General features: G+C 61.5%; 40 protein-coding genes and 1 pseudogene (2 of these 41 only partly in view). 21 read left to right on the top strand and 20 right to left on the bottom strand.

Annotated features, from left to right (window positions below):
• The 5 genes from IPM54_35970 to IPM54_35950 all read right to left on the bottom strand — a co-directional run.
• A protein-coding gene (locus IPM54_35970) for a hypothetical protein (protein ID MBK9265166.1) crosses the window boundary here: on the bottom strand, window positions 1-2418 show its 5' portion. 633 nt of this gene lie to the left of the window's left edge; only the first 2418 of its 3051 coding nucleotides appear in the window; the start codon lies at window positions 2416-2418; the stop codon falls past the left edge of the window.
• Window positions 2419-2484: 66 nt separating this feature from the next.
• Window positions 2485-4077, bottom strand: a complete 1593-nt coding sequence (locus IPM54_35965) for a hypothetical protein (protein ID MBK9265165.1) — start codon at window positions 4075-4077, stop codon at window positions 2485-2487.
• Between the two features lie 112 nt (window positions 4078-4189).
• A complete protein-coding gene (locus tag IPM54_35960; protein ID MBK9265164.1) occupies window positions 4190-6442 on the bottom strand; it encodes a cation-translocating P-type ATPase in 2253 nt (750 codons plus the stop codon).
• A 231-nt stretch (window positions 6443-6673) separates the two neighbouring features.
• The gene (locus tag IPM54_35955) at window positions 6674-7315 is read right to left on the bottom strand and encodes a hypothetical protein (GenBank protein ID MBK9265163.1); all 642 of its coding nucleotides are present in this window, start codon (window positions 7313-7315) and stop codon (window positions 6674-6676) included.
• A 186-nt stretch (window positions 7316-7501) separates the two neighbouring features.
• Window positions 7502-8554, bottom strand: coding sequence for a hypothetical protein (locus IPM54_35950; protein MBK9265162.1), 1053 nt, complete (start codon window positions 8552-8554; stop codon window positions 7502-7504).
• A 383-nt stretch (window positions 8555-8937) separates the two neighbouring features.
• Between IPM54_35950 and grxD the strand changes: the two genes are divergently transcribed.
• The gene (gene grxD, locus IPM54_35945) at window positions 8938-9246 is read left to right on the top strand and encodes a Grx4 family monothiol glutaredoxin (protein MBK9265161.1); all 309 of its coding nucleotides are present in this window, start codon (window positions 8938-8940) and stop codon (window positions 9244-9246) included.
• Window positions 9247-9254: 8 nt separating this feature from the next.
• Here grxD and IPM54_35940 read toward each other — a convergent pair whose 3' ends face one another.
• The 3 genes and pseudogenes from IPM54_35940 to IPM54_35930 form a co-directional block, all read right to left on the bottom strand.
• Window positions 9255-9977: a uracil-DNA glycosylase gene (locus IPM54_35940; protein ID MBK9265160.1), complete on the bottom strand. Its 723-nt coding sequence runs from the start codon at window positions 9975-9977 to the stop codon at window positions 9255-9257.
• A gap of 65 nt (window positions 9978-10042) precedes the next feature.
• Window positions 10043-11170: pseudogene (locus IPM54_35935) on the bottom strand (hypothetical protein).
• A gap of 34 nt (window positions 11171-11204) precedes the next feature.
• The gene (locus tag IPM54_35930; protein ID MBK9265159.1) at window positions 11205-14834 is read right to left on the bottom strand and encodes a S8 family serine peptidase; all 3630 of its coding nucleotides are present in this window, start codon (window positions 14832-14834) and stop codon (window positions 11205-11207) included.
• A gap of 128 nt (window positions 14835-14962) precedes the next feature.
• Here IPM54_35930 and IPM54_35925 point away from each other — a divergent pair, with 128 nt between their 5' ends.
• Window positions 14963-16339, top strand: a complete 1377-nt coding sequence (locus IPM54_35925; GenBank protein ID MBK9265158.1) for an L-seryl-tRNA(Sec) selenium transferase — start codon at window positions 14963-14965, stop codon at window positions 16337-16339.
• Window positions 16340-16342: 3 nt separating this feature from the next.
• On the opposite strand, the gene IPM54_35920 is transcribed toward IPM54_35925, so the two are convergent.
• Window positions 16343-18382 (bottom strand): TonB-dependent receptor, encoded by a 2040-nt coding sequence (locus IPM54_35920; GenBank protein ID MBK9265157.1) that lies wholly within the window; start codon window positions 18380-18382, stop codon window positions 16343-16345.
• Between IPM54_35920 and IPM54_35915 the strand changes: the two genes are divergently transcribed.
• The gene (locus IPM54_35915) at window positions 18357-18785 is read left to right on the top strand and encodes a hypothetical protein (GenBank protein MBK9265156.1); all 429 of its coding nucleotides are present in this window, start codon (window positions 18357-18359) and stop codon (window positions 18783-18785) included. The genes IPM54_35920 and IPM54_35915 overlap by 26 nt on opposite strands.
• Before the next feature lie 381 nt (window positions 18786-19166).
• On the opposite strand, the gene IPM54_35910 is transcribed toward IPM54_35915, so the two are convergent.
• Both IPM54_35910 and IPM54_35905 read right to left on the bottom strand, forming a co-directional pair.
• Window positions 19167-20804, bottom strand: a complete 1638-nt coding sequence (locus tag IPM54_35910; protein MBK9265155.1) for a serine/threonine protein kinase — start codon at window positions 20802-20804, stop codon at window positions 19167-19169.
• 340 nt (window positions 20805-21144) lie between these two features.
• The gene (locus tag IPM54_35905) at window positions 21145-22296 is read right to left on the bottom strand and encodes a hypothetical protein (GenBank protein ID MBK9265154.1); all 1152 of its coding nucleotides are present in this window, start codon (window positions 22294-22296) and stop codon (window positions 21145-21147) included.
• Window positions 22297-22677: 381 nt separating this feature from the next.
• Here IPM54_35905 and IPM54_35900 point away from each other — a divergent pair, with 381 nt between their 5' ends.
• The 12 genes from IPM54_35900 (at window position 22678) to IPM54_35845 (ending at window position 38243) form a co-directional block, all read left to right on the top strand.
• Entirely contained in the window at window positions 22678-24366 is a 1689-nt protein-coding gene (locus tag IPM54_35900; GenBank protein MBK9265153.1) for a protein kinase, read from the top strand.
• Between the two features lie 18 nt (window positions 24367-24384).
• Window positions 24385-25032, top strand: a complete 648-nt coding sequence (locus tag IPM54_35895; protein MBK9265152.1) for a hypothetical protein — start codon at window positions 24385-24387, stop codon at window positions 25030-25032.
• Window positions 25033-25124: 92 nt separating this feature from the next.
• Window positions 25125-26780 (top strand): hypothetical protein, encoded by a 1656-nt coding sequence (locus IPM54_35890; GenBank protein ID MBK9265151.1) that lies wholly within the window; start codon window positions 25125-25127, stop codon window positions 26778-26780.
• Window positions 26781-26808: 28 nt separating this feature from the next.
• The gene (locus IPM54_35885; GenBank protein MBK9265150.1) at window positions 26809-28017 is read left to right on the top strand and encodes a D-3-phosphoglycerate dehydrogenase; all 1209 of its coding nucleotides are present in this window, start codon (window positions 26809-26811) and stop codon (window positions 28015-28017) included.
• A gap of 248 nt (window positions 28018-28265) precedes the next feature.
• Window positions 28266-28865, top strand: a complete 600-nt coding sequence (locus tag IPM54_35880; GenBank protein ID MBK9265149.1) for a ribosome maturation factor RimP — start codon at window positions 28266-28268, stop codon at window positions 28863-28865.
• Between the two features lie 25 nt (window positions 28866-28890).
• The gene (gene nusA / locus IPM54_35875; protein ID MBK9265148.1) at window positions 28891-30543 is read left to right on the top strand and encodes a transcription termination/antitermination protein NusA; all 1653 of its coding nucleotides are present in this window, start codon (window positions 28891-28893) and stop codon (window positions 30541-30543) included.
• 91 nt (window positions 30544-30634) lie between these two features.
• On the top strand, window positions 30635-31495 hold the full coding sequence (locus tag IPM54_35870; GenBank protein ID MBK9265147.1) for a DUF448 domain-containing protein: 861 nt from the start codon (window positions 30635-30637) through the stop codon (window positions 31493-31495).
• A complete protein-coding gene (infB, locus tag IPM54_35865; GenBank protein MBK9265146.1) occupies window positions 31492-34866 on the top strand; it encodes a translation initiation factor IF-2 in 3375 nt (1124 codons plus the stop codon). The genes IPM54_35870 and infB overlap by 4 nt, the downstream gene beginning before the upstream one ends.
• A gap of 87 nt (window positions 34867-34953) precedes the next feature.
• Window positions 34954-35331 (top strand): DUF503 domain-containing protein, encoded by a 378-nt coding sequence (locus tag IPM54_35860; protein MBK9265145.1) that lies wholly within the window; start codon window positions 34954-34956, stop codon window positions 35329-35331.
• Window positions 35328-35705, top strand: a complete 378-nt coding sequence (rbfA, locus tag IPM54_35855; protein ID MBK9265144.1) for a 30S ribosome-binding factor RbfA — start codon at window positions 35328-35330, stop codon at window positions 35703-35705. Before IPM54_35860 ends, rbfA begins: the two co-directional genes overlap by 4 nt.
• 56 nt (window positions 35706-35761) lie before the next feature.
• Entirely contained in the window at window positions 35762-37261 is a 1500-nt protein-coding gene (locus tag IPM54_35850; GenBank protein MBK9265143.1) for a serine/threonine protein kinase, read from the top strand.
• Window position 37262: 1 nt separating this feature from the next.
• Window positions 37263-38243: a hypothetical protein gene (locus IPM54_35845; GenBank protein ID MBK9265142.1), complete on the top strand. Its 981-nt coding sequence runs from the start codon at window positions 37263-37265 to the stop codon at window positions 38241-38243.
• 14 nt (window positions 38244-38257) lie between these two features.
• Here the strand turns inward: IPM54_35845 and IPM54_35840 are convergent, their stop codons facing one another.
• Window positions 38258-40486: a protein kinase gene (locus IPM54_35840; protein MBK9265141.1), complete on the bottom strand. Its 2229-nt coding sequence runs from the start codon at window positions 40484-40486 to the stop codon at window positions 38258-38260.
• A gap of 179 nt (window positions 40487-40665) precedes the next feature.
• Between IPM54_35840 and IPM54_35835 the strand changes: the two genes are divergently transcribed.
• Together IPM54_35835 and IPM54_35830 are read left to right on the top strand one after the other, a co-directional pair.
• Complete coding sequence (locus tag IPM54_35835; protein ID MBK9265140.1) at window positions 40666-42030, top strand: TRAP transporter small permease subunit; 1365 nt, start codon at window positions 40666-40668, stop codon at window positions 42028-42030.
• Window positions 42027-43706, top strand: coding sequence for a TRAP transporter large permease (locus IPM54_35830; protein ID MBK9265139.1), 1680 nt, complete (start codon window positions 42027-42029; stop codon window positions 43704-43706). Before IPM54_35835 ends, IPM54_35830 begins: the two co-directional genes overlap by 4 nt.
• 184 nt (window positions 43707-43890) lie before the next feature.
• Here IPM54_35830 and IPM54_35825 read toward each other — a convergent pair whose 3' ends face one another.
• The 5 genes from IPM54_35825 to IPM54_35805 all read right to left on the bottom strand — a co-directional run bounded on the left by IPM54_35825 (window position 43891) and on the right by IPM54_35805 (window position 50146).
• A complete protein-coding gene (locus tag IPM54_35825; GenBank protein MBK9265138.1) occupies window positions 43891-44820 on the bottom strand; it encodes a hypothetical protein in 930 nt (309 codons plus the stop codon).
• A 49-nt stretch (window positions 44821-44869) separates the two neighbouring features.
• Window positions 44870-46939, bottom strand: coding sequence for a bifunctional aldolase/short-chain dehydrogenase (locus IPM54_35820; protein ID MBK9265137.1), 2070 nt, complete (start codon window positions 46937-46939; stop codon window positions 44870-44872).
• 84 nt (window positions 46940-47023) lie between these two features.
• Window positions 47024-47575 carry a hypothetical protein gene (locus IPM54_35815; GenBank protein ID MBK9265136.1) on the bottom strand — a complete coding sequence of 184 codons (552 nt, stop codon included), beginning with the start codon at window positions 47573-47575 and terminating at the stop codon, window positions 47024-47026.
• A 210-nt stretch (window positions 47576-47785) separates the two neighbouring features.
• Window positions 47786-48772, bottom strand: coding sequence for a hypothetical protein (locus IPM54_35810; protein MBK9265135.1), 987 nt, complete (start codon window positions 48770-48772; stop codon window positions 47786-47788).
• Window positions 48773-48790: 18 nt separating this feature from the next.
• Window positions 48791-50146, bottom strand: a complete 1356-nt coding sequence (locus IPM54_35805) for a metallophosphoesterase family protein (protein ID MBK9265134.1) — start codon at window positions 50144-50146, stop codon at window positions 48791-48793.
• Window positions 50147-50326: 180 nt separating this feature from the next.
• On the opposite strand from IPM54_35805, the gene IPM54_35800 reads away from it, so the two are divergent.
• The gene (locus IPM54_35800) at window positions 50327-51898 is read left to right on the top strand and encodes an MFS transporter (protein MBK9265133.1); all 1572 of its coding nucleotides are present in this window, start codon (window positions 50327-50329) and stop codon (window positions 51896-51898) included.
• On the opposite strand, the gene IPM54_35795 is transcribed toward IPM54_35800, so the two are convergent.
• Window positions 51895-52617, bottom strand: coding sequence for a hypothetical protein (locus tag IPM54_35795; GenBank protein MBK9265132.1), 723 nt, complete (start codon window positions 52615-52617; stop codon window positions 51895-51897). The genes IPM54_35800 and IPM54_35795 overlap by 4 nt on opposite strands.
• Window positions 52614-53597 (bottom strand): serine/threonine protein kinase, encoded by a 984-nt coding sequence (locus tag IPM54_35790; GenBank protein MBK9265131.1) that lies wholly within the window; start codon window positions 53595-53597, stop codon window positions 52614-52616. The genes IPM54_35795 and IPM54_35790 overlap by 4 nt, the downstream gene beginning before the upstream one ends.
• Window positions 53598-53703: 106 nt before the next feature.
• Here IPM54_35790 and IPM54_35785 point away from each other — a divergent pair, with 106 nt between their 5' ends.
• Complete coding sequence (locus tag IPM54_35785; protein MBK9265130.1) at window positions 53704-54456, top strand: chlorite dismutase family protein; 753 nt, start codon at window positions 53704-53706, stop codon at window positions 54454-54456.
• Window positions 54457-54463: 7 nt separating this feature from the next.
• Here IPM54_35785 and IPM54_35780 read toward each other — a convergent pair whose 3' ends face one another.
• Complete coding sequence (locus IPM54_35780; protein MBK9265129.1) at window positions 54464-56287, bottom strand: serine/threonine protein kinase; 1824 nt, start codon at window positions 56285-56287, stop codon at window positions 54464-54466.
• 190 nt (window positions 56288-56477) lie between these two features.
• On the opposite strand from IPM54_35780, the gene IPM54_35775 reads away from it, so the two are divergent.
• Together IPM54_35775 and IPM54_35770 are read left to right on the top strand one after the other, a co-directional pair.
• Entirely contained in the window at window positions 56478-57446 is a 969-nt protein-coding gene (locus IPM54_35775; protein ID MBK9265128.1) for a hypothetical protein, read from the top strand.
• A gap of 101 nt (window positions 57447-57547) precedes the next feature.
• Window positions 57548-57671, top strand: partial view of a PAS domain S-box protein gene (locus IPM54_35770; protein ID MBK9265127.1) — the 5' portion only. It continues 671 nt past the right edge of the window; the window shows 124 of its 795 coding nt (coding positions 1-124); its start codon is at window positions 57548-57550; its stop codon lies beyond the right edge, outside the window.

The following is a 57671-nucleotide window of genomic DNA, read 5'->3' as shown; positions in this document are numbered from 1 at the left end:
TCCCGGCATTTCGTCGAAGGGCACGATGGCAGGATTGAATCCGGAAAAGTTCGTCGGATCGAGCCCCGGTTGCTGATTGAAGTCGGAGAAGTAGGTGACGTGTCGCTTGCGTCCGACGAAAGCACCGGCGAGGTGTTGCGCATCGACGACGAAATTGAACAAGTCGCGCGTGCCGCCATCGGTGAATACATCGATTCGTCGCAAGGCGGCATCGTCCAATTCGCCGCCGGGTACGTCCTTGGCCATGCGCGCCGCAATCGAATGCGCGTCGCGATCCCAAAAACGCTGAAGCCCTCGGGCAACCGTGAATTTGCCGTCCCCCTCGCCAACGTCGTATCCATCCCCCGGCTTTTCCCACCCGCCAGGAGGTTGTTGCTTCGTTCCTGCGACGCCGTCGAGACCCACGTCCTGAAATGGCTCACCCTGCTCGTATCGATAATTGCCTTCGGTGCCCGTGGGATTGAATTGCGGATCGTAATCGTCACCAGCAGGGTCTTCGTTCACGCCCGGCGCATATCCAGGTTCATTGACACTCGCAACGCCGTCCGTTCCCACGTCCGACCAAGGTTCGCGGCCTGCACGAATGATGGGCTCCATTTCGTCGCGCACACCGTTGCCATTGTAATCGACGGCAAGAGCCAATTCCATCGGAAAATTATTTCCTTGCGGCGTCCACGTGTTTGCCCACGGCGAATGGGATTCGAGCTGCGGCGAACCGTCACAGAACGTAATCACCGGGAACGTGCCGTCGGGGTTGAATTCGTCGTCGAAGTAATTGTCGAGTGTCAGCGTGTTGGCGCAGCGCTCGATGGGACAATTGTTATCGAGCTCCTGTTGCTTTTGTTTGTCAGGACCATCGAGCGGATCCACCCAAATGCGGCATTCGTCCGTCGGACGCCCGCCCGTGACGCTCGGATCGTCAGGACGAACGCCAGCGGGGAGATTTTCGGCGCCCGGCGTGAGGTTTTCTCCGTTTGGATTGCCAAACATGATGGCGAAATCGCGGAAGATCTGAATGTACGCTTTGCGATTGAACGATCCACCGCTGCCTTTGTTGGGGTATTCGTACCACCAATGATTGAACGCCGAATTGTGCTCGTACGGATCCTTGGGTTGCGGAATCCAAGCGCATTTCCCTGGCGCACCAGGCAAAACCCCCACGCACGTCTCGTCGAATGCGCATTCCGATCCGGTCATGCACGGCGTCGCGGTTTGCTGAATTTGGTCGATCGTCGTGCCTTTGGGAATGGCCCGAAAGCCGCCCATGATGTTCGATTCGATGTGCTGGAGCATCCACGTCAGATCGACCGGACCTCCCATGGGCGCAAGCGCGTCGAATAAGTGATGATATCGCATGCCGAACGCTGCCGTTCCGCCACCACCCATCGAAACGCCCAAAATGCCTCGATGGCTCAAACGGCGAGGATAAGATTTGGTGCCCGCATCCTTGGGAACGACCGCCTGGTAGGTCCCGAGGCGCGGAGCTTTGAATGACAAGGCCCAATGGCCATCGATTTTTTCAATACGCATATCCGCGACGGGGACGATTCGTGGCGTCACGAATGCAGGGCCCGAATAAGCGACCGACAAATGCCGAAGTCGTGCCGCGTCCGGCATACGCGCTGGATTGATGGGAATCGTGAGCGGCACGTCACGCTGGAATTTCTTGTTTGTCGGACCAAACGTAATGGCTGGACCGAGCGGCAAATAATCGGTTGGCGGCGTCATGTCGCCGCACTTGATGTCCGCATCGAAGGAAGCAACGCTCCACAAATAACTCCCGCTATTCGGCTTGCTCGCACCCTCGGGTAGCGAAATGCTCGCTCCCACGAGCCCATCCGCGCCCGCAAGTGTCTTGCCTCCGCCAAAGTCGTTCATCGCCGCGGTACCGGAACAAGCAATGTCGGCCTGTGCGGGATCCACATCGAGTACGTCGACGTTCACCGTGACCGTGACGTTCGTTCCGTCACCGCGAGGCACGGCTGCTTCGATGGTTGCCGAACCTGCCGTCTTGCCCGCGACGACTTCCACCGTCGCCGCAGCATCGTAGAGGTTGAATGCATCAGTCGTTGGAGCTGCAACGATCGCTTCGTTCGAGCTCGTGAACGTGATCGGCGTCCTGGTGCAAACGTCTGGATCGAGAACGAAACGCACCTTGCGACTCGCGCAGATTTCGGCGGTGTCGGTGCACCTTGCGAGGAACATTTGCGGCGTGTCGACGCGCAGTTTGACGACGTCAGGTGAAGGCGCGAAGCACACGTCACCAGGCAAGAGCTGCGGACCGATCGTGCCCGTCGTCGACGACGATGACGTGTCCGTGGTGCAGCTTGGAGCAATCGCCGCAAGCGTGATGCCAAGGAGCGGAAAGAACGCAAAACGGGCAGATCGAAGCCTAAGGCGTGAAGCTCTTGTCGTCATGGACCGCGAGGATATCGCACGACGCTCGTGCTCGGCGTGAGCGGATCGGCTGGTGCTCGAACGTTTTTACGGCACGGGTGGGACTTCAGGGAGCTTGGCGCTGATCTCGGCCTTGCTGATCTTCGCCACGAGGTTTCCGTCGGAGATGCTGCCGAGCCATGAACCTTGGAAAGCAACAGGAACAGCGGTGTCGTCGACCGACGCGGTGACGGCTGCGGCGATGTTGATGTGGCCGATGTTTCCGGAGAGCGCCGACGCATCGATCGCGTTTTCCCAAAGGCTGACGAGAGCTTCGTGACAGAGCCCAGCCAGGCAAGCACCGTCGCACGTGTCGAAGCCGCCAAGGGTTTGTCCGAGAACATCACATGCTGCGAGCGACGAGAGCATGTCTGCCATCGTCGTGCCTTCGGGAGCATCTTGCAGTGCGCCGCGCGCGATGACTCCGCCAAAGTAACGCGACGGGAGCCAATACAAACTTCCGCCGAGGTGAAGCACGTCGCCCACATCGACGGTGAGTTTGGCGAGGTGCGTGCCGGGCATGCCTGCGTCTTGTGCTGCGACCGAACCAAAACGCAAAGGAGACAACGTTGCCGCGCCGGGAACATTGGGCAGCGCCGTCAATGTTGCGACGATCTCGGACGGCTCGTTCACCACGCCAAGCAAGAACCACGCTTCGAGCGCGCTCTTCAACGAGGCCGGCTGAAGCGAGAGGTGGTCCGAGGCGAGCGTATCCCATGCGCCAAGCGTCCGTGCGTCGTCGAATGCAGCGGCCATCGGTTCGGGCACGCGCGAAGCCATCGCATCGAGCAGCGCCGTCGCCGGAGTTCCCTCTTTGGGAACGAGATTGTCGAGGACCAATGTCGACGTGGCTTTCAACAGGGATGTGTACGCCGTCGGATCGGGCTTCAGAACGAGCGTCACTTCGAGGTTTGTCCCGCGGAGGTCGATGGGTTTGTCGATGACGTTCACCTTGACGGTCGTCATTTCTCCCGCGACGAGACCGCTGGCATCCGAACAGCCCCAAGCAAACTCACCAGCACGCACGGTGACCGCGAGGCTCGGACCAACGGGTGCGTCTTGTACGACGAGGGGCTCGCCAACGAGCGCGTGACCGGGAAGTGCGCCGGCAACTTCGGCAGGTAGCAGCGGTGCAACGTCCGCACACGTGGCGCGAGCGACGATGCTCGCAGTCCAATCGGTGATCGGACGGTTGCCTTTGTAGATGGGAATGATCTCGACGGGGGCAAACCCATCGCCGCTGGTCGACACGTTGATTTCAGCCGCGGGGCCGCCCATGATCCATGTGCGCACGCGGAACGTGGTGGCTTTGTTCGGCGCGCGAAGCAGGACGCTGGCGCGCCCTTCGTCGTTTGTCTCGACCGTTGCGCGGTCGAGCCTCGCATCGAGCGAACCGCCGAGCAGCACGAAGTTCACTTCGTGGGAGCCCGGGGGATCCACGACGACATGCAGTGCGCGTTCTTCGCGAAGGCCCAACGCGAGCAGCTCGGGCATTTGATCGAACGCGATGGACACTTCCGGCGTCGATGGAGGCGGCGGCGTCCAACGCACGGGCTCTTCGCTGCTCTCGGAGCTGCATCCCAACATGGGGCAGACTCCCATCACGAGCAGACAAGAACAAACCAAAGAAGCAAAGCGCATCGCTGCGAGCTTAACGCTGATTTCGGGTCGCGGCGAGTCATTGCGCGCGTTTTGGGGTTCGTCATCGCCGCCGTTCGTCGAGAACATGCCGTCGTCATGGCGACAAATCACTTCACTGCCGGCTCGAATTGGCGAATTCCTGCCTTTTGCCCGCGGAAGAATGACCGTGTGTGCTCGTCGGAAAGGGCGCGGGGGGGTGTCGTACGAGTTTGTCGTGTACGTACCACCGTCGGGGGTTCGTCATGAGCCGCGATGCCAGAAGGCAGATGAGCAAGAGCGCACCGAACGAAAGGGCAGCCGCTGCGATCGGCGAGACGAAACCCGTCGCGCAGAGCGGAACGATCACGGCGTTGTACGCCAGCGCGAACGTCAAAAGCAGGCGCGTGCGTGAACGCAGCGCACGCGCGAGATCGACGAGCCACACGAGCGAGTGCAAGCTCGGATCACGCAAAACGATGGGAGCCGCCACGCTGTCCGGCAGGGCGTTGGGCGCCACGGCGACAATGACATCGGCCGCAATGACTCGTGCAGTCTCGGGGCGACCATCACTCACGTGAAGAACACGTCCGCCCGCTTCTCGTAGGGCCCGCACCGCACGAGCCTTGTCCGCGACGCCCATGTTGCCCGCCGCGGGCACACCAAGGCGATGTCCGAGCGCGATGGTTGACGCCGCGCTGTCGCCGCTGAGGATGCGACAAGCGATACCACGATGCCACATGGCCCGAAGTGCTTGGAGTGCGTCGAGACGAACTGGGTCGGAAAGCTCGAAGATGCCCATGGTTTGTCCTTCGCGACGGAAGCACACGACGCTCGTGTCGGCTCGAATGTCGTGTGGCACGCTTTCGCCTGGTTCTGCGGCGGAAACTTCGACGAGCACGCCACGCACCATGCCGAAAACGCCGTTCGGGCGAACGACGGGCGGTTCGTCGAGCACCGCGGGCTCGACGCAGATGGCAGCGAGATGCCGCGCGATCGCCCGTCCCACGGGGTGCGTCGCCGCTGCTTCGAGCGCAGCCACGTCGGACAGCATCGATGGTTCAGCGGAACGTAACCAGGACAAACGGACGACGTACGGCGCGCCGGCCGTGAGCGTGCCCGTCTTGTCGAAATAGGCGAAGTCGACCCCGGCGAGCGTTTCCAAAGCAGCGGCATCCTTGATGACGACGCCTGCGCTGCGCGCTCGCATGACGGCGATGATGCGTGCGAGAGGAAGGCCAACGACGAACCCAGCCGACGATGCGCCTGCGAGTACCGCCACGCCTGCAAGGAGAACCCCAGGCTGAATCGGCCCTCGCAAAAGCAATGCGTGCACGATGCACGAAAAAAGCGCGAACCAGATTGCCGCAACGAAGAGCGCGAGCGCCGCGACGCTCTCGAATCGTCCCCCTTCGCCGCGCAACGCATCATGCTCGATCCGCGCCGCCGTGTTTTGAACGACCGCATCCACGGCCGCCGACGACTCCATGCCCCCCAAGTGCTCGATGCGACCCGTCACGGATGGTGACGCGAGCCGCTCGCCGCGCGCGAGCATCTGGCCCGAAGCGCGATCGACGATGGTCCCTCCGGGCACGGCAACGCGCGCGGGGACATCGAGGCGCATGTCGAGAGGCGCAACTTCTCCGGCAACGAGCCTGATGCGATCACCCGGTGCAAGCACCGCGCAGGGGACGACCACGTCACCTTCACGCGGCGTGACACGGCGAACGCGTGCGTATCGGCCGCGCACCGCGCGATCGATGTCGGCGAATGCGCGACGAGCGAATGCTTGGTGCACGTAATGACCGAGAAAGGCAAACCCGACGATGGCACCAGCGGTTTCGAGGGCGACCAGGATGGTGGCATCGGGCCTATCGCCGAAACGAGCGAGGAAATTCGGCGTCATCACAGTGGTTCCGTTGCCGAGCACGAACCCGGACAAACCCACCATGAGCGCGACGAGTGCTGCCCCGAGTGCGACGAGCTCGCTGCTGACGATTCCCTTGCGTGCAAACGCAGCGGCTCTAGTCATGAGCGGGGGCGCGGCGACCAAAATGAGCAAGAGCGCAAATACGAGCTCGATCCACACGAGCTTTGGTGCGACTCGAGCGGGCTTCCACAACGAAAGAGCAACGAGATTTCCTACCAGTGCGAGGACGACGCCGAGCCGCGGAGCATCGAACCACGCGCGCTCGGCAGGCGGCGCGCCCGATGCCGGCGAGAGCCAATAACCTCGCAGCGCCATGGCCAAGACAATCTCGCGCTCGTGCGTGACGCGCTCGTCGTAACGCACGCTTGCAGTTTCGCGCGACAAACGCACGGCTGCTGCGAGCACACCGGGCAACCCTCGCAGCGTTTCCACGGCGCGCCGAGCGCAGTGGCGACACACCAAACCTTCGATGCGAAACGTGCTATCGCGTCTCCAATCGAGCGCGGACGGGCCGTCGTTGCGTCCCTGGTGCGACGGGCCGGGGGTAGACGTGGTAAACCCGTGAAATTGCATTTTCCGCGCCCCACCCGGCTTGCCTACGGTGTTTGCGGAAAAACGCTTGCGAAGTTCGGGCCGAGCGGCGTGCGCACTTCGTGCACGCCTGGGGGAGGGGATCGAGCAGCGTGAAGACTACTTGATGTAGATCTGCGCCATGGCCAGGCCGGCGCCGCGCGTCGCCTTCATGATGATTTTGCCCGGGCCACCGACCGGGAGCGCGTTCTTGAAGCAACCGCTCGACTTGCCGCCCAACACGGCCGTGCCGCCCTGCGTATTGTCTTGGGCGAGAACTTGAGGCGGAAGCGGTGCCGGGTGGAAGACGAGCTGAACGTCGAGCTCCTGGACGCCCATGCTTGCGCCGACGACGGAGTAGCACTTGCCTGCCTGAATGGTGAATTGCTGCTCGAGCACTTGACCTTCTTGGAAATTGCCGGCGAACGGGGCGCCATCGGGCTGCATGCCTTGGACTTCGCCCGCTGCGAGCTGCGTGAGGAGAGGCTGGAGCGCGGCGGCTGCAGGGACGGCGATGGGCGTTGCGGGGCTGCCAGTTGCCGCTCCGGTCGTGCCGGGCATGCCCGGGTTTGTCGGGGCCGTCGTCGTGGCCGTCGTCGTGGGCTGCGTGTACCCGCCTGGCGGCGGCGCTGCCGTGTTGGCGGGGGGCGTGTACTGCCCGTACATGTTTTGGCTGGACGGGTCGTTCGGGTCCGGCGTGGATTCACCGCAGCCACAAACAAGGGCGAGCGTGGCTGCGGGGACGATGAGGAAGTGGCGCATTCTATGGGCTCCTTGCGAGATTCGAAGTCCGCGGCACAAGGCCGCACATCGTTCGAGCGCACGGCCGCGTGCGTGTCCGGCGCTCGCGCTGAAGACGTATGAGTTGACGATGTACTTACACCGAATTCGTGCTTGGGGGTGAAAGGAGTTCGTCGTTTGTTGAGCGCCGTCGCGCGTTACGTGGAATTATTTCGGGTTTTGGACGCAGCAGCCCGTGATGCAGGACCAGCCAATTTCACAGAGGTCCTGGCCGGGCAAACCGCAGGGCTGCACGCCCTCGGGGCATTGCGGAGGTGGCATGCCCGCGTCCGTCCCGCTATCAGGCGTGCCGCTGTCGGTTCCGCCATCGGGCGGCGGGGGCGGGAAACACTCGGGCGGCAGGTCACTCACGTCCTTGCCAATGCAAAGCTCGCACTTGCCGCACCCGTTGTAACACTCGTTTTTGACCGGCGTACACGGTGCGCACGCTTTGTCTTGATCGGCCGTGCCGAGCTTGTCGATGGTGCAGCTAAAGTTGCCGTTGCCGTCTTCGGTACCGAGCCAAACCGGCCCGTATTCCTTGCCGTCCTTGTAAAGGAGGCAGCAACCGAAACAGTCGCAACCGTTTGGCGTGAGGCTGGGACAGATCGATAGGCAAGTATCCGGTTGCTTGTTCAGCAGCTCGTCGCACGTCAGGTTTGTCCCCGGCGTCTTCGCATTCTCGTTGTATGCGCACTTGGAGCCAGCCCAGGGTTCCGGATAGTAGTTCGGAGGGACAGATAGCGGATCACATTGGTGATTCCAGTAGCAGCCGTCGTTGCCTGAGCCGGAGTTCGAATCCCAGTAACAATCGACCGTGCAATCAGGACCGTCGCCGCCGGGGATGCCGAGGTTCAAGCCGCTCTCGGTGTTGTCGCACGGGCCGAGGCAATCCGGATCCTGCCAATCCGTAAGACCGTCCATGTCATTGTCGATCGTGTCACCGCATTGGTACGTCTGGTTGACGCATGTGGACTGGACAAACCCTCCATCCATACCGCTCCACGCTCCAGCTCCATCGGTGCCCGCGTCGCCGGCCGCACCGCCTGCGCCGCCACTACCTCCGGCCCCGCCATCGCCACTGCTGCTTCCCGATTGCGTCGTGCCGCTGCTCGACGTGTCGCTCGTGTTGGCAGTATCGCTGCAACCCGCAGCAATCACCGCCGCGATCAGGGGACTTGCAAGGAGCAGGCACAAAGCACTTTTCGAGAACGACAGCATCAGAGGTCTCCTTGGAATCAGGTTGGCCACGCGCCAGCGACAAACCTGCAATAAGCTTCGAAGGGCGTGTCGAACAAATGTAATCGCACAATTCGAGCCATTGGTGGGCTTCATTCATGCCTTTTTCATGCGCCGATCATTCGTCGCTCACGATTTCTGTCCTGCACGACTGGTCAATCGATTGACCAGTCGCAGTGACCACGACGTACGACAAAGGCCGCAATTTCCATATGTGAATGCAATCGCACACCCAATAACGACTTCGCCCAAAGCTCAAAAAATGGTTTGGCACGAACGGTCACGGGTCAAGCGCACACGGCTCGACGATCCCTTCGTGCATCGTCGCGAAGTTACGCTACGTTAGGGACCGCCGAAGGTGCGACATGAGTGACGTCAATCGAAGAATCCAAGAAATCGTCGATCAAAACCGCGTAGTGCTCTTCATGAAGGGCACCAAAACGTTCCCCCAGTGCGGATTCTCCGACCGCGCCGTGAAAATTCTCCAAGCCGCCGGCGCCGACTTCAAGGACGTCAACGTCCTCAAAGACCCGGACATCCGCCAAGGAATCAAGGAATTCTCCAACTGGCCCACGATTCCGCAAGTCTACATCGACGGAAAATTCGTCGGCGGCAGCGACATTCTCGCGGAGATGCACCAGTCCGGCGAGCTCCAAAAAATGCTCACCAAGTGACGCTCGATTCAGCGACGCGCCTGCTCGAGTGCTCTCGTCAAGACCGCATCGAACATGGCCTCCGTCAGCCGACCCGTCTGCGTGTTCTGCTGACTGACGTGATAACTGCCAAATAGCCAAGCCTTTGCAGCAGTTCCGCGAGGATCCGGAATCTGCGCCGACCCTCCATGGGCAAACGGCGGAACCTTGGCGACCACAGCCGCACGATCCAGCGCTGCTTGCTTGGACAAACCGACGATCGCATCGTAGCCAATTTTTCCAAGAGCCAAGAAAACTCGCGCTCGTGCCAGCAGCCGAAGCTCGGCCAACAACCAGTGTCGACAAGCCTGGAGCTCGCTCGGCGTCGGCTTGTTGTCCGGCGGCGCGCAATGACAGGGAGCCGTAATGAAAACGCCGCGGAGCTCGAGTCCGTCGTCTCGCGCGACACTCGAAGCCTGCGACGCCACGCCCGCTCGGTGCAACGCGGCGTAAAGAAAGTCGCCCGAGCGATCTCCAGTGAACATGCGTCCCGTGCGATTGGCACCGTGAGCTCCCGGCGCAAGACCCACCAGGACGAGCGTCGCGTTTGGATCGCCAAACCCTGGGACAGGACGACCCCAGTAGACTTCGTCACGGTACGCGCGACGTTTCGTCGCCGCTACGCTTTCGCGCCACTCGACCAGACGCTCGCACCGTCGGCATTCGACGAGCTCGTCATGAAGAACCTGAAGCGATGGGCGCTCGACACTCATGCGCTAGTTTGCAACGACGAACTCACGGGTGCACGTTCCGACACGGGGACTTTCGTTTCCCGCAATTGCTCGCCGACCATCATGCCGGCGACGATGCGGTCCATGACGACATCGAAACGAACCCGCTGAAATCGAGCGCCGCTCGCAAGCCAGTCCGTGTGACCGCCAGGGCCTGGAAAGTGACCCACGATGTCGAGATGGTCGGCTTTGCCGACCCAGATGAGATCGCCCCAAATCTGTGAGCTCAACGGGACGACACCGTCGTTCGCGCACGGCTCGATCACCTCGCCCAGCATCGCTTTGAGTTTGGCCTGCGCAACTCCATCGGCAGGCGCACAGGGATAACGCTGATCGATGCGCGCCGTGAGGTTGTAAAGTGCCGTGAAGATGGCGGCGCTCATCGCGGCCCACGGCGAACGCAGCGCTGACAGCCAATCCTTCACGGCATTCTGCGGCGCGTACGTCGCGACCGATTGATAACGAACGCCAGGCCGATCCTCGACACCCGCTTGGAACATGTCCATCGCTTCGGGCATGAGCTGCACGATCGCGCCCTGATCCTCGCGCAAGAGATCCAACCACATGCGCAGCTCGCGGCTCGATGCCTCGTCGAGGACCTTCGCAACCGCATCGACCGATCGATTGATGAGGTCGAGCTCGAAGTTCCCGATCGACAAACGCCCAAACGCCGCAACGAGCGCAGACGTTGCAGCCAAGGGCGGTGCACCGAGCTTCAGGGCGGTGACGGTGAGCGCCGAAATCGCATAAAGCATGCGTTGTCCGCTGACGGTCGCGAAGAACGCGGCGAGCGGAGTGCCGTAATGCGGCGTGTTCATCGTCGTGACGGACGCAAGGCGCGGGAGCCACGATAGGTCGCTCGCGCTGACACCGGGAAGCCGTGCGGTTGGCGAAGCAACGAGACGTGCATCGAGCCCGCCTGTCGAATGACCAACGATGTGAATCGGCGATGCGTCGTTCCCGGCCGTCGTGGCAATCATCCGCGCGAGTTTCGCTGCACGCCGACAAACACTCGCGGTCGGATGCACGTCGCAAATGTGAACCGACACCGACCTGCCACGACTGCGAAAGCGCTCTTCCAGCGCCACGACGAGGTGCTCGAAGTACTCGAACGAAGCGAGGCGCGCGAAGCCAAACATGCCGGGCGAGAGGTAGATGTGCACTGATGACGCCATGTGCTTCGACTGTACATCGAGCTGGCTCAAATGCTCATCGCCGTGCACGACGTCGTACGAAGGCTACGCAAGCGCCCCCGAGCAGCAGCGCGAGCGGCGGGACAGGCTCGTCACTGCTTGCCGTGCGACAAGCACACCCACCCAAAGCTCGAAACGCAGGCGGAGGTGGAGGTTCCCGGCAAGCATCCTCCGACAGCGGAGCGGCGGCTTTGCGCAGGACGCCCTGCTCGAGCGGAGTTGCGAGGTTGCCCGTGTTGCGGTTGTCGTGATGGAAGCTTTCCCAAGCAATCACGCCGTCGGTGCGGCCGCGCGTGCGCCACACGTATAGGAAACCGCTGCGCGTACCGACGGCCAACTCCAACGAACCATCGTCGTCGAGGTCGCCAACGGCAGGCGTGCCGGCAATCCACTGCCCCGTGAACTTGGGAAAACCCGAAGGCTCGCGCCCGCAGCCATCGTATGCATGCAAAAGATATCCGCTGCTGCCGCCGATGATTTCAGGGTAGTCGTCGCCATCGAGGTCCGCGATGGCGTGATCTTGGAGAGAGCTCCAACCTTCGGACAAAAAGGGCGATCCTGGAAGCATGGCGCCGGTTGCGCCGCTCCATGCTGCAACCTGATGATCACCTCGATCGTCGGGTTCGTCGCCACGCAAGCGATCGACGAGCGACGCCGAACCACCGGCCGTGACGACGTCGTTCTCGCCATCTTGATCGATGTCGCCAACCGCAGGGCTCGAGAGCAGTCCAAGCATCGTGTTCGGCTGCGGTACGCGCGAAAACGGACCAAAGCGGTCGGCTGGATCGAAACCGCGAATCGTTTTGGCCCCATCCATCGGATCGGGATGTTCCGGAAGGGCAAACTCGGGAAGCGCTCCGAACGTGGCTTGTGGGCCAGGTTTGGAAGGTAAAACAAAAGGAATGCCGCCGTTGCCATGAGCAACCACCGCCGCTGCTGCCCCGAAACGGGCGATCACGGGCGAGCTCGTCAAGCCTTCGGCAAACAGCGGTGCGATGTTCGACGACGTCACCGTCACGGGCCAGCCTGCGAGCACGGGGCCGAATGGAGCGGTCATGCCCCGACCATCGATGACGTAGAGCGCCCCGAAGTGTCCCGCTTGCCCAACGCGCTCGCTCGAGCCGACGGCGATGTCGACGATTCCATCATCGTTCATGTCCGCCACGGCCGGTGTCGTCATGATGCGGCTGTGCACGGGCTTTTGTCCGGCGCCTGCGAAGTTCACGGCCACCGGAAAACCAGGCACGTCATTGCCTGCTTCGTCGAAGGCGTACACGTGCCCATCGAAAGCAGCTTGGACGATGTCGAGTTTGTCGTCGCCATCGAGATCGACGAGCACAGGGGACGCAAATGCGCCGCGAGCGATACGGTTTGTCTCGTCCATGCAAAGAGCCAGAGGTGGACCCATGGAAGGACTCTCGGGACACGATGGAACGCGCGGCAACGCCTTGGGAAAACCAGGCCGAGACGAACCGTCGCTCTGGATGACGTAGATTGTCCCGGCAAACGACGACGCAACGATCTCGACGGTGCCGTCACCATCGAGGTCCGCAATGGCGGGGGCGTTGATGAACCCTTCACGCGCGACGTCGACGCTCACCGCTCCCGATGTATATCCCGGCGCTGTCGTATAGCTCGGAATGCCGGGAGGGCTCGAGGAAGCGAGGCCATCGACGATGTTGGTTTGGAAAGGAAAACCAGGCAGAGGGGTAGGACCAACCTTCGTGAGCGCAAAGGCATGGACGAAGCCGCCACTCGTGAGCACGACGAGATCGCGCACGCCATCGCCGTCGATGTCCGCCATCTTGGGGCTCGATTCGATGCTGTCCCCAAGTGCGACCGGGAATCCTGGCGCAAGATCGGGATCGGTGTGCACGAAGTAGGTGCGACGCGTCTCGCTGGCGACGTCTCCGACCGTGCCTCCGTAATGCGCAGTGGCTCGCACGCGAACCGTGATGGCGTGATCACTCGGCGGATGCAGCGCTTCCGAGCTGCCCTCGATGAGCGCAGCTACATGGCGCACGTCGAGCAGCGCGAGCGGCGTCGCGTCACCGACTTTCGTCGTGGGGTCGATGTTGTCTTGTGCGGCGATGATGTGACCCTCGAAGTCTTTCTCGCTCGGCTCGACACCACTCGCCCATTCGACGACGTAGTCATAGGCGTTTGCCCGCGGCGCAGCGATCAACCCGTCGATCGCAATCGGGCTCCCCACCGCGTCCGCGTACAGCGCCTCGAACCAACGTGGCGACGTAATGTTCACTTCCGCAGGGATTTTCTTCGCGACGATGGCTTCGAGCACGCGGCTCGCGTTGATTCGTCCGTACCCAAAACGTTCATCGAACCCGTATTGCGAATACTGGTAGGGCGATCCTGCAACGCGCGATTCCGCCACGTCGACGTCGTCAGCCGTGTTCAAAAGCAGCGCTTGCATCTCGCCCGCCGTCAGACCCGGCGTGGGCCCGTGTTCGAGCGCCGTGGACGCCATGAGCCCAGCGATGCCCGCGACCGCTCCGGCGACGCCGCTCGTGCAGCTCGGGCTCGATGCCGACAAGAAACCCTGGCCGCCGTAGTGCGCGCACGCTCGCGCATCGAGGAAGCTCTGGGACGACGCGGCGTTTGTCCCATCGTAACCCAGAGCATGCACCACAAGCGTGTGGTTGCTCGTGGCAGGCATGTCGTTTTGGCGCGATCCAACGTGCGACGTGGCCGTGACGACGAGAACGTTTTTCGCATGGGCGTATGCGAGCGCCGCTTCCGCGAAGCGCGTCATGTTGGGCAATTGCAGGGCCGACTGAACGACCTTCGCGCCAGTGTCGGTCGCGTACGTGACGGCTTGCGCGAAGTCCTGCGCATCGGCGGATAGGCCATCGGCCACGCGCAAGGGTAAAACTCTGCAGCGCGGACAAACCCCAGCTCCCGCGATCCCGTTGTTCGTCGATGCGGCCGCTACGGCGGCATCGACCGTTCCATGCCCTGCGCGTGTGTCGTCGAAAGGATTGTTGTCATCCTTCGCGAAGTCCCAACCGGCAATGTCGTCGGCGTAGCCATTGCCGTCGTCATCGATGCCGTCGGAGAAGGCGAGCAGCAGATCGCCCGCATCGATCACGCCGTTGCCGTTGCGATCATCCGCAGGCACGCTCAGGGACTCGGCGTAGTCGGAGATGGTGAATGCGCCGTCGCCGTTGCAGTCGAATCCAGCGAATTCGCCCACACCGCCGCAAGCGGATTGATCCGCATGGAGCGGTTTGTGTGTGGAGAGCTCGCGGTGGTTGATGAAGATCTTGTCGAGGAGATCGGGTTTGTCCCACAAAACGCCGGTGTCGGTGACGGCGATGATGACGCGTGGATCGCCAATCGAGATGCGCCACGCAAGATCGATGCTCATTCCGGCAGCGATTTCGTCTTTGCGGCGAACGATGCCCGCGGCCGCATTCGGCAGAAATCCGTAGTGCGTCCACTGACCGTCGCTTTCCGCGGAAGCGCCGTAGTCCGGGTCGTTCGGCCAGTACTTCGGATCGGCGACATCCTTCGAGGTCGCTTCGGCTGGAGGCGGCCAGCTCGCTCGAGCTTCATGACCCGCGAGCGCGTTTGCCAGAACGACGACGGCAAAGAGGCTTCCGCGCGACCTTGTGCCGTACGTTCGCATCGTTTCCTCACGACTCTCTCCGGCCGATCTCGGCAACACACGAGCGTGCTCGGCAAAAATGAACGAGAAGAGCAGGCGGAGAGCAGTTAGAGATGTAGCAGCCAGCGAGCGAGGAGGAAACGGGAGGCATGGGGACCGATCATCGGAGAGGACTGCCACGCGTCGATCACGTTGTGGGGCATCCGTCCCTCGCCGACGCATGCAAGCAGCTCGGTCAACACGCCGTGACTCGTCTCGCAAGGGAAGCGATACAGACTGCACGACAATCCCTGCGTGAAGGCGCGCAGCCGCCATCCGTCGACGACGTCGCATCGGATGTCGCCACGCGCGCGATGCGCTTGCTGCGGTCGCGTGCTGAACGAGTGATCAATGCAACGGGCGTCGTGCTGCACACGAACCTCGGGCGAGCGCCTCTGGGTACACGTGCCGTCAATGCTCTGACGACATCCGCTGCTGGGTACACCTCGATCGAAATCGATCTCGAGACGGGCAAGCGTGGCCGGCGAGGTGCGTTCGCCGAAGATGCTTTGCGAGCATTGACGGGAGCCGAAGCGGCGCTCGTGGTGAACAACAACGCGGCCGCCGTGCTGCTGATGCTCGGAACGCTTGCCGCAGGTCGATCCGTGATCGTTTCGCGTGGCGAGCTCGTGGAAATTGGCGGCGGGTTTCGTGTGCCCGACGTGATGGCCCGCTCCGGCGCGCGCCTCGTGGAGGTTGGCACGACAAACAAGACGCGCATCTCGGACTACGCTCGAGCGCTCGACGAAGCGCCCGATGCCGTGGCGATTCTTCGCGTGCATCAAGGCAACTTCAGACAAGTTGGCTTCGTCGAACGACCCGATCACGAGGAGCTGGCGAAGTTCGCGAAAGACAAACGCGTCTTGCTGTTCGAAGACCTCGGAGGTGGTGCCCTCGTCGATCTCGAACCGCTCGGTTTGTCGCATGAACCTACGGTCAAAAGTTCGATTTCGAGGGGTTCGGACGTCGTTTGTTTCAGCACCGACAAGGTTCTCGGGGGGCCCCAAGGTGGCGCAATCGTCGGCAAGCGCGACCTCGTGGAGCGATGTCGTCGCGACCCGCTCGCTCGCGCACTTCGCCTCGGCCGCCTGCCGCTCGTCGCGCTCGAAGCAACGCTCGCTTGTTACCTCGAAGGTGACCTCGATGCGATTCCAGCGCTCGCGGCCCTTCGAGCACCAACGCACGCAATTCGTGAACGAGCCGAGCGCATCCGAGACGACTTGCAGCGCCGTGGCATCGCAGCATCCGTCGTCGAGCTGCACAGCGCGGTGGGAGGTGGTTCATGCGCGGAAGAACCGCTCGAATCGTGGGGACTCGTCTTGGATCATCCGCGCCCGGAACATCTCGCGCACTGCTTGCGGACAGGCGCGGTGCCAGTCCTGCCGCGCGTGCAAGAAGGTCGCCTCTTGTTCGACGTGCGCACGATTCTTCCGGGTGAAGACCAAGCGCTCGTCGTCGCGATCGACGATGCTTCGAAGCGTTCGTGACGCTCAGAGGGAATGGCTGAAGTAGCCCATGACTCGGCGGCCAACCTGGTTGCCGAAGGGATGCTGCTGCGCCGGTGCGTCTTCGAAAACTCCCGCGAGCGCATTGAAGACGACGAGCGACACTTCGCCCATCGTGCTCGCGATCGGGAAGCGATAGCCGACGCGGCCATTCAAGAGGAAGTAGGCAGGCAAATCGAACGGCAGAATCCTGACGCCCGAAAGCGTCGCGACCTGCTCGCCCCACTGCTGCGCCGATTGATAGTGGAAGCTGATTTCGCCATCGACGCGAGCCTTCGTGCGGAGCTGGATGCCAGCATTGATCTTGTGCCTGCTCGTGCGTTGATCACCAACCTCGGTACATCCGGCGGGCAATTCCTGGTTCGTGATGTTGAGTGCGTAGTTGGCGAAGATGTCGAGACCCTCGACGGGGTAGACACGAGTACCGACCTCGCCACCAACGACGTGCAGGATGTCGCATCTGTTCTGCCATCCGCCGAAAGCAACGGTGTAGCGGCCTGTTTCGGGATTGAGTCCACCAAGCCCTTCGGCACGGTTCGCGAGCGAAAGGGGACGTTCCCCTGCGAGACGAATGAGGTCGTCGATGCGGTTGTAGTACGCAGTTACTTCGAACTCGAAACGATCGCTCGACTGGTTCAGGTAGCTCGCCTCTGCCGTGATGATGCTCTCGGGTCGAACTTTGAACTCCGGATCTTCGCGACGCAGTGACGACGAAATGAGCTCGACACCCGGAACCTGAAGCTGGATGGGCAGATCGAGGTACGACTCGAGAAACGTCGTGTTACGGAACGCGGTCGAGCCGCTCAAGCGGATCGATTGCGTATCGGTTGGCTTGATGATGAGCGAGCCACGTGGTGAAGCGACGACGTCGTTCAGGTAGGGGACGTAGTCGGCGCGGCCCGAGAGCACGAGCTGCACGCGGCTGCCGAAGTGGATCGCGTCTTGAAGGAAGGCCGAGCCCCAGTTCTCGACGGGCGTGTTGCGCGACAGGTACGTCCAATCAATGACTTTCAGCCTGTATGCGGCGCCGGCGCGAATGCTGTGGTCGACGTTCTTGGGCCACGTGAAGTCCTTGTAGAACTGCACCTCGGCATCCACGCTGTTTTGGTTCGCGACGCTCGGGAAGAGCGTGTGGCCGTGGTAGTCGTGGTTGGCGCTGGTCGTGGCTGCGAAGCGTGCGTAGTAAACGCGGGCGCTGAAGTTTTCGCCGCGGAACATCGCCGTCACGTCGGATGTGTCGAACTTGGCGCGGTAGTCGTTGAACGGACCGATGCCGTAGACATCCAAGTCCGAGCGGGCAAACCCGCCGCCAATTTGAAATTCGCGGTTGCCCTTGAGACGCTGCGCCAAACGGATGTCGACGCGTAGGTTTTCTGCGCCGAGGTTCTGCGTCCTGTCGAATGTCGTGATGTCTACGCGGCCGTCACCCACTTCGCGCGTCCATCGCGGATGCCGCGTGTACCCAACGGATGCGCGATACCCGAAGTCGCCATCGCGTCCCGATGCCCACGCAGAGCCGTAGCCCGCGCCTTGGTCACCAACGCCGAGGCGAAAGCCCGTGCGGCCTTCACCAGGCGCAATCGTGATGATGTTGACGACCGCGGCGAACGCGTTGGCGCCGTAGAGCGCGGAGCCGGGACCTCGCACGACCTCGATGCGTTCGATCTGATCGACGTCGATGCTGAGCGTTTCCCAGAAGGTCGAACCGAGAATGTCGTTGTAGGCAGGACGCTGGCCGTTGATGAGGACCAGGAGCTTGTTCGATAGGCGGCTATTGAATCCGCGCATCGATACGTTCGTGTCACCACCCGTGATTTGCATGACGTCCATTCCAGGCACACGGCGCAGAAGCTCGGGGATGCGCGTGATACCGGACAAACGGATGTCTTGTCGCGTGATGATGGTGGTCGAATTGGGCGAATCGAGCGGGCTTTGCGCGCCGCGGGAAGCGGTGATGACGGTCTCGCGATAGACGTCCTCGTCGCGCGCTGCGCCGACGATGTTCGTGACGCTGTCCCCACCTATTTTGTCATCGCCTGGTTTTCCATCACCAGGTTTTCCGTCGCCAGGTTTCCCATCCGTGGGTTTGTCGTCGCCAGGTTTCCCGTCGCCCGGTTTCCCGTCGCCGGGCTTCCCGTCGCCGGGTTTCCCATCGCCCGGTTTTCCGTCGCCAGGTGTTCCATCGCCTGGCTTTCCATCGCCTGGTTTTCCATCACCAGGTTTTCCGTCGGCGGGTTTGTCGTCACCCGGTTTTCCGTCAGCGGGTTTGTCATCACCAGGTTTGCCCGTGCCGCCGGCTTTGGCTTGCTCGACACGCTTGAGCGCGAGTTTGTCTTCGAGCAGCTTGATGATGCGCGCGGCGCCGCCGCGATCGGCAGGGTCACCAGCGAGGTACTTCTTGTACTCCTCGATGGCTCTCTCGAGTTGACCGGCTTCGGCGTAGGCGCGCGCGATGTTGAATTGAACGTTTGGGTGCGGAAGGATCTCCTGGGCCAGCTCGAGCTCCTTGGCACCTTCGAGGAACTTGCCCTTGTTGAGCAGTTCCATGCCTGTCTTGAAGTGCCGCCTGGCTTCGGTACGTGCGTCGGCGAAGGCTGGCTGAGACGCGGTGAGTGTGACGCCGACGAGCGCAAGTGCCGTGAGTGAACGGGCAAGCGAGCGGCGTAGCGAGGTAAGCATGGAGGGCGCGTCGCGACGCGCGAGTGAATGCGACGACATGGCAATTTCCTCGGGCAAACCCCACTCTACACGAGCGTGTGTCGTGGCTGCTCGTCAATTGCGACGGGACGACGCGGATCGATGAGTGCGGCTACTTATAAGGATCGGGAGCCCACCCGGGCGTCGTCGTTTTCGCGGTGTTTGCAGGGGCGGTGCGGACCACGACGGCATCGAGGGTGACTTTGACCTTGTCGTCGACGGGCGAGACCTTGATGTCCTTCGACTTGTAGCCCTTCTTCGACACGGTGAGCTTGTGGATCTTGTCGGCGGCTGCTTCGGCGCCGTGGAACGGAACCTCGCACGGCGTGCTTTCGCAAAGATTTTGGCCGTCTTTCACGGAGACTGTCGCGCCTGCGGGATCCGTCTCGATGTGCACCACGCGATCCACGACTTTGGCGGGTGTGGTGGGCGCGGCGCTCTTGACGACCGGCGCGACGGATGGCGTGGGCGGAGGCGGCGTGGGCGTTGGATTTTCGCCCGTAGGTCCGCGCGATTGATTGAGCGTGAAGATCACGCCTGCGAAACCCAGAACGAGGACTCCGACGATCAGGAAAAATCGTTTCTTGTCCGCAGGCGGAGGAGCCATGACGATCGACTGCGACCCGGCGAGCGGGTCGGTGATCGTGTTTGGACCGCTGAACCCAAGGGCCGCGGGGCGAGAGCCGGAAAGCGACAAAGACGCGGAAGGCCCGCTGTCGTTCGCCGAAGGAATGCCCGATGGACGCCGTCCAGGTGGCAGCGAATCCCCATCGACGCTCGGTGGACGCCGTGACGGATACCCACCCGACGTGTACGCGCCCGTCATGCCGAGCTCGTCTGCGCCACCTCCGCAACGTTTCAGTGCGCCGAGCAGCTCATCCATGCTGCCGAAACGGTTTTGCGGATCCTTCTCGAGGCACTTGTACACGATGGATGCCATCTCTTCCGAGATGGCGAGGTTTGGATTGTATTGCTCCATCGGCGGCGGCGGATCGTTCACGTGCGACATGAGCGTTCCGACGCCGGGGCCTTTGTCGAAAGGGACTTTGCCGCAAAGCATCTCGTAGAGCATGACGCCGAGCGAGTAGATGTCGGTGCGTGCCGATACGTCGGCTCCAACGATTTGCTCCGGGGCCATGTACTTGGGCGAACCCATGAACAGCCCTTGTTGCGTGAGCTCTTCGGCTTCACCCGTCACGTCTTTGACGAGGCCGAAGTCGAGCACTTTGACGTTGTCGCCTTCGTCGCCGTGCTGCGCGAGCAGCACGTTGCCGGGCTTGAGATCGCGATGCACGACGCCCATGCCGTGCGCTTCGCGAAGCGAACGACATATCTGCCGGGCGATGTGACACGTGCGCGCTTCGCTGAACGGTCCTTCCTGACGAAGCACACGATGGAGCGTCTTGCCGTCGACGAACTCCATCGCGATGTAATAAATTTCGTCGCTTTGCCCGTAGTCGAACACGGTCACCGTGTTCGGGTGGGTGAGCTTTGCGGCGATCGAAGCTTCGAGGAAGAAGCGCTTGTGGAACTCGGGATCGCGATCGCCTTCGTACTTGGGGCTCAAAACTTTGAGCGCGCAAATGCGGCCGAGGGGCGCTTGTTCGGCGCGATAAACTTTCCCCATCCCTCCGCGAGCGATGACGCCAATGATCTTGAACCGACCATCGACCGTCTTGCCGATGAGGGGATCGGGCTGATTGGCGCCGCCCTTCGGCTCTTCGATCGCTTCGGGCTGATTTTCGGCCATTTCGGACATATGGGAACCTGACCGATCGGATTCGGAACGCGCTACGAGCATCGGCCCCCACCAAGGTGTGCTCGAAGCTCGACAAAAAGTCTGCCGATCGAGCGCGCGGGTGTCAATTAACCTGAACAGAGATTTCGTGGATCCGCGGCGATTTGTTTCCGGATCGAGGTTCGTCCGGGCGAAGGGGCAGGGGACGCGGCCCCTTCGTTACCGCGGCGGGACCGGAATCAGGGCAGGCAGATCACGATGCAGTCGCGGATCTCAGGACAGGCGCTCGGCGACGAGCACCCCAACGCCGCGACGGTCGACGATCCAATGGCGGCCTTGCAGCAGGAGGACGTCACGCTTTTCGGGCCACGACGAGCACGGCGTAGTCCGAGGATCGCTTGATGGCGATCCAGATGCGGCCTTGGTCGTCGGTCGTGAAGTTGAACTGCGTGTTCTTGGTCGGACTCGTCATGAACGGTCCAACGGTGCCTTGAGCCACGACCTTGCCACCCTCGATCGCGTATCGCTGTGCGACGGCGTCGAGCCACTCGAACGTCGTCGGGTCCGACGGCTGGAAGACGACTACGCCACTACCGGTGTCATCGGGGGCGACGGCGGCGAGGCTTCCGCCGAAGCCTGGAATCGTGAAGAGGGACGTGCCCATGGCTGCATCGGTCCCACGCTTGACCATGTCGGCCGCGTAGCCGCGTGCTTCTTGTCCCATGTCGCCCAGCATGACGGTGAACACGTTGCCCGCCAGATCGGCTGCGACGGGACCCGATCCCGATCCAAATGTTTCGATCGCAAACGAATCTTTGCACGTCATGTCGCCGTCGGAAACGAGGCGCGGCATGTTGCCGATGGCGCCGCATGCATCGGCAGCATAAAGCGCGTTCGTGCTCGTCGCGTTCTTGAAGATCGGGGACAAACCCGAGTAAACGAGCCGTCCAAGTGGATCCATGCCTCCACCCACGGCAGCGGCCGAGTAAAACCCGTTGATGGGGTAGCGCAGCACGACGCTGGTGCCTTGGATCAGAATGATCTCGCCGGTGACCAACGGATCAGGATTGGTGTAGCTGACGAGCGTCCAATTGAAGAAGGGCAGATCAAGTGCCGAGCCGCCGAAGAAGCTCCCGTTCGGGAGTCCTACTTGGATGTCGAGCGAGTCACCTGTGAGTTTGCCCGTCGTGGCCGAGGGCGCAGCGAAAAACCGAGTCGTGGTGATGAGCCCGTTCATGCCAGCGCGGGTGAACAAAAGTCCCCCGTGACGCCCCCACGTGATGTTCCCAATGAAATGGTTGGGATCATATTCCGCGTCGAACGCGGCGACGACGCAGAACCCCGAATCGTTGATGCTCAAAACATCTGCGTGTGTCGACGGGTCGAGACAACTGCCCGCGCCCCCTCCACCCCCACCTCCGCTGCCGCTGGAGCTCGAGCTGGTCGTGCCTCCGTTGTCGTCGGGTCCGCATCCGAGCACGGCTACGCTCGCGCAAGTGGCCATGACAAACCCGAGTACAAAGCCGCGTTCCAAAGTGTTCGATGTGTGCTTCATGATGTTTTCCGCTGCGGGCGTCACACCGGCACCCATGAATGGCCGTAGGCTGTGACCGAGCGTGCCGTCAAGGCCTCATGACGTCGATGCATGACTCACTACGTTTGGGGTTGGCATAGGTGGAGAACGAGGTTGGGACATGAGGTGAATGTGTGAGGAAGTATCCCGGCAGTAGCTAAAATCTCTCGGGGCAACAGCAATCGTTTGCCTTGGAGGGGTCGATCATGAAAAGACCTCGTTGCGCTCGTCTCGAAAGTGGACGACGCTTGTGCCAAACCAGCACTGCACTCGGGGCCCTTTCGGTAACGAGTCGGTCGACCATTCCTCGTCGTGACCACAAGAACTCCTCCCCCCCCGATCACTCCCGGAACGATTGTCAACGATCGTTACGAAATCCGACAAAGCCTCGGCAAGGGTGGCATGGGCGAGGTCTTCCTCGCCTTCGACCGGTCGACGCAGCAAGAGGTCGCGCTGAAGGTCGTTCGCGAAGAGTCGCGCATGCCCGGCGATGACGAAGCGCTTCGTCAGGAGCTACTCCTCGCGCGATCGGTCAGCCATCCAAATGTTTGCCGCGTGCACGATCTCGCGCCGAGCCCTTGGGGTCCCATCCTCGTGATGGAGAAAATCCCTGGACAAACCCTGCACACGCACATTCGAAAGAAGAAAGCACAGGGTGGCTACAGCGCCGACGAGTTCCGCAAGATCGCGTTCGAGGTGTGTAGTGGCCTCGCCGCGATTCATGCCCAGAACCTCGTGCATGGCGATCTCAAACCGGGCAACGTCATGGTCAGCGAAGGGCGCGCCGTGATCCTGGACTTCGGCTTCGCGCAGGAACGTGCTCGTACGTCCGCGCGTCGTCCCGGTGCTCCGCCCGATGGCGGAACGCCGAACTACATGTCGCCCGAGCGTCTTCGAAACGGTGGCGCAAGCGACCTCGACGATGTCTACGCGATGGTGTTGACGCTTTGGGAAATGTGGACGTGCCGCGTTCCCGAGCCTGGATACAAACCGCGCGCTCGTCCGATGCGTCAGCAGATCATGTTCGACGTGCCGTCGGGTTTGTCGCCGGATGAGACCAAGCAGATCTTCCGCGGAATGAACGAAGATCCCAGCATGCGGCCGCAAGCGCGCCACATGCGGTTCTTCAATCCGACTCAGCTCACGACGAGCCCCATTACGCTCCCGCGCGAACGCCTCGAACCAGGCCCGCCCCCAGGTCGCGCGCAGACGTCGAACTTCACGCCCGGCGCGCAGTCGCTGCTGCTCACCTACGCGACGAACGCGCCCGAGATCGTTGGTCAACTGCTTCCTTTGGACAAACCCGTCTTGAACCTCGGACGCCGTGCCGATCAAGACTTGGTGATGCCCGAAGCGACGGTCAGCGGACAGCACGCGCTCCTGCGTTGCAACGGCGGATCGTGGACGGTCGAAGACCTGGGCAGCACCAACGGCAGCTATTCCGAATACGGGTTCGAGCGGAAAAACCAGATCACCTTCATGCACGGAGGTGAAATTCAAGTTGGCGAGTGCCGTTTGAAGCTCGTCAGCTTCGCGCCCGAATCACCCGCGCACAAACGCGCCCGGCAGTATCTTGCCAAACGCGATGGCCTCACCGGCTTGCTCGTGCGCGAACACCTCATGAAGGCCATCGACGAAGATGGTCTGTTTGCCGAGTGGGCCGAGGTGAGTTTGCAAGTTGCGCGCTACGAGCTTCGTGGCCCGAACCGCCAAGTCAGCGAGCGGCCCACGATCCTCGAAATGCTCGCGCTGCGAAAGGCCGCTCAGCGCGTCGTCGACCTGACGGAGATGCTCATGCTCAGCCTCACACCGGTCGTTGCGGGCCGGACGGGGCCGCTGAAGTTCGTCGTCTCCATGGTCGGCCATTCACTCGAAGAATCCAGGCATGTGGTCGAGCAAGTCCTCTCGCAGGTTCAAGGAACTTTGCCCGAGTCGCTGGAACTAAGTGCCACCATCGTGAAGGGCGAGCCGGGACGACCGGCTCATACCCTGCTCGATTAACCCCACGTACGGGCGACGATGAATCGCTCCCCGCTATCGTCGAGCCCTCCGTCCCAACCGTCTCCGTACCGGTATCTCGGTCGCGGTGGTGGGGATCGTCCCGTCCGAGTGCAGATTATCATCGCGCTCGTCGCGGGCATGATCCTCGTTGCCGTGCCTCTCTACCTCTGGCGTAGGCCCAAGCCCGAATCGATTCCGTCTGCAGACGCTGCCGTCGCTTCCGATGCAGGTGTCCCAGACGCCGCCGCTCCGCCTCCCGTGTTCGTGATCGATGCAGGTCCGCCGCCCGTCTCCTTGTCTCCCTTCAAGACGATTCGCTGCCAGAATCCAGGTCCAGGAAAGACGGCGCCCGAGCGATGTGATCACGTGACGTTCTTCGAAGATAGCCTCGCCCGCGCCATCCGAGAAAACACAGCGTGCGCGCCAACGGGAAAGAATCCGATAACTGTCAGCTTCGTCTTCGAGTTCGACTTCAGGAGGAAAAGGACAAACCTCTTTTCCGGCAAGTCGTCATCGGTCAAGAAAGAAAAGCTCAAGGGGCTCCTCCGCTGCGTGACGCGCGCGATGCCCAAGCCAGACTGGCCTGCGATTCCGCATCAGTACGTGAAGTACAAAATCAACGTCACCGCAACGTACCCGCCGGTCTCGGACAAACCCTCGCTCTAATCCTTCTCGTCGCCACCTCGAATGCTCGAGCGCAAGGCACTGACGCCGACGCGCTGCCGCGGCCCGTGTATTCGCCGTACGAGCGGCAGACGATGTCGGACTATCTCCGTGAGCATAAAGCCACGGCGGATGAAGAGGCCGACGGCAAGATCATCGAAGGCATCGACGTCGTGGCGCTCGATGTGATCGAGCAGCGCGATCCTGCGCCGAACTTTCTGAACATCTTTCACGCGCGCACGCGCAGCTACGTCATTCGCCGCGAAATCTTGCTCGAACAAGGGCAGCGATTCCGACAGGACTTGGCGGACGAAACAGCGCGCAACTTACGGGCGATTCCGCAGTTCTCGTTGGTGATCGTGTTTGCGGTGCGAGGCAGTGCCCCGGATCGAGTGCGTCTCGTCGTGGCGACCAAGGACGTATGGAGCTTGCGGCTCAATTCGAACTTTCGCTTTGCCTCGGGCCGGTTCGAATACTTGCTGGTCCAACCGAGTGAAGAAAATTTATTCGGCACGCATCACGCGGCGTCGGTCAATCTGTACCTTCAGCCGGAAACGTTCGCGTTTGGTGCGCGCTACACGATCCCGCGAGTCGGGGGCAGTCGTTTGCGCCTTCGCGCCGAGGCGAACTTCGTGCTCAACCGAGAATCCGCGCAGCCCGAAGGATCGTTCGGAACGCTCACGTATGGGCAGCCGCTCTTCTCGACGCGCGCGCCGTGGTCGTACATGGCGGAGGTCGGTTGGCGATACGAGATCGATCGGCGTTACGTGCGTGGGCAAGTGGCGCTCTTCGATGCGAAGTCGACCGAAGCCGCAGACGACATTCCGTTTCGGTATCGCGCCGATGTGCTCAGCGGTTCCTACCGTGTCGTACGTTCTTTCGGCACGCTCACCAAGCACGACTTTACGCTGGGCATCGAAGCGAATCGTCGAGTGTATCGTCCATTTGATTTGTCCTCATACGATCCGCTCGCAGCTCGTGAGTTCGAATCATTTCTTCCCCGGAGCGACACGCAGATTGGGCCGTTTGCTCAGATGCGCGCGTATTCGACGCGCTTCATGCGCGTGCTCGATCTCAACACGCTCGGCTTGCAGGAAGACATACGCGTCGGGCACGACATCTACGTTCGCGTATATCCGGTCTTTCGCGCGATTGGTTCGAGCAGAAACTTTTTCGGGTCGATGGTCAGTGGGAGCTACACGGTGCCGCTTGGGGATGGCATGGCGCGCGCGTATGCCGAGGCGATCATGGAGGTCGAGCCGGAGCGCGTGGCCGATGCCTCGATCGATGTGGGCGCTCGGGTGCACAGTCCGCGCACTCCAATTGGGCGGCTCGTGTTCGACGCGCGTGTGCTTCATCGGATCCGCAACTACATGAACCGTCGAACGGTGCTTGGTGGAGACACGCGTCTGCGTGGGTATTCGACGCAGGCGTACTTCGGAGCGGATGTGGTCTCGTTGAACGTCGAATTTCGCACGCGGTCGATCGACATCTTGTCGGTACAAACGGGGGCAGTTGCGTTTTGGGATGTGGGCGATGCGTTCGATGGGTGGGACGAGATGCGGATCAAGCACGGTGTCGGCGTGGGGTTACGTGCTGTTTTTCCGCAATTTTCGCGTGATGTTTGGCGAATCGACTGGGGTATTCCTCTCACGCGTTCTGCGGCTCCGAACGGCCCATTTCCGGGCGAGTTCGTCTTGACGTTTCTGCACGCGTTTCCGATGCCCGTGGTCCCGCTACGCGACTTTTGACGTCCTCGCTGCTACCTTGTCCGTCCCCATGCGCCTTCTGCTCGCTGACAAGATGGACGCTCGTGCGCTCGAGGAGCTTCGAGTGCTGGGTGTCGAGATCATTTCTCGTCCGGATTTGACGAGTGCCACGCTGCCGTCGGCGCTCGATGGCATCGGTATTTTGGTCGTGCGATCGACGGAAGTGACGGCGCAAGCCATCGAAGCTGGGCGTCACTTGAACTTGATCATCCGGGCTGGTGCGGGCGTGAGCAACATCGATGTTGCTGCTGCGAGTGCGCGAGGCATCTACGTGGCGACGTGTCCCGGCAAGAATGCGATTGCGGTGGCCGAGCTGGCGATGGGTATGATCCTCGCGCTCGATCGGCGCGTGGTCGATGCGACGAATGATCTTCGTGCGGGACGTTGGGAGAAGAGCAAGTACGCGAATGCGCGCGGCATTTTTGGCCGGCGCATGGGCATCGCTGGGCTTGGAGCGGTGGGTCGGGAGCTCGTGGCGCGAGCGCGTGTGTTTGGGCTCGATGTCGTGGCCTGGTCACGGTCGCTCACGCAAGCAAGGGCGCAGCGGATGGATGTGGGGTATGCGCGAACGCTCGAGGATCTCGCGGCGCGGAGTGACATTTTCACGGTGCACTTGCCGCTCACGGCGCAGACGCGCGGCATCGTGAGTCGCAGGGTGATCGATGCGCTTCCCGAAGGGGCGACGTTCATCAACACGGCATCGAGTGATCTGGTTGATCACGAAGCGCTCGAAGATGCGGTGGTGACGAAGGGGCTCCGGGTGGGGCTCGATGTATTTCCGGGCGAACCCGATTCGCTTTCTGCTTCGTACGAGCCGCGAATTCTTGGTCGGGGAATCGTTTACGGAACGCCGCACATTGCGGCATCGACCGAGCAGGCGCAGCGAGCGATTGCGATGGAGACGGCGCGCATCGTGCGAGCGTTCTTGACGGAAGAGGACGTGCCGAATGTCGTGAACATTTGTGCGACGTCGCCGGCGCGTTACGCGATTGTTTTGCGCATGCTCGACAAGGTGGGCGTGCTAGCCAATACGCTGAGTGTGTTGAAGCGCCACGGGATCAACATCGAGGAGATCTCGAACACGGTGTTCGACGGGGCGTTGGCGACGTGTACGAAGATGCGGGTCTCGGGGCGGCCGAGCGACGCGTGTTTGAAGGAAATTGCCGCATTCGACGAAGTGCTTCACGTCGATGTCGTGTCGCTGCCGAACCTCGCTTGAGCGTGGTTTTGTGAACACGGGCGGCGTCTGACCTGGGCTGCCTGCTTTCCTGCAAGGTTTGGCCCATGTCCCCTTGCATGTTCGTCTGCATTCGTCTAACGTACGCTCGACAAAACTAGGCGGATCCGCGGAGCCGGATTCCCGTTTTGGGAATCGGCTCTTTTTTTTCGCGCGAGCCATCCGGGTCGCAACGTGACTCGCGCGAGTGGTGGATCTTCCAAGCAACGTCTCGTCGTCGTTTTTTACGCATGCAGCAAGCTCCGAACGAACAATCCAGCAAGGCCGTCATCGATCTCGACCGTATTCGTACGGCCGTAGGTCCGGTGCTGGCTTCGCATGGCGTGTCGCTCGTGGACCTCGAATGGGGCACCGATCACGGCATGTGGACGCTGCGGTTCACCATCGAGAGCAACGAGGCGGCCGCGTCGATGTCGTCGGATCCGGCAGGAGGGGTATCTCTCGAGGATTGTGCCGACGTGTCGCGAGACATTTCGTCGGTGCTCGACGAGGTGGATGTGGTTGCTCATGCGTACAGCCTCGAGGTGTCCTCGCCTGGGCTTGATCGGAAGCTTTGTTCGCCGGCGGATTTTCGGCGATTTCGTGGTAAGTCGGCGCGCGTCAAGCTCGCGCGGCCCGCTCCGGACGGTCAGCGTCTGTTGCGTGGCGAGCTCGTGGAAGCGCCGGAGGACAAGGTTGCCGTCGTCGTGGACGGCAAGCGGATTGAAGCGCCTTACGACGATGTCGTGGAGGCGCGCCTCGTGTTCGAGCTCGCGCCAAAGCCCAAGAAAAGCAAGGGCTCGGTGGCGAGTAAGAGTCAGCGTGCAAAGCCCAAAGGGCAGAACCGTTAGCCGGAGATCAGGAGACTAGAGCAGCATGGCAACGATGGGAGCGTCGCCGGCCGGGGACATGAGCCTCGGAACAATCCTCGACCAGGTCGCCAAGGAAAAGGGCATCGATCGGAAAATCCTGGTGGAGACGATCGAGGCTGCAATTTTGAAGGCAGGCCAGAGCGTTTTCGGTCCGACGCGGGAGCTCGAGGCGCGGTTCAACGAGGAAACGGGTCAAGTCGACCTGTTCCAGTACATGACGGTCGTCGAAGAGGTCGTGGAACCCGAACGCGAGATTTCTCTCGCCGATGTCGAGAAGCACAAGCTCGATGCGACGCTTGGCGAGGAGCTTGGTTTCCAGGTCTTTTGGCGACCTGAAGACACGGACAAAGCACGCGAGCAGGACCGCGAGTTCAGCGACATTTTGAAGCTCAAGCAAGGTCGCACGACGTTTGGTCGCATTGCGGCTCAGACGGCCAAGCAAGTGTTGCTTCAGCGCGTGCGAGACGCCGAACGCGACCTCATCTTCAACGAATACAAGGATCGCAAGGGCGAGCTGATTCGCGGCATTGTCCGACGATTCGAGAAGGGCAACAACATCATCGTCGACATTGGCAAGACCGAAGGGATTTTGCCGTTCCGCGAGCAAACGCCGCGTGAGACGTACCGGCCGGGTGATCGCATCGTTGCCTACGTCAAGGACATCGACCGCGAAGCTCGCGGGCCGCAGGTCATTCTTTCGCGTGCCGATCCACGTCTCGTGGAGAAGTTGTTCGAGGCTGAAGTACCCGAGATTTATGAAGGCATCGTGCGCATCGTTTCCGTTGCGCGCGAGCCGGGGGCGCGATCGAAGATCGCGGTCACGTCGCGCGATGCGGATGTCGATCCGGTGGGTGCATGCGTAGGCATGAAAGGTTCGCGTGTGCAGGCCGTCGTGCAGGAGCTTCGTGGCGAGAAGATTGACATCGTGCCGTTCGATCGTGATCCGGCGCGGTACGTCATCGCGGCCATTCAACCGGCCGAGGTGCACAAGGTCATCGTTGATGAAGCCGATGGGCGGATGGAGCTCGTCGTTCCGGACGAGAAGTTGTCGCTCGCGATTGGTCGCAAGGGGCAGAACGTGCGTCTCGCAGCTCAGCTCACGAACTGGAAGCTCGACATCATCAGCGAGTCCAAGTTCAAGCAGATGGAGGAAGAGGCGATTCACGCGCTGCATCAAATTGATGGCGTATCGGAATCGATTGCCAAGTCGATGTATCGTCTTGGATTCCGCGCACTCGAAGAGGTCAGCGAGGCATCTGTCGAGGAGCTTGCGGCAATTCCAGGGCTTGGTGGTGCCGACATGGCTGAACGCATCAAGGCTCAGGCGGACACGACGATGGAGCGGTTGCGTCAGGAGCGCATTCGTGCGGCGAGCACGCGCACCGAGCCGCTCAGTGATCGAGAGCGATTGATGTTCATTCGGGGCGTTGGAGAGCGAACCGTCGGCCTTCTCGAAGAGGCTGGATACAAGACGGTGGAAGACATTTTGCGTGAAGACGAGGATCGGCTTGCGATTCGCAGCGGGCTTGGCATCAAGAAGGCTCGCGCGATTCGTCAGGGAGCGCGGGACTTCGTCGACAGTGAGCAGAAGGTCCTCGAAGCAGGCCGGGCGGATGCTCGGCGTGCTGCGGTGGCGATTTCGGCAAAGCAGGCGTAAGAGGGAGCGGGGTTTTTCACCGCGGGCGTGAAAACGCACGCGGTGAAACGCTGAACGGAGGATGTTTCATCAGGATATGAGGTCTCGAGAAATGCAGCACGAACAAGCGACGCAGGTGGGCGCTCGTCAACCGACGACGTCCCGAGTGCGTACGTGTGTTGGCTGCGGCGAGCGTGTCGAGCTTCAGCGATCGGACGCTGCAGCCGTGACGCTCGTTCGTCTCGTTCTCGGTCCTGGTGGCGAGGTGGCGGTCGATGCGAGCTCGGGTGGATTTGGACGCGGTGTGCACGTTCATCCGAGGCCGCAATGCGTGGAACGTGCCGCGCTTCGCGGCATTGCTCGTGCGGCCAAAGCGAAGGTCGCACTGGTTTGGCAAGACGAACCTGCCATGTCCGAGGCAGACGCTAGTTTGTCCGGGTCTACCAAATCTGGTCTCGTTCCGCTCGAACCAGCGTCGCTTGCACGGGCGATCATCCGGTCGCTCGAACGTCGAGCGCACGGGCTCCTTCTCGCAGCGGCTCGCGCGCACAAGGTTGCGCTCGGTGCGGATGCGGTGACGGGGGCGGTCGAACGCGGTGACGCGGCGCTCGTCATCGTGGCGACGGATGCGGCAGCGGCGGCCGAATTGTCTGCGGTTCGTCGCGCCGTCGCCGACGGGCGCGGGGTTGCATGGGGCAGCAAGCAAATCCTCGCCGCATCGTGTTCTTCCGCGGCTTCCTCGAAACGAATCGAGGGGCTCGGGGTGGTTGCGATGCTCGATGATCGAATCGCTGCGGCGTTTCGCGCGGCAGCCCATGCGGCTGCAGCACTTTCAAGTTTGTCTTCGGGAACTACGAAGCGGGTTTCTGGCGTGCACATTCGCCGCCAGAAAGCAGGCGATGCTGACGTGGGCGACGGCGTCGTCGATGCGGCGAATGAATCGGAATTGTCGATACTGGAGCGAGGTGCATGAGCAAAGTCCGGGTGTACGAAGTCGCTAAACAGCTCAACATGGATCAGAAGGCGCTGGTTGCGCTCTTCCAGTCCATGGGTATCGGCGATGTGAAGAATTACATGAGCACCGTCGAAACGGATGCCGTCGAGCGCGTCAAGCGTCACCTCGAGCGACAACAGAAGGGCCCCGAGGTGGTTGAAGAGAGGATTCGCCCAACGGTCGTCAAGCGTCGTGCGCGTGGCGCCGATGCAGAGCAACCCGTGGGTCGCGCGGAGAGCGCTGAGCCTGTGCGAGCGCCCGTGCCGCCGGCTCGGTCGTCATCGGTATCGGCTGCGCCGGTTCCCGCTGCACGCTCGTCCTCGCCGACTGCCGCTCCGGTTCCTGCTGCACGTTCGTCTTCGCCTGCTGCTGCGCCTGCTCCTGTCGTTTCCGCGCCTGTCGCTCCTCCGAAGCCGGTTGTCGTGGCTGCTCCGCCCGAGGCGGCTGCTCAGGAGCAACCGAAGCCGCAAGCTGCGCCGACGCCTCCCGCGGCGGTGCCTGTCGAGCCGGTACACGAGCAAGTGCGCGAAGCGGCTCCACCGCCGCAAGCTGCGCCGATTGTCGAGACCGCTCAGCCCAAGGTGCCCGAGCAACCTTCGCAGCCTGCTGCGGCTGAGGTTGCTGCTCCGCCGCCGGCGCGCGAGCCCGAGGCGATCGTCTCGGCGCCCAAACCGCAAGAGGTTGCGCCGATGCCGGCTCCTTCGGCCCCAGCCGCGGCGGCTGCGCCTGCCGAGGAGCCTGTGGCAAAGCCATCTCCGACGCCGGTTCCCGCTGCGGCTACGCCAACGCCTCCGCCGCCAGCCGCGGCCGAGCCATCGCCGCCGGCGCTCGCTGCTCAGCCGGCTGCTGCGGTCGAAGCGTCCAAGGTCGTTGCGTCCGAGCCTCCGCCTCCGGCCGAGGTGCCCGTGCCGGCACCGCGGTTGGCCCAGCCGCCTCCGCCGCCGTCGAAGCCCGTGGAACAGCGCGGGCCGCATGCGAAGCAGGGCGGCGACCATCAAAAGCGCACGGATGTGCACACGCGACCGGCAAGCCATGATGCGTCCAAGGGAGGCGCTTCTGGAGCAGCGCGCCCAGGTCAGCAACAAGGCGGGCGCCCCGCTGCGGCGGCGCAGGGCAAACCTGGTGGTGCGCCGGGCACGCCTGCGTCACGCCAGCAGACGGGCGGCGGCGCGTCGGCTCGACCTGCGCAGCAAGCGGCTTCGTCACCGTCATCTGCCCCGCCTCCGCGCAAACCGTCGGATACGCCGTCGACGATTCCACCGCGATCCACGTCGGCGCCGAAGACCGGCATCGATGTTTGGCAAGGACGCCCAGGCGTACCCATGCCCGCTGCACAACAGCGGACGGGCGCACCGCGCCGAACGACGTACGACCCGCGCGCACAAGCCGCGCAGGCGCGTCCGGGAGCCGGCGGGTTCGGACAAACCGCACGTCCCGCTCAAGGCGGTGCGCAGCGAGGTCCGGGTGGACAGCAGCGAGGTGGTGCATCGGGGCCCGGTGGATTCCGCCAGCGCCCTGGTTCGGCACCGATGATGCAGCGTCGCGGTCCTGCACAGGTCTCCACGCAAGAGATGGCCTCGCACAAGAAGGTTATCAAAATCGAGGAGCAGGTCTCCTTGCAGCAGCTCGCCGCCAAGATGAGCGTCAAGGCCACCGACGTGCTGATGAAGCTGCTCAGCATGGGCATGACGGGCGTGAACATCAACTCGACGCTCGATGCCGACACCGCGAAGATCATCGCGAGCGAGTTTGGTTGGAGCGTCGAAGACGTGGCCGTCAGCGAGACGCAAACGCTCGAAGACGCGACGCGCATCGAAGCTGCGACCGACATGGACTTCGTGACACGTCCGCCGATCGTCACGGTCATGGGCCACGTCGACCATGGCAAGACGTCGCTGCTCGACCGCATTCGCAAGGCGAGCGTTGCAGAGGGCGAAGCGGGTGGCATCACGCAGCACATCGGCGCGTATCGCGTCGAAACGCCGCGCGGCACCATCGCGTTCCTCGATACGCCTGGTCACGAGGCATTCACGGCCATGCGTGCTCGCGGTGCATCGCTCACCGACATCGTCGTGCTCGTCGTCGCTGCCGATGACGGCGTCATGCCGCAGACGCGCGAAGCCATTGCGCACGCACAAGCGGCGAAAGTGCCGATCATCGTGGCCGTCAACAAGATCGACAAACCCGGAGCGGACCCCGAGAAAATCAAGCGCGACCTCGCGAACCTCGGGCTGCAACCGGAAGAGTGGGGCGGTGACACGATGTTCGTTCACGTGTCGGCCAAAGCAGGCACGAACATCGATCAGCTCCTCGAATCGATCATTCTCCAGTCCGAAATCCTCGAGCTCAAGGCGTACCCGAAGCGCCGAGCGAGCGGCACGGTCATCGAAGCACTCCTCGATCGCGGTCGCGGCCCCGTTGCTCGCGTCATGATCCAGGACGGTCATCTCCGCACGGGCGACATCATCATCGCCGGTGGTGCTTGGGGTAAGGTCCGTGCGATGACCGATGAGCTTGGTCGCTCCGTCGGGCAAGCAGGTCCCGCCACCCCCGTCGAAGTGCTCGGCTTGGCCGAAGTACCAAGCGCTGGCGATCCCGTGCATGCCGTCAAGGACGCGAAGACCGCCGAAGAGATCGCCGAAGGCCGCAGGAAGAAGGCATCTAAGTCCCTCATCCCGCAAAGCTCGGCAGTTTCACTCGAGGCGCTCAAGGAACGACTCGCGGAAAGCGATCAGTTCGAGCTGAAGCTCATCGTGAAGGGTGACGTGCAGGGGTCTGTCGAAGCCATCACGCATGCGCTGTCGAAACTCACGACCCAAAAGGTCAAGGTCACCATCGTTCACGCGGGCGTCGGTGGCATCACGGAAGGCGACGTCAATCTCGCCGTCGCGTCCAAGGCGATCATCGTTGGTTTCAACGTTCGTCCTGCCGGCAAAGCAGCCGCGCACGCCGAATCCGAAAACATCGAAATTCGCCTCTACAACATCATCTACAACGCCATCGACGACATCCGCTCGGCGATGGAGGGCCTCTTGCCCGCAACCAAGATCGAAAAGCTCCTTGGTCGTGCGGAGGTCAGGCAGGTCTTCCGTATCGCCAAGAGCGGCACGGTGGCCGGATGCATGGTCATCAGCGGCATGCTGAAGCGCACCGCAGAAGCTCGCCTCATTCGCGACAGCGTCGTCGTTTGGACGGGCAAACTCTCCGGTCTGCGACGCTTCAAGGACGACGCAAAGGAAGTCGCCGAAGGATTCGAGTGCGGCATTTCGCTCGAGAACTTCCAGGACATCAAGGAAAACGACATCGTCGAGTCGTTCGAGATCGAAGAGATCAAGACGAAACTCAACTGAAACCGGGCCAGCAACGCTGGTTTGCCCTACGCAACCAACCCATGAGTCGGCGACCGATGCTCATCGGTCGCCTCGCCGTCGGCGTTTATGTTCGTCGGAGTCTTGAGATTCAGTCTGGATGTTCCGGGCGCGAGGTCCCTAAAGGACAAACGCAGCGTCGTCCGGTCCCTCAAAGAACGCATCCAAAGCCGGCTCAAAGTCTCGATCGCTGAAATCGGCGTGCTCGACGATCCACGACGCGCCACCCTCGGCGTCGCGGTCGTGTCCAACTCTTCCACGGTTTGCGACCAGCTCATGTCGAGCGTCATGAGCATCGCGTCGACGCTGCCCGATGCGGTGCTGACCGACCGTGCTACCGAGATCGTCAGCTTCGGTGAAGGCGGACGCGGGGTCCAGGGCGGTATCGAGCAGATGTTCGACCGTATGGGCGACGAAGACGACGACAACGACGGAGGGCAATCATGAGCGGTATGCGATCGGCTCGAGTGGCGGCGCGAGTGCAAGAAGAGCTGGCCGTGTTGCTTCGTTCGCTCGCGGACCCGCGTTTGCAAGGCGTTTTCATTTCGCGTGTCGAGATGACCGACGATCTGCAGACGGCGAAGGTGTACGTCCGACACGAACAGGCAGGAGAGCTGCCAACTGCTGCAAGGCGCGCGCTGCTCAAGGGATTCGAGTCGGCGAGTGGACGTCTTCGCAAAGAGGTCGCCCGTGCCTTGGCTCTACGCCGCGTACCGGAACTACGCTTCATTTACGACGCGGGACAGGACAGTGCGCATCGTGTCGAGGAGCTTTTGCGCGAGATCCATGCGGACGACGAGGCGCAGAACCGCAAGTCTTGAGGCCTGGTCGTCCCACAAAAGAACCGATTCAAAAGGCCGCGTGATATCGTCTGGTCGTGAACCTGCAGGCCGGCGTTGTCGTCGGTAACAAGATCCGCATCATCCGCCCGCTCAAACGTGGCGGCATGGGCAGCGTGTGGGTCGCGGAGCACCAAACGCTACGCATGCAGGTCGCCGTCAAGTTCATGGCGGAGCGGCTCGTGCAGGATCACGAGTACGTCGAGCGATTCGCGCGGGAAGCCATGTCGAGCGCGCAGATCAAAAGCCCGCATGTCGTGCAGGTTTTCGATCACGGCGTCTTCGACGGTACGCCGTTCATCGTCATGGAGCTGCTCGACGGCGAGGACATGCGTACGCGCATCGCTCGCGCGGGGCCGATTTCCGTTGCGGAAGCAGGGCACATCCTCGTGCAGCTTTCTCGAGCTCTCACCAAAGCGCACGCTGCGGGCATCGTTCATCGCGACATCAAGCCCGACAACATCTTCTTGATGGAGCACGATGGCGAGCCCTTCATCAAAGTGCTCGACTTCGGCGTCGCCAAACATGCCGCGCAAGACGCCGAGCACGACATGACGGGCACGGGGGCGATGGTCGGGACGCCGCACTATATGAGCCCCGAGCAGATCTTGAGTGCACGTCGAGTGGACCATCGCGCGGACTTGTGGTCCGTGGGTGTCGTGATGTACCGCGCGCTGACGGGCAGTGTTCCGTTTCAGGGTGAAACGCTCGGTGCCGTGTGCGTCGCGATCGAGCGTGCCGAGTTCATACCGGCGACGCAAAGGCGTCCGGATTTGCCGCCCACGCTCGACGTGTGGTTTGCCCGCGCGCTCGCACGTGAACCAGCGCAGCGCTTTCAATCGGCCAAGGAGATGGCCGAAGCGTTCGTTGCGGCCGCAGAAGCGGGCGGTCATGCCACGGCTGCGTTTTACCGGCCAGACACGAGCTTTCAGGGTGGGCCCATGCCGTCGGGAGTGCCTGCGGGTTTTTCCGCGCCGCCCCCGGCCGTCGCACCATCCAATCCGTGGGGTACGAACCAGACAAACCTCTCGGTACCCGTCGAGAATGCTCATCGAGTGTCGTCGGCGAATCTCCCAGCACCAACGCCGCCTCTCGTCGCGGGTTCGTCTGCGCCGCAAGCCTCTGCCACGTCGTGGCCATCATGGGACGATGCGCAGCAAGGTCCGCATTTGCAGACATTTCCGGGCTCTTCGGTTACCCATGCCGAACGAAGAGATTCGTCGCGAAAAACCCTGATCGCAATTGCCGTGGGCGCATCGTCTCTCTTGTTGCTCGTCGTCGGTTTGCTCGTTGCGCTCGTCATGGACGACGCTCCGACTGCAACGCCGATCGCGGTGGCGTCTCAGCCGCCCGCTCCAACCGCGTCAGCGCCCGCTCCTCCGGTCGCAACCGCGGAGCCAGCACCGCCGTCGGCGCCCACTGCCTCGGCAACTCCGGTCGTCGCTGTTTCCACTACAGCGCCGCCTCCTCCAAATACCGCTCCCGCCGTCGTCAAACCGAACCCCACGGTGAAGCCGCGGCGAGATCGAGGGTTCTGACGTGGTGTTTCGATTGACAAACCGCATCTGTCTTGGCGCCCTTTTCATCGTTGCCGCGGCGATCGCATCGCCATCTTTGGCTTTCGCTCAGTCGAAAGCGGAAATCGAAATGGCGCGCAACCTCATGGACGAAGGCGACGCGCAAGCCGAGAAGGGCGACTTTCGCGGCGCGCTCCGGTCGTACCGCGCCGCGCACACCATCATGAACGTGCCAACGACGGGCATCGAAGTCGCGCGCACGGAGGCCAAACTCGGCAGCCTCATCGAAGCGCGCAAGGTTGCGCTCGCCATCGTCAACCTGCCCGCGAAGCCGCGCGAGCCAAAGCCGTTCGTAGAGGCACGTGCAGATGCGCAACAACTTGCCGTCGAGCTCGGCGTGAGAATTCCGCAGCTCACGATCGTCGTGAAAGGTGTGCCGGAAACGACGCAGCTCGAGGTCAAGATCGATGGCCGATTGATTCCTCACGACGAGGCACTCGCGCCGCGTGACGTCGATCCCGGCAAACACCTCGTGTCGGTTGCGAAGCAAGGTTCGGAGGCCGAGATCAAGACCATCATGATCGCCGAATCGGAAAAGCTCACGGTCACGTTCGACGGCGTAGCGACTCCCACCGGTTCGGACAAACCAACGCGACGCACTTCGCCCCTCGTCTTCATTGGTTTTGGTCTCGGTGGCGCAGGACTCATCGCCGGCGCCGTGACGGGCGCGTTGTCGCTCTCGCGCGCCGGTGATGTCGAAGCGCTTTGTCCTGGCGGAACGTGCCCGTCGCAAGATGCGCTCGACAAAGCTACGCCCACGAACGATTCGGCTTTCGCTCTCGCGAACGTGTCCAACGTCGCGATTGCCTTGGGCGTCGTTGGAGTTGGTCTTGGCGTAACGGGCCTCGTGCTCTCTGGTCGTGCAGCGAAAAAGCCCGAGGACACGTCAGCCCTTCAGGTGTTCGTCGGGCCAAACGGTGCGCTCCTGACGGGCACCTTTTGACCTGCCCGCGGCGCTTACTTCGCGAGCTTCAAGAGCAGAAACGTACCCGCAGCGATCACCGCGATCATCGCGATGATGATGTAGTAGAGCCGCGTGTTGTCGGGCTTTGCGTCGAGCGGCCGACCGCCGGGTTGCACCGTCGGTGCGCGCGCGGCTCCTGGTGCCGTTCGCCGCACGCGCCACGGCACGGGCGCCTTCATGGGACGAACCCCTGTGCTCGCCGCGTCGTCCTTTTCTTTGGCTGGACCCGGGATGTGCACCTGTGCAGGCGTTTGGGCCTGCGCACTTCGTTTTTTCGGCGCGACCGGCTCCGCCGCAGGCCCGTCATCCGCAGGCCGTTCGGTCGCAACGATAGGCCGCCCAGGCAACGCTGAAATGCGATCCTTGCGCCCAGGCAGCGCCGACACTCGTTCGCCACTGCGCCCAGGCAACGCGGAAATTCGATCCGCCCTTCGTCCAGGCAACGCTGAAATGCGATCCCCGCGCGTCGCTGCTCCCGATGCGTGCTCCGCAGCGCGACCAGCAAACGTCACTGGCCGCTCGCCGCTTTCGCTCAATCCCGCCGAATCGTCCGATGGAGCGCTCTCGCTCTTCACGAGCGACCCTGGTGCAACGAGCGGAAGCGATATCGGATCCGTCGGGCGCTCGGAATTGTCGACGGCCGCTACTGCCGGCGTTTTCGCGAACGTATCGACCGAGGTTTGTCCTGCCGATGGATCCGTCGGCACCGGGCCATCGACGTCCTCGAACGACGACGAGTCCTTTGGCCGCGAATCATCTATTTCAGCGTGCGATTTCCCGGGCGCATGCGCCGTCGGTTTCGTCGTGGGTGCTGGTTGCGATTGCGCCGGTTCGGCAGTCGACTGCCGCAACTTCATGAGCACTGGTGCAGCGATGCGTTGCGTCGGCGCACCGCTTTCTTCATCGATGGCGGTAACGGACGCGACCGCTGCTGCTACGGCTGCGTCTCCATCCACGCGCACCGTCGGTGGCTCCGGTTCGGACTGCGTCGGCGCAGCTACCTCACCGTATCCAGGCGTCTGCCGTGCTGCTGCAGCAAGCGCGCCTTTGGGAAACTTGAGCAACGTAGCTTCCTCGATCGGCGACGGCCCCTGAGGAAACTTCATCAGCGTAGGTTCTTCGCTCGGCGGGCTCACGACGTGCGTGGCAGCCGCTGCTCGTGCGGGAATCTTCTGCAGCGTCGCTTCGAGCTCGTCGTCCGAAATGCCAGGAAGTTGCGCTGTCGGTCGCGTCGGTGGCTCGAGCTGCGGGGCCTCCGAAGGCGGCGGAACCGATGCTTGTTGCTGCTGCTGTCGGGTCTCCGCAGTCAGCTTGGCCGAGACTCGTTCGAGCTCGACGGCAAACGCCAGGGCCGTCGGAAAGCGATCGAGCGGCTCTTTGGCAAGCGCTTTCAGGATCGCCGCATCGAGCTCTGGAGGGATGGGTTGGGGCGCGATGCGTGATGGAAGCTCGGGCTGTTCGAACGCGTGCGCTCGTGTCAGTTCGAGCAACGTCGTGTGGTGATCAAAGGGTCCACGTCCCGTGACGAGCGTGTAGAGCACGATGCCCGCTGCGTAGACGTCGGTACGCCAATCGACTTCTCGTCCGCGAGCTTGTTCGGGCGAGAAGTACCGCGGCGTGCCCATGGCGACGCCTTCTGCGGTCGGAAACGCGAGGGGCAGGGGAGTGTTGTCTCCCGCGACGCCGATGACTTTGGCCACGCCGAAGTCGAGCACTTTGACCGCGCGCCGATTCGAGCTCGCTTCGCACAGAAACAAATTTTCGAGCTTCACGTCGCGATGAACGATGCCCGCGTCGTGAGCAGCCGCGAGCCCCTGCAGCGACTGCCGCACGATGTTCATCGCTTCGAGCACCGGAAGAAACTTTCGTTCCTCCAGCTCTTCGCGCAGATTGCGCCCGCGCAGCCGTTCCATCACGAGAAACGTTCGCCCCTGCGCCGTCTGCCCGAAGTCGGTGACTTGAACCAAGTTCGGGTGCGTGATCTTCGCCAGTGCTTGCGCTTCGATGCGCATCCTGTCGATGAAGTCGGGCCGATTCGCGTGGCGCTCTTGCAATAGTTTGACCACCACTCGTTTGCCGAGGGCAACGTGTTCAGCCTCGACCACATCGCCCATGGCTCCATGCCCGAGCGGCGCGATGAAACGATACGGCGTGCCGTCGAGCAACGTGGCTGGGTGACCCGTTTCCGAGGACGGATGTGCAGTGGGCTTATGCGCCGACATCACGAGCCTCCCTGATACTACGTTTCGGTCGACACTGGGACACTAGGCGCACATGGCCTGCGTCGTTCGGCTTCGTCGCGACGCGTCGTAACGACGAACGACGAAATTGGCCGTCCCAGACGATGGCCAAGCGTTTGGCCGGTTTACCCAACCGCGATGAAACCGCTAATGTCGTGCCCATGGCAGCGGACGAGGAAAAAAACGACGGTGATGGTGCCGTCGAGCAGCAGAGGGCTTCGGGCGAAGGTGACGTAGGGGAGCCTGAGAAGGACGCCAAGGGGAACGATTCACCTTCCGAAGCAAACGCTGACGAGGAATCTTCAGGAGCCGAGGCTGACGAAGGAGCTTCCGAAGCGGGGCCTTCCGAAGACGAGGCTGAAGCAGAAGGTTCCGACGTTGGCGAGGCGCAAGCTGCCGAGAAGGCGCCGGGTGCCGTCGTGCATCCGCCTGGCGCTGCATGGGCCAATGGCCTCGTGCGCGTGGAGCGAGCGCTGACTTGGTTCGAGTCGCGTTTGCTTTTCGTGGCGTTGCTCGGCCTCGTCGTGGGGCTTGTTTTTTGGATTTCGCTGCGTGGCATGGCGTCGCCCGTCGAGTCGGGGAGCGCTGCGGGCACTGTCTTCCGCATGTTTGTCGGGGCCGGCCTTCTGGGGGCGATCGCGCGCGTGTCCGCTTCGCGTGTGTTGAAGCTCGATGAAGTGAAGAGTGCGGGATTGACCATCTTGGGCGTCGCCATCGGCATTGCTGTCGCACCGATGTGGCGGGCCGTTGGTATTGCTCGTTTCGATGCGATTCTCAACTGGTTGCAAGAGGGGTCGTCGCTGACGCTCGTCGGTGGGCTTCGTGGCGTTGCGACTCGTTTGACCATCCTCGTGGCGCTCCTTGGCGCATCGCTTGCTGCGGCGCGATCCAAGCACATCAACATCGATGTCGTTCTGCGCTTCATGCGTCCGTCGTGGCGCATGCCCGTCCACGTCGTCGGAGCCGCGGCCACGGCTGCCGTGTGTTTCATCGCGGCCTACGGCTTTCTCGACTACACGTCGATCGAAGGCTTCGGCCAAAACAAGGACACCACGATGTCCGCGAAGATCGAGGGCATCCGTCGTTTGTCGGCGCAGCATCGGTTCGTCTTTTACAAACAAATCGGCCTCGATCTCCGCACGATGCCCGACGTCGTTTTCAGCGGCGTTCGTTGGGACGCACCAACGCGGATGAACGGCAAACAGTGGAACGCGTGGCTCGCCGAATCAGGTTATTCCGAACACTTCACGCCCGAAGAAATCGAAAGCATGAAAGCCCCGGCAGCGTTCGAAAACGAGCCGCGCGTGCCGATGGCCACGTTGCCGGGTGAGGGCGCAAAAAACGCGCTCGTGCATGACCTGAATCTCATCTGGCCACTCGGCCTCCTGTGGATCGGTCTGCGCGTGATTCTGCGCGCATTGCTCGTGATTTCCGGACACGCATCGGTCGAACCCGACGCCGACGAACCCGATGAAGACGAGCAGCCAACTGCCGACCGAGTCGCGGCGACGGAGGCGGCTCGATGAAAATCCCCGGCGTCCTTCTCGCATTCCTCGCGCTCGTCGGCATGCCGCTCTTCGCGGTCATGGGCGCCATCTCGATCCTCTCATGGCTCGGGACCGACCAAGCCGAACAACGTTTCGTACGGTTCATCGCGGCAAACGTTCTCGAAGAAAAATTTCAAAATTCGCCGATCCTCGTCACGATTCCGCTCTTCACGTTCGTCGGCTACTTGATGGCCGAATCGAAGACGCCCGATCGCATCGTGCGCGCTGCGACGGCCGTACTTGGTTGGCTCCCCGGCGGACTTGCGATCGTGTGCGTCTTCGCGAGCGCGTTTTTCACGACGCTCACCGGTGGCAGCGGCGTCACGATCGTTGCCATCGGTGGCCTGCTCTATCCGGCGCTTCGACAGCAGGGTTATTCGGACAAGTTCACCCTCGGTCTCGTCACCACCGCAGGTGCGATGGGGCTTCTGTTTTTCCCGAGCCCTCTCGTCATGATCTACGCCTTCATCGCCGGCGTGGATGTGACGTTCGCCTACAAGGCGACGCTCCCTCCGGGACTGCTCCTGATGGCGCTCATCTGCGGCTACGCGTTCTACACCGGGCTGCGATCGGACATCCCCCGCGCCAAGTTTGACCTCAAAGAAGTTGCGGCTGCTACGTGGAGCGTGAAGTGGGAGCTCTTCACGCCGCTGCTCGTCGGTATCGGTCTCGGCAGCGGCCTCATGGAGCTCGACGAGAGCGCGGCGGCGGCTGCGATCTATACGCTCATCGTCGAAGTCTTCATCTACAAGGACCTGAACTTCCGCAAAGTCGTCAAGGTCGCCAAGGATGCGATGACGCTGTCCGGCGCGATCATCCTCATCCTCGCCATGGCGACGGCCATGACGAACTACATCATTCAGGATCAGATCCCGCAGGCGATCCTTCAGTGGTTCATCGAGCGTGGGATGAACGCTGCATGGCAGTTCATCATCGTGCTGAACGTCTTCTTGTTCATCCTCGGCATGTTGATGGACGCGTTCAGCGCGCTCTTGGTCGCGTTGCCTCTGCTCATTCCGCTCGCAGCAACGTTCCAGATCAACCCGTTCCACCTCGCCGTCATGTTCCTGTTGAACCTCGAGATCGCCTACGTCACGCCGCCCGTCGGCTTGAACCTGTTCATCTCGAGCTTCCGGTTCTCCAAACCCATCGTCGGCGTTTATCGCGTCGTTCTGCCCTTCGTCGCGCTGCTCGCGATAGGTCTCGTCGCCATCATCGTGTTCCCATCGATCAGCGAGTTCACGATCCGATCCGACATCGCCCGCGCGCGTGCTCGAGCGGAAAAAGATGGCTTGCCACCACGCGAAGCGTGGCTGCTCGAATGCGTGCAAGAGGACACGAACAACCTCAAGCCGTGCTCGCAAGCGGACATCGCACGATGGGGTAAAGACGGGCAGGGCGTTGCCACGGTCGAGGACAAACCAGCCGCGGACAAACCCACGGGAGACGTCATCCCGGCATCGGATTCCGGTGCAGACGCGGGCACGGCGGACTCGGACGCGTTCGACGAAGATGCTCTCATGAGGGAAATGATGGGGGGCGGATCCGATGCCGCCGATGCAGGTGCTCCCGACGCTGGCGAAGGCGCAAAGAGCGGCGACGACATGGACGACCTGCTGCAGGAAATGCTCAACGCTGGCAAAGACGGTGGTTGAGGCCTGACGACAGGGTTTGCTCGCACCTCACCCCCCGACCCCCTCTCCAACTTCGCGGCTTCGCCGCTTCGTGGAGAGGGGGAGCCGGAAAAACCGAAGTCAATTCCCCCTCTCCACGGAGCGAAGCGGAGTTGGAGAGGGGGCTAGGGGGTGAGGCGCTGACGGTGTTGCGCTCTCTTTCGAATCACTCGAACGCGCATTCCTTCATGCGTGCCTTGCCGAGGTAACGCTGTGCGCGGCGCTTGGCGATCACGTTCTGCAATCGCTGTGCGGGAAGCGGATCCTCCGCCTCCATCACCTCCGTCAGCAGCTTGACGTACTCGTCCTTGTTGCCCTTGAGGCAGTGATATTTCGCCGCGTATTGCACCTTCGCGAGCAGCAGTTTGCCATCGCTGATCTCTATCGCTCGGTCGAAGTGTTTTTTGGATTCGTCGAGCTCGGCCATTGCCGATCGAGCGTGGTATGCGCCGAGGATCGTGTGCGCGCTGCCGTACATGACCTTTTCATCCAGCTCGACGACGCGTTCCATCATGGCGACACCGATGTACAGCTCGGATACGAGCGCCGGGTCGTCCTTGCCCATGTTCGTCTTGCTGATCCACGCGTAGCCGGTCCAGAAAAGCGGCAGAGCGTGCTCTTCCGGGTCGGTGAATTGCGCCAAGTATTTGCGGATTGATTCGTCGTTTTTCTTCGCCGCTTCAGAGCCCGGGTAATAATGCTCGAGCAGCTCGATTCCATAACGCGCACCGCGGTCGTATCCGGCGATTGCGCGCTGCTTGAGGTGCAGATACGTCGGCCCTTCGAGCCCCTCTTCGTCCTCGGCTTGCTCCGCTTCGTCCTCGGTCCAGCCAAACGTCGCTCCCGTCCAGCCTTTCGCGAGCATGAAGAGTGCGTCGGTGTTTTCGGGGGCCAAGTAATGCATGCCCTCGAACTGAGACACGCCGTTGAATGCCGTGACTCGGGCGACTTCATAGTCATGGAGTGTGTCGATTGCGGCAGAAGCTTGGCGCGTGCTGGCGATCTGGCCGTCCAGAATCATCTTCTTGATACAGCCAGTCGTGGACAACATCAGCGCGCATAGCGCAGGCATCAGATAGGTTTGTAGGGGTCGCACGCGGACATGTTACCGCAGGCCGAGACGCACCGTTCAAGCAATCTGCGTTTCACCGTGGAAATGCCGACGCGTTTCCGCCATCGACCGTGATGACGCACCCCGTCGTAGCTTCGGCCGTAGCGAGATACACGAACGCCTGGGCCACGTCGTTCGCAGTCGTTTCACGTCGCAAAAGATTGGCGCGGAAATACTCGTCCACGCCAACCCCTCGCGCCCGCGCTCGCGTCTCCAGCATCCCGCCATCGAATAGCGCCGTGCGAATTCTGTCCGCATTGACGGCATTCGATCGGATTCCATGCGGCGCAAGATCGACCGCGTATTGCCGCATGAGCGCAATGAGCGCCGCCTTCGGAATGGCATACGGGCCGAAGTTCGGCCCCTGATTGAATGCGCTCTTCGACGCGTTGAAAAGGAGTACGCCACCCGATCCCTGCTGAATCAAAAGCTCCGACGCAAAACGAGCGACGTTTTGATGCCCCAGCAAATTGACCTCGAGCGACGAACGTAATGCAGCATCACCCTTTTCGTCTTGCAGCGCTCCTTCGAAGGGCCTGCCCGCATTCGAAATGACGATGTCGAGACCTCCATAACGAAGCGAGGTTTTACGAATCGCACTGCGCACTTCGTCCGCAATCGTCACATCGCAAGGCAAAGCGAAGACCCGGTCGCCATACGTTTCGGAAAGCTTTTCTCCCACGCGATCGATCGCATCCTCATTCTTGTCCGTCAGCGTCACGTGTGCGCCCGCAGCAAGCAGCGCGCGAGCGACTGCAAGCCCAATGCCCGACGCTCCGCCCGTCACGAAAGCCACGCGACTTTCGAGCTGTTTTGCAGGGCCTTTCTTGCCGAGCTTCGCTTGCTCCAAGCTCCAATACTCGACGTCGAATATGTCGAGCTCGGTTGCGGGTTCATAACCATTGAACGCCGTCGCCAGCTCGATCACCACCGTCGTGTGTTCATAGATGTCTGCGGCGATTTCAGCATCTTTGCGCGTTTTGCCAATGGTAAATGCGCCTAGGCCAGAAATGAGAATCACGCGAGGCCACGGATCGAGCTCTTTGCGTTCGCCCGGACGCGCGGCGGAACACCGCTGGAAATAACTGCGGTACTCATTCGCGTACGCGGCAATGCCGGCGTCGATGGCAGCTTTGGTTGCCGGTTTGTCGTCGATGTTCGGCAGGTTCAAAAGGAGCGGCTTGGGTTTCGTCCGCAAAACGTGATCGGGCGTCGCGCACCCGCGTTGCGAAATGACCTCCAAGTCGTCGCGATCGCAGAACGACAGCGTTTGAGGGCTCATGCGAAACGTGCCGATCCAAGGCTCACCGGAAGCTCGCATCAGGGCTCCGCGAAGGACGGGTGCGAGACGCTCGCATGCATCGGGCGAAGGACTTGCGATGGTGCGCCGCGAATCCGGGGCTCTTTCGACGAGCCATCGTTCGGCGCGTGTCACGAACGCGATCATGCGTTCGTAGCTGTCCATCGCGGTTTCGCCCCACGTGAAGATGCCGTGTTTGTCGAGGATGATGGCGCTTGGTTCGCGCCCCGTTCGTTGCTTGTAAGCGCGCCAAAGGTCCACGACTTTGCGCGCGAGCACGAAGCCGGGCATGACGTACGGGACAAACAGCGCGCGTTCGCCGAAGACTTCGCGCACGAGCGTTGCGGAATCGGGTTGATCGACCACCGCGAGCACTGCATCGGCGTGGGTGTGATCGACGAACTTGGCCGGCAGGAAGGCGTGCAAAAGCGTTTCGATCGAAGGAGCTGGCGAGTTTGGATCGAGCATTTGGCTGCGGAGCTGCGCCGTCATCTGCTCGTCCGTCATCGTTGGCAGTTCGCACAAGCGACGTAGCGGCGCGATGCGACATGCGGGGAATCCTTCGGGTTCGATCTTGCCGAGGTCCCAGCCGCTGCCTTTCACGTGGAGGACTTCCGTTGCATCACCAACGAGCTCCGTGACGACGGTCTTGACGGACGTGTTGCCTCCGCCGTGCAGGACGAGCTCGGGGCATTGTCCGAGGAGGCGCGAGGTATAGACGCGCATGGCGAGGTCTTCGCCCCATCGAGGCGCGTATTTTTCGACGAACTGTGCGGCATCAGCGGCGCGATAGTGGGATTGCACGGCGGGGTTATACCATGGGAAGGTGAGGGATACGGCTGCGCGGCGGGGTTGTTCGGTGCTGCGCGATGTGAGGCGAGGACAATCTCACGCGCTTGGTTTGCCCCGCGCCGCCGCGCGCCCGCCTTCTTTGTACGCTTTTACCCACGCGTCGAGCTCCGCACGCGTCGCGCCGAAATGCGTTGCAATCGCATCCATGGCTTCGTCCCCAACTGCAGCAAACACCGCCGCTTCAATGCGAGCCGGATCCATCGCGGTGAGCGTATTCGTTGCACTCTGCGCGCCGTCGCCGAATGTTTTGGCTCCATCGGCCGCTGCATTCGTCGTTATCGCCGTATCGGCCGACGGAGCCGTATCCACGCTGCTCGTCACGATCGACGGCACTTTTCGCACTTCCTCGGGCGACGCCGACGCCGTTACGCGTGCCGCCGGATCCCCGAGCAGCACGTATGCAGTCAAATCTTGCCGCAGCATCCACAATGCGCCTTTCTTCAATGGGCGCGTCTTTTCATCGGCGAGCGGCTCGTTGCGCCGGCGCGCACGCTCTTCTTTGTCGAGCATGTCCGTCAAATCGGTATTCGCATCGATGAAGTAGCGTTGCAAATCGAAAAAGCTGCCACCAATACGCGAATGATCCACGATACCGCGAAATACATTCTCGAATCGGGCCGGCGAAACTCCTCATGTTTCCAAGGTCTTGGAAGCTGAACGTCCATGCCAAGTCCACGTGCCCCATCACCGCGAGAGGACCATCGGGATTGGCCAAAAGCGCCTGAGGCAGGGCTGCCACGAACGATGATTCTCGAGCAAGTGCGGCGAGCACGCCGTCGATTTGGCTTGGCGGTATGTTCATCCCCGCGTTTTCAGGCTCGCGAGCCAATGCTGATATGCGCTGTACGACGGCGTTCCCGCGCTGAAGCATGCAAAGAAAAACCATGCGCCACCCGGCAAAAATGGCTTGTTCGCAACGTCCTCCGCCGTCAGTTTCACGCCTCGACCAAAGCTCATTGCACCTTGCATGCGCCGCTGCTCGTCCTTGGGCGTTTCCGCCGTGGATCCCAGTCCATGGCTGATGGAGAAAAGCAGCGTCGGATCATGCAATGCCACGGCCCGCATGAAGTCGTCGAGAGACGCCACGCCTTCTTCGTTCAAATCGACGATTGCGCTTGCCGGAAAGTCGTTCTTCTTCAATCCCACCTGCGCCGCATCGATCGTGGGCGACATCAAGCCTCGATGCCCCGTCGAAGTCGCGGCCGTCCCATCTTTTACCGTATGGAAAGCCGCTCGCGGTTTCTTGAATCCCGCGCGCGCAGCACGTTCGCATGCCAGGATTTTGTGCACGTATGATTCGTAGCCGGCGTCATTGGCAAATGCCAATCGCCCCACGAAAGCGCTCGACGCCCACCGCTGCTGCGATTCCCACGAAATCTGGTCCGCGTCGCCCAGAATGAGCAAATACCGAGGTCTATCAACCGCCTCGATATCTTTCGAATTGTAGACTGTCCCCCACCATATGCCCGCCTCTTCTGCCGACATTCCCGCAGGCGCCTCGAATACGATGGGCTCCTTCCCATTTTGCTCCTCTTTCCGAGCTGCCCGAAGTGGTGCAATGGCTTCCGCGAGCCGCTTGCCGTCCGTACCTGCCGGAACGATGACGCCCCACCGTTGACGCACGAGATCATTCGGATCCTTGTCGTCCTGGCGATAATCGAGCAGACCGAATTGTTCTGGTTCGGGCTCTTCTGCCCTGGCCGACACGGCTGCGACACCATATGGTAATCCTTTGGCAAGGACCGGCTCGCCATTGCCGTCCGCGAGGAGCAAATCGATATCCATCGGATTATCCTCCCGCGATTACGCTTTTCGTTGCGCTGGCACCCAACCCGAACGCAATGTCGTCAAGTCTCCATCGCTCCATTCGACCAGCGAAATGGTGGCACCTCCCCGATCATGCGACGCCACCAATACCGCGGTAAACCGACTCATCACCTTTGCTAATTTTTGCTTTGCCGGATCCAATCCCTTGTTGTCCCGAAGCTCTTCCAAGAAGGCGACCCATTCATCATCGGTTGCTTGCTGGCTCGGCAATTTCATGAGCCCGATCCACGTGCCGCTATTGGCGTACAAAATCCCCGAATCGTGCCGGAATCGCGCCGCATGGCTATGCCCAATGATGATCGCGTTGGACGAAAACTTCTCCGAAAGCCGCCGAGCTTCGTTCCATTCGTCTTCGGCCGGATCGAGCTGGAAATAGTTGTCGGCTTCGTCTCCAGCGAGCTTCTTTTGCATCCGCGCATAATGCGAAAGCGCACTCTTGCCCAATTTGATCATCGCCTTGCGAAGCGTGCCGTCGTCCAATGGGTACGCGTGGACTTCACCAAGCTGCCCTTCGAGCGCATCGAGCTCCGCTTGATCGAGCCCCGCCGCTTCGAGGCGTTTGTCGAGGCCAAAATCGGGCTCCGCCTCGACTCCCTCGGCAAACGTAAATGGCATGTCCGCGCGGCGATACAATTGCCACAGCATGCTGAGCGATGCTTGTTGCCACGCGAGCTTCGCGGCCGAAGGATCCACCGCGAGCGCCGTCAAGGCTGCGCCTTGGAAATCCGGCTTGAGCAAACTCAAAAAACGCATTCCTGCTTCGGAAACGCCCGGATTGAGGATTTTTTTCACCAATACCGAACCAGGCGCATACTTGTACGTCGATTCACCCGCCCGCAGTTTGTCGTACTCGACTCGATTCCAATCGTCGTTTTGCTCGCCATGCGTCACGAGCACCCGCGTTCCACCCACATTCAAGATTTCCGGTTCGTCACCATTGGCAAATACGAGACGCGCGGAGACGTCGGCAGATTGCCCGAGCGCCTTGCGAAATACCGCTTGCACCTCGGGCAAGAATAACTCCACATCATGGTTTCCCATGCGAATCGTCACCGCTCCGTCGCGTTCCAGCACCCGGCCGAATGCTCGAAGCACCGCCGCGCTCGCCGGATACGACGCTATCGCCTCGGCTTGCCGCACCGCGCGCGCCTTGTCGAGCTCCAGCGGATCGTCGTTCATCAAGAAGTCGACCGCGTCGCCGTTCACGATCACGTGCAGCGATTGCTTGGAGCTCAAATGATCGAGCAGCTCCGGTAGCGCCGTCCCACCCTCGAAAACATCGTATGGGCCACCGTTGCCCAAGTGCAGATCACTGACGATGACTGTTCGCATTTTTTCCTCTCGTATCGGTCCAAAGCTTCGCATTGCTGCCGGGTTCACGTCCACACCCTTCGTGACCACGGTTGGCCTTTCTGAACGCGTGCCGGCGATCGTGGTGAGTGATGTCACATTCGTTGGGGCACAAAAGGTGACTTGCCACGAGCGCACTTTGCGGCGACGCTCGCGCAGGCCATGACGACGAGCAGCGCAGGGACAAACTCGACGGTCGCGGCGGATGCGAAGTATCCGCGACAGATCCCGTACATCATCGGCAACGAGGCGTGTGAGCGCTTCAGTTTCTACGGCATGCGCAACATCCTCACGAGCTTTCTCGTGGGGTGGTTGCTCAAGGACGTGATCGAGGCGGATCGCGCGGGCGCGGCGAAGGACGTCTTTCACATTTTCGTGATGGGGGTCTACTTTTTCCCGCTCCTCGGGGGGTGGCTCGCCGACAGGTTCTTGGGAAAATACCGCACGATACTCTATCTTTCGCTTTTTTACTGCGTCGGACACGCATGTTTGGCGATGTTCGAATCGAACAAGCTCGGGTTTTACACGGGCCTCTTCCTCATTGCGCTCGGCTCGGGCGGCATCAAGCCGTGTGTGTCGTCCTTCGTGGGCGATCAGTTCGATCAATCGAACAAACATCTGGCGCGGGTCGTGTTCGACGCGTTTTACTGGATCGTCAATTTCGGTTCGTTTTTCGCGTCGCTCTTGATCCCCGTGACGCTGAAAAAGTGGGGGCCGAGCATTGCCTTTGGCATTCCCGGCATCCTCATGTTCATTGCAACGATTGTCTTCTGGGCTGGGCGCAAGCGATATGTCGTCGTTCCGCCATCCCCGGGAGATCCTCATTCATTTGGTAATGTTGCGTGGACGGCGCTTCGTCGAGGATCGGGGACGGGGCGAATTTTGACGGCTATTGGCGTCATTGGATTCGCGGCGTCGTTTGCCCTCCTGCCAAGCATTGGATTCGTCGCGACGGTGTGCTTGGCCATTGTCGTATTGTTTGCGCTGGCGGGCCCTGCGGTTTACCTGTCGCTCGATGCCGCTCGAGAAGACCATCCCGATGAAGATGTCGACGCCGTTCGAACGGTGCTGCGCGTGCTCGTGCTGTATTTCCTCTTGACGCCGTTTTGGTCGTTATTCGATCAAAAAGCATCGACGTGGATTCTACAGGCGAAGGCGATGTCGCTTCCGGGGTGGGGATTTTTTCAGGAAGCATCACAAATGCAGGCGCTCAATCCGGCGCTCGTGATGATCTTCATTCCGCTGAACAACGTGGTGCTGTACCCATTTTTACGTAAAATCGGCATCAACCCGACGCCTCTCCGGCGCATGACGGTGGGCATTGCTTTGGCCGGTTTGTCCTGGATTCCCGTGGGCATTTTGCAAGTCATGATCGATCGAGGCGCAACGGTGCCGATATTGTGGCAAGTCGTGCCGTATGCGATCCTGACGTTCGGCGAGGTGCTCGTGAGTGCCACGGGGCTCGAATTCGCCTACAGTCAAGCGCCTGCAAAAATGAAGGGCACGCTCATGAGCTTCTGGTCGCTCACGGTGACCATCGGCGGCCTATGGGTATTGCTCGTGAATGCCGCCGTAAAAAGAGAATCGGTGCTCGCGGCCATTACGGCGCACACGGGGCTGCGCTCGACCGCGTTTCAAATGTTCTTCTTCGTGGGCTTTGGGCTGCTCGCGGCGGCTGCGTTCGGAATGGTCGCGCGCAGCTACAAGATGGTCGATCACTACCGGAAGAGCTAACTCTCCAGCAAAAATCGCTTCCGATCAATCCTGTCCCGTAACGCATGAAGGCGCGCGTCGGCGTCGACGTAATCCAAAAGCGCGTGCGCTGCGACTCGATATTCGTCCATCGTGATGTCCGCGCGGCACATGAGCACGCGGAGCAAAATGGCTGCTTCGCAGGCTACGTCCGAAAGATTGTAATCGCGCACGGCACTTCGTCCCGCCTCGCCGCCATTCCAAAGCCCTTCGACGTCCGACCCATCGACGCCGACCTTTCCGGGCCATCCCGCAAGGCACGCAAATGCAGCCATCCGGCATGGGCGACCCGCTCCACGAAGGCTCACGGCGTCCTGCAAGTCGAAGTGATTCGTGCCTCGATAACGATCTTCGAAATCCCGGTCCCAAAGCCACGGCGCCACGATTCCGTGACGCACGCATCGCGCAATGACGAGCGGCAAATCGAACCCTCGACCATTCCACGACACGAGCACCGGACGGTGTTTTCCCACCATGCCGGTAAAGTCGCGCAAAATGGCCATTTCACCAAACTCCGGTCCGCCCAAGAGCCTCGGCGTTTGCACGCGCGTTCTCGAGCCATCCAGGACCAGAGCGACGATGGCGCCGGAAACAATTTCCAAATGCGCAACGGAAGGCACTTTGTCCGGATCCGACCCTTCGGGCGGAGGATTGTGCTGGTCGATGACCGCTTCGAAGTCGTAAACGACATAGGCCGTCATGATAAAAGCGTCCTGCTCGATTCGTTTTGGTGAATCCGTACGATTTCTTCGAGATCGCGGGTTTCTTCTTCCCAATACGAATCGGATCCGAATTGGGGAAATGTGCGCGGAAAAATGGGATCGTGCCAGCGCCGAGCTATCCAGGCTGCATAATGAATGCGTCGCAAACCGCGCAGCGGCTCGATGAGCGACAGCGTTCGCCTATCGAAACGCCGAAATTGCTCGTAACCCTCCAAAAAGACTTCCCGACGCATGCGTGATTCGACATCGCGGCCTCCGACGAGCAGCCAAATGTCTTGCACCGCTGGCCCTACGACCATGTCGTCGAAATCGATGACGCACAAGACATCGTCGCGCAAAAGCAAATTCCCATGATGCAAGTCGCCATGTATGCGATGTACGTCAATGGACTTCAACGCGTCGTCGATGCAATTTGCAATGTAATCGGCAGATCGTTCGTAACGGGCCACGAGCTTCGGGGGAATGGCATTTCGTTCACGAAATGCGGCTACGTTTTTCCTAACGAACTCGCTGCCGTCGAGACGCAGTCGATGTGCGGATTTTCGAGCCGCTCCGACGTTGTGCAGGCGCGCCGTTAGCATTCCGAGGCGCATCAAAAGCTCATCGTCCGGCTCGTCCGGCGCGCGACCTCCTTTTCGAGGAAAAAGGCAATACGAAATGCCATCAATTTCGTCCAGAGTGCTGCCGGTTGGAAGGCGCATGGGAGGACACACGGGCACCTCGGCTTCCACGAGATCGGCCAGGAATTCGTGTTCTTCGAGGATCTGTGCGTTTGTCCAGCGGCCTGGACGGTAGAACTTGGCGACGACACGCGTGCGGTCCTCGAGCTCCACTTCGTACACTCGGTTTTCGAACGAATTGAGCGGATAGCAGAGAGGATTGCAGGCGAATCCTGCCCTCTCGACAGCCTCGAGCACTTTGTGTGGTGTGAGGGCGAAGAAGAGATCGGTTGTGGTCATACGGATGCCGGGAGCGATCGTATACCATGGTCCGCCTTCGGCGCAGGGGAGGGGACATCGTTCATCGGGGTTGCCGCTCGTCGTCGGGACGAGTAGCCCTCGGATCATGAGCGAATCGAAGCCTGGAGCGAGTCACGGTCACGGTGAAGCAGCGCTGCCCTCGGTGGATGTGCTCGAACGCGGAGCACCCAAAGACGGGCAGCCTCAGGTGCTGAATCGACGCTTGTTCATGCAACTGCTCGTGATCGAAGATCGCACCACTGGACCGGGCAGTGTTGGACCGGGGCGGGTGCGCGAGTCGATCGAGCGACGTGGTGTTGGCGTGGTGCTCTACGAGGACGTGAACGATCCGTGGAGTTTCGGCGTGCTCACGTGGAGTGAGGATCCGGCGGCTTTCACGGACGTCGTGCGTCCCGCGATGGTCGAACAACGCTCGTTTCGGTTGCGATCCGAGATGACGATGCTCGGACGAACTTACTCGACTGGCTACGAACAGGATCTCGAGTACTGGATGCTGAAGCGTCCTGTCGAGACCGTGACAAACCCGGCGTGGCCGTGGGCCATTTGGTATCCGCTGCGCCGTAGTGGAGCGTTCGCGAAGCTCGAACCGCGCGAGCAAGGTGCAATTTTGCGCGAGCATGGAACGATTGGGCGCGCGTACGGATCGCAGGATCTCGCGCACGACATTCGTCTTGCATGCCAAGGGCTCGACACGCACGACAACGACTTCGTGATCGGTCTCGTTGGATCGTCGTTGCATCCGCTGTCGCATGTCGTTCAGTCGATGCGCAAGACGCGGCAGACGAGCGAATTCATCACGCAAATGGGCCTGTTTTTCGTGGGCCGCGTGATGCGCTAATTCCCGATCAGTACGAAATATCCATCTCCACGATGATCGTCTGGATCCCGTCCGTCGCGCTGTCGCGGCGCGTTGGGTACACCGTGCACGATGCGTTTTTCCGCGCGACCATCTGCACCATCGTGGACACGTATCCACCGAGCAGCGGCCCGAACCACGGCGAAGCCCACGCGGGAATTCCTTTGGCCACGAACGTTATCGTGCCAGGCGAGAACGAGTTCGCTTCCCAGTCGCCGAAGTCGTAGTACCGCGTGGCGATGAGCTTGCAGCGTGACGGAAAGTCCTCGATCGATCGACCTTGCACGAACGCGCGATAAGCGTGCTCGGCGTCGTACTTGGCTTGCGCGCGTCCTTGATTTTGCGCGAACGTGTCGAGCGGAACGTTGACGAGGTTTGCCGCCGCTGCACTCGCTGCGACGAGCGGCAACGCGTCGTAAAACGTCGATGCGAGAAACGTCTGCGTGATGTAGTCGCGCAGCCCCGCGTCACGCATGCTTGCGGCAAGCACGCCAACACCGCCTTCGATCTTCGTCGTGACGAAGTGGAGCAGCCCCTTGTACGCAAGTCCTTTGACGTGAAACGGACTTCGTCCAGGTGCACGCGGAAGGCGCTCGTACCATCGACGATCACTCGGCGGCGGCACCGTGCCGGGCGACGAGACACTCGACGGCGGAAAGCTTCCCGATGCCTTTCCCAGAAGCGTCGGGCTCGAAGGCGCTCGGCTTGCAGGCGGCGGCACGCTCGGCGGCGGAGGAGGCACGCTGTCTCGTCGCGAAGGGCGACCATCCGGTATCGGCGGCTGCGATGGACGGTCGTTGTAGCGCTCCGGCGACGGTCGATCCGCGTAGCGTTCGGTCATTTCGCGCAAGGAGGACACGCCCATCATCGTGGGCGCCATGGCCAGCGACGGGTCGACCGCCGGCACTGGCGCCGCCGGAATCGCCGGGAACATGTCCGCGTTCGACGGCAAACGGCGACGCACCGACATCGGCTGCGGCTCGATGTTCTTCAGTGATCCGAGCGCATCGATCGCATTGACGACGGCAATACCATCGGCGAAACGTCCAAGCGGTTCGCGCGCGAGCATGCGTGCCACGAGAGCCTCGAGCGCGTCGGGTGCGTCCGGACGCACCGACCGCAAGCGCGGCGCTTCCTCCGACAAAAGCTTCATGATCACGGCCATTGCGTGCGGGCCATGAAACGGAGTTTGTCCTGTCAAACACTCGTAAAGCATGCACCCAAGCGAAAACACGTCTGCCCTCGCGTCGATGTAGCGCTTGTCCCCGCGCGCCTGTTCGGGCGACATGTAGCCGGGGGTTCCGAGCACGTTGCCCGTTCGCGTGAGGCTCCCGCCCGCGTCGTCCAAACGCGCGATTCCAAAATCCAGAAGGCGCACTTTGTCCAGAGTGTTATCCACCAAGAGCACGTTGCTCGGCTTGACGTCGCGATGCACGATGCCGCGTGCATGCGCAGCGCCCAGGGCGGAAGCGATGCGCCGCGCGAGATCCACGCTCTCGTCGATGGTCAGGCGTTCGCGTGCGAGGCGTCTGTCGAGGCTTTCGCCTTCGAGCCACTCCATGACGAGATACGGTTCTTCGTCGTGGATTCCATGCGTCACATAGCGGACGATGTGTGGATGTTCGAGCCCCGCGAGCGCGCGGGCCTCCGTGAGAAAGCGTGCCTGCGCCGTCGCGTGCGGAACGTGCAGAACTTTGACGGCGACGAGCGACGATGTCTGGCGATCAAAGGCGCGGTAGACGGAGCCGACTCCGCCAATGCCAGCACGCTCTAAAATGGCGTAGCGGCCATCGACGACGTCTCCTGTGCGCATGGCTCGATGATGCACGAATTACCCTTCGATCAGCAAGTGTGCTCGTCGTGTGACGCACGAGGCTGCGCGCATACGCAGATGTCGAGCGTGTCCGAGGCGCTCGTCGTGCGTCCCGACGGCCCCATGAGCGTATTCACTTCGCGCTTTGGGTCGGGTTTACAGTCGCGACGGGTGCTCGTAATCTTACGCCATGGACCTCGACAAGATGCTCGAGCGATGCGAACGGGACCAGTGGAGCGTGCGGGATCTCGACTGGAGCCGTAAACCTCGTCCCATGTCGCGCGAAGACGAGATGGCCATCGTGCAGCTCTTTACGGACATGTCGGGCATCGAGCGACTTGCGGGGGCGTTATTTCTCGAGCAACAGCGTCGCGTCGAAAATCCTACGCTGCAGGCGATATTTGCGACCTTCGTGAAGGATGAGGTGCGTCATTCGCAAGCCGCGCAAATGCTCGCGGATTATTATGACGTGCACCATTACAAAGTATATCGACAAAGCCCCACGCTGACGGCTTTTGCACCTCAATTCATCGATGCGATACGGTATCTATCCGACGACGTGGCAAACGCATACATTACCATGGGAGAGCTCATTTTGGACATCGCGCTCCTCCGGTCGATCAACGACTACGTGCACGATGAGATGAGCGCCGAGGCCATGGAGCTCATCAATCGGGACGAATCGCGACACATCGCAATCGATTATCACATGTCGGAATATTATTCGTCGGACGTCTACGAGCGAAAGATGGAGTCGCGGCACGAAGACGCGTCCATGGAGACGCAAATGCGGGCGGCATGGACATTTGCAAAAATGATTTATCGCGCGCAGCCGTTCATTCACGATGTTTTTTTCGTTCCCATGAGGGTCGTCGATCCCCAGGGCAAACGTTTTCGCGAAGCATTCAAGCGAATGCAATTGCTCGGACGCCGAGAAGCGAGGGCACGCCGGCCATTCACGAAGTTTTTGCGGTTCCTGCAAGATGGAGTCAATCATCCCGTCGCCGGGCAATACGTCGGCAATGTCTTCAGTCGCATCGCAGGCGTCGAAAAAGGGTTCATGCAAACCCTCTTCAATGAAGAAGAGCTTGCTCGAGCAAAGCGCATGACCTACGACGAAATGGCCCAAGAAGCGCTCGCCGCAAAACAGCTCGATTGAGTAACGCAACGAGCAATCAGAAATGACGCGCCTGTCACAATTGTGTCTGCTGACGAAGAATTTCTACCACCTTTGCAATCGGTGATGCTATTTCAGGCATCATGCGAGAGCGCGACAAGCCCGACGGGCAAGCTGCACAACTGCCGCGCGAGATAGAGCTTGCGCGTCGCTCGAAGTTGGAGGCAGGAACCGAAGTAAGCGCGGACGAGCTGCGAACACTCGTCG

The organism is Polyangiaceae bacterium (assembly GCA_016715885.1).
Classification (GTDB): Bacteria; Myxococcota_A; Polyangia; order Polyangiales; family Polyangiaceae; genus Polyangium.
This window is presented reverse-complemented; position numbering and strand designations above follow the sequence as displayed.

Coding starts and splice junctions, on each gene's coding strand:
- nusA (MBK9265148.1), top strand. CDS start 28,891: ATGGCAACGATGGGAGCGTCGCCGGCCGGGGACATGAGCCTCGGAACA.
- IPM54_35860 (MBK9265145.1), top strand. CDS start 34,954: ATGTTCGTCGGAGTCTTGAGATTCAGTCTGGATGTTCCGGGCGCGAGG.
- IPM54_35965 (MBK9265165.1), bottom strand. CDS start 4,077: ATGCGCTTTGCTTCTTTGGTTTGTTCTTGTCTGCTCGTGATGGGAGTC.
- IPM54_35910 (MBK9265155.1), bottom strand. CDS start 20,804: ATGGCCGAAAATCAGCCCGAAGCGATCGAAGAGCCGAAGGGCGGCGCC.
- IPM54_35930 (MBK9265159.1), bottom strand. CDS start 14,834: ATGCGAACGTACGGCACAAGGTCGCGCGGAAGCCTCTTTGCCGTCGTC.
- IPM54_35805 (MBK9265134.1), bottom strand. CDS start 50,146: ATGCGAACAGTCATCGTCAGTGATCTGCACTTGGGCAACGGTGGCCCA.
- IPM54_35830 (MBK9265139.1), top strand. CDS start 42,027: ATGAAAATCCCCGGCGTCCTTCTCGCATTCCTCGCGCTCGTCGGCATG.
- IPM54_35785 (MBK9265130.1), top strand. CDS start 53,704: ATGAGCGAATCGAAGCCTGGAGCGAGTCACGGTCACGGTGAAGCAGCG.
- IPM54_35885 (MBK9265150.1), top strand. CDS start 26,809: ATGCGCCTTCTGCTCGCTGACAAGATGGACGCTCGTGCGCTCGAGGAG.
- IPM54_35905 (MBK9265154.1), bottom strand. CDS start 22,296: ATGGCCACTTGCGCGAGCGTAGCCGTGCTCGGATGCGGACCCGACGAC.
- IPM54_35780 (MBK9265129.1), bottom strand. CDS start 56,287: ATGCGCACAGGAGACGTCGTCGATGGCCGCTACGCCATTTTAGAGCGT.
- IPM54_35880 (MBK9265149.1), top strand. CDS start 28,266: ATGCAGCAAGCTCCGAACGAACAATCCAGCAAGGCCGTCATCGATCTC.
- IPM54_35940 (MBK9265160.1), bottom strand. CDS start 9,977: ATGAGTGTCGAGCGCCCATCGCTTCAGGTTCTTCATGACGAGCTCGTC.
- infB (MBK9265146.1), top strand. CDS start 31,492: ATGAGCAAAGTCCGGGTGTACGAAGTCGCTAAACAGCTCAACATGGAT.
- rbfA (MBK9265144.1), top strand. CDS start 35,328: ATGAGCGGTATGCGATCGGCTCGAGTGGCGGCGCGAGTGCAAGAAGAG.
- IPM54_35835 (MBK9265140.1), top strand. CDS start 40,666: ATGGCAGCGGACGAGGAAAAAAACGACGGTGATGGTGCCGTCGAGCAG.
- IPM54_35810 (MBK9265135.1), bottom strand. CDS start 48,772: ATGGATATCGATTTGCTCCTCGCGGACGGCAATGGCGAGCCGGTCCTT.
- IPM54_35795 (MBK9265132.1), bottom strand. CDS start 52,617: ATGACGGCCTATGTCGTTTACGACTTCGAAGCGGTCATCGACCAGCAC.
- IPM54_35775 (MBK9265128.1), top strand. CDS start 56,478: ATGGACCTCGACAAGATGCTCGAGCGATGCGAACGGGACCAGTGGAGC.
- IPM54_35895 (MBK9265152.1), top strand. CDS start 24,385: ATGAATCGCTCCCCGCTATCGTCGAGCCCTCCGTCCCAACCGTCTCCG.
- IPM54_35890 (MBK9265151.1), top strand. CDS start 25,125: ATGTCGGACTATCTCCGTGAGCATAAAGCCACGGCGGATGAAGAGGCC.
- IPM54_35950 (MBK9265162.1), bottom strand. CDS start 8,554: ATGCTGTCGTTCTCGAAAAGTGCTTTGTGCCTGCTCCTTGCAAGTCCC.
- IPM54_35915 (MBK9265156.1), top strand. CDS start 18,357: ATGTTCGTGACGCTGTCCCCACCTATTTTGTCATCGCCTGGTTTTCCA.
- grxD (MBK9265161.1), top strand. CDS start 8,938: ATGAGTGACGTCAATCGAAGAATCCAAGAAATCGTCGATCAAAACCGC.
- IPM54_35925 (MBK9265158.1), top strand. CDS start 14,963: ATGGGGACCGATCATCGGAGAGGACTGCCACGCGTCGATCACGTTGTG.
- IPM54_35800 (MBK9265133.1), top strand. CDS start 50,327: ATGACGACGAGCAGCGCAGGGACAAACTCGACGGTCGCGGCGGATGCG.
- IPM54_35840 (MBK9265141.1), bottom strand. CDS start 40,486: ATGTCGGCGCATAAGCCCACTGCACATCCGTCCTCGGAAACGGGTCAC.
- IPM54_35790 (MBK9265131.1), bottom strand. CDS start 53,597: ATGACCACAACCGATCTCTTCTTCGCCCTCACACCACACAAAGTGCTC.
- IPM54_35870 (MBK9265147.1), top strand. CDS start 30,635: ATGCAGCACGAACAAGCGACGCAGGTGGGCGCTCGTCAACCGACGACG.
- IPM54_35955 (MBK9265163.1), bottom strand. CDS start 7,315: ATGCGCCACTTCCTCATCGTCCCCGCAGCCACGCTCGCCCTTGTTTGT.